The organism is Lysobacter arseniciresistens ZS79 (assembly GCF_000768335.1).
GTDB lineage: Bacteria > Pseudomonadota > Gammaproteobacteria > Xanthomonadales > Xanthomonadaceae > Novilysobacter > Novilysobacter arseniciresistens.
Genome location: NZ_AVPT01000014.1, coordinates 1 through 54,964 on the forward strand (window position 1 = coordinate 1; position 54,964 = coordinate 54,964).

Genomic DNA, 54,964 nt, shown 5'->3' on the forward strand with positions numbered 1-54,964 from the left:
GACCGCGCCCCCGCCGCACCCGCGGCCGCGGCTGGCGCCCCGGCACAGCGCAGCACCCTGTCGCAGGGTGGCCGGCCGATGCGCACCCAGCCGCCGGGCGTCGCCGCCAGCGGCCAGCCCGAGCAACTCAAGGGCGTGCGCCGCAACATGGCCCGCGTCATGGCCGACGCCCACAGCAAGGTCGTCCCGACCACGCTGGTGGACGACGCCGACCTGCACGCATGGATCGGCAAGCAGGACATCACCGCCCGCCTGATCCGCGCGATCTGCGCGGCCTGCAAGGCGGTGCCGGCGCTCAACGCCTGGTTCGACGGCGACAAGCTGGTCCGCACGATGCACCCGCACGTCGACATCGGCATCGCGGTCGACACCGACGACGGCCTGTTCGTGCCGGCCCTGCGCAACGCCGACATGCTCGACGGCACCGCGGTCCGTGGCGCCATCGGCCGCCTGCGCGCGCAGGTCGAGGACCGCAGCATTCCGGCCAGCGAGCTGTCGGGCTACACCATCAGCCTGTCCAACTTCGGCATGTTCGCCGGCCGCTACGCGACCCCGGTGGTGGTGCCGCCGACCGTCGCGATCGTCGGCGCCGGCAAGCTCAGCCACGACGTGGTGGCGGTGATGGGCGGCATCGAGGTACACCGCCGCATGCCGATCTCGCTGACCTTCGACCACCGCGCCTGTACCGGCGGCGAGGCCGCGCGCTTCCTCAAGGCGCTGCTGGACGACCTGTCCGCACCGCAGTAGGCGCGACGCGCAATCGATGCAACGACAGGGCGGCCGCGTGCCGCCCTTGTCGTATCCGGGGCAAGGCGCGGCGACCCGCTACGGCGACAGACGCAGGGTGTCGTCGACCACCACGCGGTCGCGGCCACCGGCCTTGGCCCGGTACAGCGCCTGGTCGGCGCGTTCGAACACGTCCTCCGGCTGGTCACGCGCCGGGTCGCCCGCGGCGACCCCGACCGACAGCGTCAGCCGGAACGGCAGCGGGATCGCGGCGACGCTCTGGCGGATCCGCTCGGCGATCTCCGCCGCGTTTGACAGCGAAGTCGATGGCAGCACCACCAGGAACTCCTCGCCACCGAAGCGCACCGCGACGTCGTCGGCCCGGACCGCGGCGGCGACGGCGGCGGCGGCCTGGCGCAGCGCGGTGTCGCCCAGCAGGTGGCCATGGCGGTCGTTGACCTGCTTGAAGTGGTCGATGTCGAGCAGCATCAGGCAGTACGGGCCGGCGTCGAGCCGCGCCAGCGCCTCCGGGTTGCGGCGCAGCTGCGACAACGCGTCGCGGTTGAGCAGGCCTGTGAGGGTGTCGTGGGTGGCGCGGTGTTCGAGCGTGCGGGCGAGGTCGCGGTGCTCGCTCAGCTCGCGCTGCTGCTGGCGCGCGTTGCGGTCGAGCTCCAGCATGCACTGGGCCTGCCGGGCGAGGATTTCCAGCGCCTCGAGCTGGTGCCGGTCCAGCGTGCGCCGGGCGCGGTCGAACACGCAGATGACGCCGGTCGGCCGCCCTTCCGTGTCGCACAGCGCTCGGCCCGCATAGAAACGGGCCATGCCACCCTCGATCGGGACGGCCTTGACGCCCGGCCGCGCGGCGATGTCCTCGATCACCACCGTGGTGCCGGGCTCGCGCAGCGCCAGCACGCTGAGCGCGGTCCCGCGCGGCACCGACTCCAGCACCAGGCCGATGCGCGCTTCCAGCCGGAAGCGGTCGCCGTCGACCAGCGCGATCGCCGCCGCCGTAGTTCCACAGACCAGGGTGGCGAGCCGGACGATGTCGGCCAGCGCATCATCCCCACGCGTGGCCGCCGACGCCGGAACGGCCTCCCGTCGCGCAGCGGGCTGCACGGCACCGGGCGGGCGGCGTTGGAACATTCTGGACAAGCGGATGGCGTGCATGGACGGCAGGCAGGGTGCGCCCGCGCAGCGTACGCCCGGCCCGGAAGCGATCGCGTGATGGCGACCCCATAAGCAGGCCGGCATCCGGCCACCGTTCAGGCGCCCGTCCTTTTGTCGCGGCGGCATGGTCGCGCCGCGACGGGAATCAGTCGCCGGCGTTCCTGCGTGCGGCCTTCTCGGCGTCGTCGCGCGCGATCGCCGCCAGCGCGGCGCGCACGGTGTCGATATCGACCCCGTCGCCGAGCACCACGCCGTCGCCCAGCGCGTCCACACCGTCGCGCCGGAGCGCCGCCAGCCGCCCGCCGGCATCGCGCGGCGACTCGAACGCCCCGCTCTGCAGCAACACCCGGTCGCCGTCGACCAGCTTGAAGTAGAACCGCCCGTCGTCGCCGCGGTACTGCTTGAACGTCGCCAGTGCCGGCTTCGTGCCCGCGCTTCCGGCCGCCGCGTCGCGTCCGGCCAGCGAGAGATCACGCAGGCCGACCGCCTCGCGCAGCACGCGCAGGGTCGGGATGGCGCGCTCCTCGCGCAGCCGCGCGGCGCCGTCGCGCAGCACCTGTTCGATCCCGGCCGGTTGCGCCATCAATGCTTCGTACTTCTCGCGCAGCGGCGCCACCTCGGTGTCGATCCGCTCGAACAGTGCCGCCTTCGCCTCGCCCCAGGCGATGCCGTCGGCGAATGCCTGTCGCATCGCCTCCGTCTCCGGCTCCGACGCGAACGCGCGGTACAGCTGGAACACGTTGGAGTTCGCGGCGTCCTTCGGCTCGCCCGGCGCGCGCGAGTCGGTGACGATCGAGTAGACCAGCTTCTTCAACTCCTCCCGCGGCGCGAACAGCGGGATGGTGTTGTCGTAGCTCTTGCTCATCTTGCGGCCGTCCAGGCCCGGCAGGGTCGCCACCTGCTCCTCGATCACCACCTCCGGCAGCACGAAGTGCTCGCCGTACAGGTGGTTGAAGCGCTGGGCGAAGTCGCGTGCCATTTCGATGTGCTGGATCTGGTCGCGCCCGACCGGCACCTTGTGCGCGTTGAACAGCAGGATGTCGGCCGCCATCAGCACCGGATACATGAACAGCCCGGCGGTCACCGCCGCATCGTCGTCCTCGCCGGCCTCGCGGTTGCGGTCGACCGCGGCCTTGTAGGCGTGCGCGCGGTTGAGGATGCCCTTGCCGGCCACGCAGGTCAGCAGCCACATCAGCTCGGTGGTTTCCGGGATGTCGGACTGGCGGTAGAAGCGCACCCGGTCGGGATCCAGGCCACAGGCCAGCCACGTCGCGGCGATCTCCAGCGTCGAGCGCTGCACCCGCGCCGGGTCCTGCACCTTGATCAGCGCGTGGTAGTCGGCGAGGAAGTAGAAGCTCTCCACGCCCGGCTGGCGGCTGGCGGCGACGGCAGGGCGGATCGCACCGACGTAGTTGCCCAGGTGCGGGGTGCCGGAGGTGGTGATGCCGGTGAGGACACGGGTGGACTGCATGGCGCGGGGCGGTGGGGGCGGCCGGCCAGTTTAGCCCGCAACGCAGGAACGGACCGTCGCCGGTCCGTTCGGGTTGGCGCCGATGCCCCGTTCGCTTCAATGCGGGCGGGGCCGGCATGCGGCTAGTGCAGGGTGTCGCTGAAGTCGCGCACCTCGCGGTCGGCGCGGTCGCGGTTCCAGCCGTAGCGCTCCTGCAGGCGTCCGGACAGGTACTCGGCGTTGCCCTCGGCGATGTCGAAATCGTCATCGGTCAGGTCGCCCCAGCGGGCCTGGGCCTTGCCCTTCAGCTGGGTCCACTTGCCGGCGATGATGTCCTTGTTCATTGCGTGCCTCCTGTGGGTGGGGGTGCGCGGTACCGTCGGTACCACGGGTCCACTGTGGCCGGGCAGGCATTCGCGCGGGGTGGCGATTGCGTTAAGCGGTGATGAGCCGGGCGTCGCCCCCTCCCCAGAATGCGGAAGGCCGGGTCGCCCCGGCCTTCCGTTCATGCATGTCGCGCAGCGATCAGCACTCGTCGCTGGTGTCGCAGTCGAGATGGCCCTCGGCCTCGTCCTCGATCTTGTCACCGGCGGCGCCGATGTCCTCACCCACGCCGGCCATGGTGTTGCAGGCGGTCAGGGTGCCCATCGAGAACAGGGACAGCAGCAACAGGGCGGTCAGACGCTTCATGGGAATCTCCTAGGACAATGGGCTTGGACGGGGCCGCGCATGGAGCGGGTCGCACGACCGTGGCCGAATCATTGCGTGGAGCGCCGTGAAGCGGATGTGGACTGCCGCGCGCCCGTGGCGCGGCACGTTCAGCTTGGCCGCCGGTCAGTCACGCATCAGCGTGGACTTGCCGAACAGGCTCTCGACCAGGTCGATCGCGACCAGCGCGGTCTGGTTGTTGCGGTCGAGGATCGGGTTCAGCTCCATGATGTCGAGCGAGGCCATCCGGCCGCTGTCGGCGATCATCTCCATGCACAGCTGCGCTTCGCGGTAGTTCGGCCCGCCCGGCACGGTGGTGCCGACGCCCGGCGCGACGGACGGGTCGAGGAAGTCGACGTCGAAGCTGACGTGCAGGTGGGTGTCGTCGTCCATGCCCTCCAGCGCCTCCTCCATCACGCGCTTCATGCCGACCTCGTCGATGTAGCGCATGTCGTAGATGTCGAGGCCGTGCTCCTTGACCAGCTTCTTCTCGCCCTGGTCGACCGAGCGGATGCCGATCTGGCGGACGACGTCGGGGGTGATCGCCGGGGCGTCGCCGTCGAGGTGGGTCAGCTGGCGCGGGCCGAGACCGCAGAGGCAGGCCACCGGCATGCCGTGGATGTTGCCCGACGGGGTGACCTGGCTGGTGTTGAAGTCGGCATGGGCGTCGAGCCACAGCACGCGCAGCTTCTTGCCGGTCTCGCGGCAGTGGCGGGCGACGCCGGTGATCGAGCCCAGGCCCAGGCAGTGGTCGCCGCCGAGCAGGATCGGCATGCGGCCGGCGGCGAGTTCGGCGTGCATCGCCTCCATCACCCGCCGGTTCCACTCGGTGACCTCGTCGAGGTGGCGGTAGCCGTCGACCGGCCCCTGCCACGGGTTGCGCGGGCCTTCCAGGTTGCCGCGGTCGAGCACGTCGACGCCGCGCGCGGCCAGTGCCTCGGCGAGCCCGGCGATGCGCAGCGCCTCGGGCCCGAGCCGCGCGCCGCGGTCGCCGGCGCCGACGTCGGTGGGCGCGCCAATGATCGAAACGGGGGGATACGTGCGGCTCATGGGCGTCTCCTTGACTGATGCCGGCTGTCAGAGTCGAACTGACGACCTACCGCTTACAAGGCGGTTGCTCTACCAACTGAGCTAAGCCGGCGAAACGCCCATTCTAACGTGCCGCGGCGTCGCCCTCCGCGGCATCGACAGCCGGGCCGGCCGGCTCGAAGCCCGCGCAGTCGATCGGCTCGATGCCCGGTGCGCCGGTCGCGGCCTGCAGGTCGGCGTCGGCCAGGGTGGCCGGCGCGGCGACATCCAGCCAGTGCCGCGCCGGGCCGGCACCGACCGGCACCAGTTCGACCGCGAAGCCGGCCGCCTTCAGTGCGCCGGCTCGCTCGCGGGCGGCGCTCTCGTTGCGGTACAGGCCGAGCGCGACCGCGCGTTCGTCCTCGCCGTCGCGGATCACGAACCAGTCGCGAAAACCGGCAGCGGCGATCCGCGCGGCCGCGGCCTCGGCGGCGTCGATGTCGGCGGCCGGCGGCAGCAGGACCTTCCAGCTGCGCGCGGTGCCGGCGTAGTCGCGATGCGGGCGGACCTGCACGGCCCGCGGCTGCAGCCGGGCCTGCACGGTCGCGGCGGCCTCTGCGGTCGCGAACGGTCCCAGGCGCAGGCAGCGGTCGATCGCGGGCGGCTCGGCGGCTGTCGCGGGCGGCGCCGCGCCCTGTTCGGACACCAGTTGCAGCCGCTCGACACCGGGGGACGGCGTCTCGGTCGGCGGCGCGGGCGGCCCGGGCCGGTTCGCCCACCACAGCGCGACGCCGAGGTTGAGCACGAGCAGCAGGACGATCAGGGCGCGGGTCAGCATGCGGCGATTCTAGGCCGCGTCCGTGCCGGCGACGACCGGCGACGCCGCCGCGGACCAGCGCGCGAGGCCTTCCAGTACGAGGTCGGGGCGCAGCTCCGGCGCCGGCAGCCGCGCGGCCAGCGCCGCGGCGCCGCCGCCGTGCAGCAGCAGCCGCGGCGGCGGCGCGCCCAGCAGTTCCGCCGCGGCGGCGAGGCTGCGCTCGACCAGGGCGACCGCCGCCCCCTCGCAGCCGGACGCCAGCGCGTCATCGGTGTCGTCGGCGAAGTCGCGGTACACCCCGCCGTTCGCTGGCAGCTGACTGGCGCGGCCGTGCAACGCCTCGCGCATGAGCGCCGGCGAAGGCGCGATCCGGCCACCACGGTGCAGGCCGTCGGCATCGACCAGGTCGACCGTCAGCGCGGTGCCGACCCCGCACACCAGCACCGCGCCAGGACCTTCGGCGCGCGCGCCGAGCATCGCGAGGAAGCGATCGACACCCAGCCGCGACGGATCGGCGTAGGCGATCCGTAGCCCGGCCCACTGGCGCGCGGTGGACGCCAGCGAGATGCGTTGGCAGCGCGTGGCCAGCGCCTGCAGCAGGGCGACGCGCAACGGTTCGGCGGCAACGCTGGCGACCGCCGCCGCATCGATCGAAGGCGGCAGGTGGCGGTCGAGTTCGGCGGCCAGGTCGACACCGTCGTGGGCGATCGCCAGCACCGCGCCGGGGCGTCCGTCCGCGCCGAGCGGCGCGGCCTTGAGCCGGGTGTTGCCGAGGTCGAACAGCCAGCGGCTCATGCGCCCGCCGCCCGCCGCACGCTGACCTCGCCGGCGTGGAACGCGCGCTCGCCGCCGTCGTCCAGCCGCAGGCGCAGGGCGCCGTCGTCGGCCAGCCCGAGCACCTCGCCGGCCACGGATCCGCTGGCGCCGGCCACGTCGACCCGGCTGCCGGCCAGCGCATCGAAGGCCCGGTAGCGCGGCAGGAACGGCGCCAGCCCGACCGCGTCGAACTCGTCCAGCGCGGGCACCCAGCGCTCGATCACCACCGCCGCCAGCGCGTTGCGCGACGGCAACGGCGGCCGGCCATCGGCGGCGAGGCCTTCGAGGTCGCACCACGGCTGGTCGATCCGCGCCGCGAACGCCTCCGGCATGTGCACGTTGAGGCCCAGCCCGACCACCGCCCGCACCGGCCCGGCGTGCTCGCCACCGCCCTCGACCAGCAGCCCGCCGAGCTTGCGCAGGCCGTCGTCGCCAGCGATGACGATGTCGTTCGGCCACTTGAGCCGGGCGCTATCGAACCCCAGCGCGTGCAGCGCCTCGACCGTGGCGATGCCGGCGACCAGGCTCAGCCCGCCCAGCCGCGCCAGCCCGCCACCGAAGCCGCGCGCGAGCGACAGGTACAGGTGCGCGGCCAGCGGCGAGCACCACTCGCGGCCCCGACGCCCGCGCCCGCCGGTCTGGCGCTCGGCCAGCAGCACGGTCGCGGCGCCGCCCTGCCCGCCCGCGGCCGGCGGCCGACGCAGCAGCTCGCTGTTGGTCGAGTCGATCGTCCACGCCACCTCGACCGCGGCGGTGCGGGCCCGCACGGCCGGCGACAGCCGCGCCGCGATCGCCTCGCTGTCGAGCAGATCGAACGGCCGCGCGAGCGCGTAGCCGCGTCCCGCCTGCGCCTCGATCGGCACCCCGGCCTCGCGCAGGGCCTCGACCCGCTTCCAGATCGACGCGCGGGTCTGGCCGGTCTCGCGCGCCAGCGCGTCGCCCGAGACCGGACCCTCGATCAACCGTGCCAGCAGGCTGCGTTCATCCACGGCGGCGGCTCCCGGCGCTCGGCTGGACGAGGACGTGCGTAGCGCTGGCGTGCGGAACGCCGGTCTGGCGGGCATCGGAAGGCATCGGGCGATTATGCCGGCCACGCCCGCCACCGGTGACGGACCGACGTTGCGGCACCGCAGCACGCGACCGCCCACACGCCGGAATCGCGTTATAGTCGGCAACTGACCGGAATTCCGGCCCGCGAGGCTCCCCATGTTGCGACTGTGCATCTGCCTGCTCGTGTCCATCGTCCTCAGCACCAGCGTCGGCGCGCGCGAGGTCAAGATGAGCTCGCCCAACAGCGGCGGCTGCAAGGAGTCGGTCGCCGACAAGGCCGAGATGACTCCGGCCAACGCCCGGATCGAAGCCGCGCGCGAGACCCGCGCCAAGCCCAGCGTCCACAGCGACGCCTCCAGGCTGCCCTCGCCGCGCTGGCATCGCTTCCTGCCCGGCATGTTCCGCTGAGGCGCGCGTCGCGACTTGTCCGGACTGCTCCGGCGCTGGTGGCGCCCCGCGCCCGCTCCCATCCCCGACCCGCTCTGGCGCGACATCCGCGCGGCGTTGCCGTGGGCGGCCGCGCTCGACCCGGCGCGTGACGCGCGCCTGCGGTCGCTGACCGCGCGCTTCGTCGCCGACAAGACGATCACCCCGATCGGCGACCTGCAACTCGACCCCGGCCAGCGCGGGCTGCTCGCCGCCGCGTGCTGCCTGCCGCTGCTGGAGTTCGGCGAGGAAGGCCTGCACGGCTGGTCGCAGCTGATCGTCTACCCCGACGCGTTCCGGGTGCAGCGCAGCCACGTCGATGCCGCCGGGGTGCTGCACGAGTGGCACGACGAGCTGATCGGCGAGGCCTGGGACGCCGGCCCGGTGATCCTGTCGTGGGCCGACGTGCAGTCCGACTGCGCCGACCCGCGCGCCGGCTTCTGCGTCGCCGCGCACGAGATCGCCCACAAGCTCGACAGCCTCGACGGCGTGCTCGACGGCACCCCGCCATTGCCACGCCCGTGGCAGCGCGAATGGGCGCGCGACTTCCAGCGCGCGTTCGATGCATTCGCCGCGCGGGTCGACGCCGGCGCGGACACCACGATCGACGGTTACGCGGCGGAGGCGCCGGAGGAGTTCTTCGCGGTGGCCACGGAGTACCACTTCAGCGACCCGGCGACGCTGCGCGCGGCGATGCCGGAGGTGGCCGCCCACCTGCAGCGGCTGTACGGCCCGCCGCCGTTCGCCTAGCCCTACAGCCGCGGCGGCAGCTTCACCTCGAACCGGGCGCCGCCCAGCTCGTCCGACGTGCGGACGTCCAGCGTGCCCCGGTACGCGTGGATCAGGTCCTGCACGATCGACAGGCCGATGCCGTGGCCCTGCACGCGCTCGTCGCCGCGCACGCCGCGCTGCAGCACCAGCGCGACCTTCTCCGGCGGGATGCCGGGGCCGTCGTCGTCGACCGCGATCATCAGGCCCGGACGCCGGTTGGGCGCGGTCTCGCCGGGCTGCACGGTCAGCAGCACGCGCGACTTCGCCCACTTGAAGGCGTTCTCCAGCAGGTTGCCGAGCAGCTCCTGCAGATCGCCCGGCTCGCCGAGGAACTGCACGCCCTCGGCGATATCGAACTCGCACAGCACGCCCTTGGCTGCGTAGACCTTCTCCAGGCTGCGCACCAGTTGCTCGGCGTGGGGCTCGATGTCGACCGGCGCGGCGAACAGGGTGTGCCCGCCCGACGCGGCGCGCGCCAGCTGGTACGACACCAGGTCGTTCATGCGCCGCAGCTGGGCGTCGACGTCCTCGCGCAGCTCGGCTTCCGGCGCGTTGTCGTCGAGCCGCGCGCGCAGCACCGCCAGCGGCGTCTTCAGGCTGTGGGCGAGGTCGGCCAGGGTGTTGCGCTGCTGGTCGAGGTTCTGCCGTTCGCTCTCGATGAAGGCGTTGATGCTCTCGGCCAGCGGTTCCAGCTCGCGTGGATGGTGCTCGCTCATGCGCGAGGTGGAGCCGCGCTGCACCCGCTTGAGCTCGGTGATCACGCGCCGCAGCGGCAGCAGGCTCCAGCGCAGGATCACCGCCTGCAGCAGCAGCAGGATCAGGCCGGCACCGCCGAGGTAACGCCACAGCGCGGCGCGGAACACCTCGACCTGGCGGCTCAACGCGGTGGTGTCCTCGAGGATGTAGACGCTGTACGGAACCTCCGCCTCCGGGTCGTCGCCGCTGGCGTAGATCAGGCCGCGGCCGTAGCGGTAGACCTCGCCGGGCTCGCCGTTGATCTCGGTGATCGGCAACTGGCGTTCGAACACCTCCTCGCGCGCTTCGAGCATGTCGGCGTGCGGCAACACCGGGCCGACCGAGGAGGCCGAATCCCAGTGGTGGCCCTCGGCCAGCACGACCTCCGCGTACAACCCGCTGCCGGGCCGGTCGAAGCGCGGATCGGGCGAGGTGTACGGCGGGATGAAGGTGCCGTCGCGGGCGAACTCGCTGTCGGCGTAGGCCAGCGCGTAGCTGCGCAGGCGCTGGCGCAGGTTGCTCTCGGCGGTGTCGAGGAAGGCCCGGTCGAGCGCGTAGCCCGCCAGCGCGAGGAACGCGACCAGGCCGATGCTGGCGCCCATCAGCTGGCGCGCCTGCAGCGAACGCGGGCGGCCCCAGCTCATGGCGCGGGACCGCCCGGGGCGGCCGTGGCTGAGGGGAATGCGCGGGCGGCGGTGGACGGCATGCGCGGCACGTTACAACAAGGGCGCCGGCGCCGGCGCGAGCGCCCGCGAAGCACGCGCGCGCTTACTCGCCGCTGCGCGGGATGGCGAAGCGGTAGCCGCGGCCGCGCACGGTCTCGATCGGCTTGAGCGTACCGTCGGGGTCGAGCTTCTTGCGCAGGCGGCCGATGAAGACCTCCAGCACGTTGGAGTCGCGATCGAAGTCCTGCTGATAGATGTGCTCGGTCAGGTCGGCCTTCGAGACCAGCTCGCCGGCATGCATCATCAGGTACTCGAGCACCTTGTATTCGTAGCTGGTCAGGTCGACGTTGCTGCCGTTGACGCTGACCGTCTGCGCGGCGAGGTCGAGCGTGACCGGCCCGCACTCCAGCGTCGGCTTGCTCCAGCCGGCCGCGCGGCGCACCAGTGCATTGAGCCGGGCCAGCAGTTCCTCGACGTGGAACGGCTTGACCAGGTAGTCGTCGGCGCCCTGCTTGAGGCCCTCGACCTTGTCCTGCCAGCTCGAGCGCGCGGTGAGGATCAGCACCGGGAACTTCTTGCCCTCCTCGCGCAGCGCCTTGACCAGCTCCATGCCGGACATCTTCGGCAGTCCGAGGTCGATGATGCCCAGGTCGAACGGCACCTCGCGGCCCATGTACAGGCCTTCCTCGCCGTCCTGCGCGGCATCGACGGCGAAACCCTCGCGCTTCAGGCGGGCGGCCAGGGTCTCGCGCAACGGGGCTTCGTCTTCAACCAGCAGGATGCGCATGGGTACTCCTTGTACGGATCGTCAGCGCCCCTGAACAGGGGCCGTTGAGTCGATCGTGGACGTTCAGTTGTCGTCGCCGCGTGTACGGGACGGCCGTGGCGCGGGGCGTCCGCGCGGGTCGTCGACATATACCCTGACCCGGCCGCTGGAGTCGACCACCTTGATGCGGTTGATGTCGCGGCCGTCGTAGGGCACGCGCTCGGCGCTGAGCACCTGGCCGCCGGTGCGGCGCTCGACCCGGCGCACGGCGGCCGACAGCGCGGTGTGGTCGGCGTCGCGCTGGTGGCCGTGGCCCTGGTGGGAGCGGTCGACGCCACGGTCCGCGCGGCGGTTGGCCAGCTCGCGGTTGGACTCGCGGGAGCTGTCGCGGGTGCGCTGCGCCAGCGCATCGCCCGCCGTGGCCGCGGTCAGCAGCATCAGGACGACGACGATGGCGGTGCGGATCGGCATGGGCACTCCGGAAGCCGCGCGGGGACGCGGGACAGGCCGTGGGGAATGACGGTCATTCTTGGAATCGGGCGGTGAATCCGATCTGAACTTTTTCTTCACACCGTGGTCGGCGTTCAGCCCCGGCCACGTTACCTGCTGCGCGGCGCCGCTAGTAGACCTCGCCGACGCAGCAGCGCAGCGAACCACCGCCGGCTTCGATCGCATCCAGCTCGACGCTGCGCAGCTTGAAGCCGGCCGCGGCCAGTGCGCCGCGGGTGGCTTGGGAGAGGACCCGCGCGGCGCCCCCACTCATCCACACGGTGTCGTCCGACAACGCGATCGCATTGCCGGCAAACCCGGCGTGCTCGGCCGGCGACAGCAGGATCGCGTGCGGCGCGTACAGCGCGGCGATCGCGTCGACCACCGCCGGGTCGGCGAAGCCGCCCGGGCAGGCCAGCACCGCGCGACCGGCGAGCACCGCCAGCACCACGTTGGTGTGGTACTCGCCTTCGGCCAGGTCGAACACCAGCGTCGCCCGCAGGCCGAGCGCGTCGTGCATGAGCCGCGCACCTTCCTCGTCGCAGCGCTCCGACAGGCCGGCGAAGCCGAGTCCGCGGGCGCGGTCGATGACCAGTGCACCGGTCAGTTCGCAGGGATGCGGCTGGGTCGACAGGTCCGCTTCGGCATAGCCGAGCAGCTCACGGAAGAAGCCGCGGATGTCGGCGCGGGCGGCCTCGCGCTGGCGCACCGGGTGGCGCATGCGGCCGACCACGTAGCGGCCGGCGGCGGTCGCGAACACGTTGTTGGGGAACAGCGCGTCGGGCGTCTCCGGGTCGCCGGCGAAGCACACCGCCGGCAGCACCTGTGCGATCGCGCGATGCAGGTCGCGGTGCTGCGCCGAGGCGCGGGCCGCGTCGAACGCGGAGGCATCGGCCATGTAGTGGTTGTCGGCGGCCGACTGGCCGGCGAGGCGGAAGCCGTCGGGCGCGACCAGGAACGCCGCGCGCGCGGTGGCGGGGCCGAAGTCAGCCGGCGTGCTGCGCGCCGCGGCAAGGAAGCGGTCGATGTCGCGGGTGATCATTTGGACTCCATCGTGGTCGGGGCGGGCGGCGTGGCGTGGCTGGCGAACGATTCGGTGACCTCCAGCGCGCGCCCGACCAGCGACCAGTCGGCGCCCGGTTTGTGCGCGCCCTCGCTGAGCACCTGGCGGAACGCCCGGCCGCCACGCTCGCCGGCGAACAGGCCGAGCAGGTGGCGGGTGATGTGCTTGAGGTAGACACCACGCTCCAGCTGCGCCTCGACGTAGGGCCGCAGCGCGCGCAACAGCTCGGCGCGGCTTTGCAGCCGGCCACCGAACCACGCGGCGTCGAGCCGGTGCAGCAGGTACGGCGTGTGGTACGCGGCGCGGCCGAGCATCGCGCCCTCGACGTGGTCCAGGTGCGCGGTCGCTTCCTCCCCGGTCGCGATGCCGCCATTGACGATGACCTGCAGGTCGGGCCGCTCGCGCCGCAGCCGGTACGCCCAGTCGTAGCGCAGCGGCGGCACCTCGCGGTTCTCCTTCGGACTCAGCCCCTGCAGCCAGGCGTTGCGGGCGTGGACCACGAACATCCGGCACCCCGCGTCGGCGACTTCGTCGATGAAGGCGCGGAAGCGGCCGTAGTCGTGGTCGTCGTCGACGCCGAGCCGGCACTTGACGGTGACCGGAACGTCGCAGGCCTCGACCATCGCCGCCACCGACGCCGCCACCAGCGCCGGCTCGCGCATCAGGCAGGCGCCGAAGCGCCCGGCCTGGACCCGGTCGGACGGGCAGCCGCAGTTGAGGTTGATCTCGTCGAAGCCGGCGTCCGCACCGATCCGCGCGGCCTGCGCGAGCAGTTCCGGCTCGCTGCCACCGAGCTGCAGGGCCACCGGATGCTCGACCGGGTCGAGCGCCAGCAGGCGCCCGCGGTCACCGTGGATCACCGCGTTGGCGTGGACCATCTCGGTGTACAGCCGCGCGTGCGGCGCCAGCAGCCGGTGGAACACGCGGCAGTGGGTGTCGGTCCAGTCCATCATCGGGGCGACGGACAGGCGCAGCTGGTCAATGGGGATGGCGGGTGTCGCGGGCATCCCGCCAATTGTACGGACCCGCTGCACGCAACCGGCCCGCGGCGCGGAGGCGGCGCGGGCCGGCAGGTTCAGGCGCGGCTAGGACAAGCGGTCAGCCGCCACGGCCGTTGCCGTTGTTGCCCTTGTCATTGCCCTTTCCCTGGCCGCCCTTTCCCGCGTTGCCTTTGCCTGAGTTGCCGTTGCCGCGGGCGGACTGGCCCTTGCCGCGGTTGCCGCTGTTGCCCGGCGCGTCGTCGTTGCCGCGGCCGTTGTCGTTGCCGCGATCGGCCTGGTCCGCACGGCCGCGGTTGTCATTGCGGTTTCCGCGCTCGTTGTCGTCGCTGCGGCGCCAGTCACGGTCGTCGCGGCCCTCGCGGATCAGCCGGGCGCGCTCGGGGTAATCGTCGAACAGGTCGTCGTCGATCCGGATCGGGCGGCCCCAGCGGTCATAGCTGGACACGAAGCCGCGCTTCAGCCGGTGGAACTCGTCCGAGCCGGGCTTGATGCCCAGCCGCTGCGCCATCGCGCCCCAGCCTTCGCCGCGGCCGCTGCGCTCCCATTCGTCGGCGACGTAGCGGCACGGCCGGCCGATGACCTGGGCGATGGCGCAGGCGTAGTAAACGTCGCCCGGCGCCCAGTCGCGCTCCAGCAGCAGACCGGTGACGAGGTCGCGCGGCGCGCCGTAGTAGCGCACCATCTCGTCGACGAACGGCTGCTGGTAGCGGCTGCCGTAGCGGTTGATGTCGCCCAGCCAGGTGTCGACCCACACATCGCCGGTGCGCGGGTCCCAGTTGATGGTCTGGGCCGAGGCGGTGCCGAGGCCGGCGACGGCGATGGCGGCGGTCAGGCCGAGCGTGCGGAACATGCGGGTGGCAGAGGTCATGACGGGCACTCCTGTGACTGCAGGGTTCCGATGCTCGGCGCCGGGCAGTGAACGCGCTCTGAAATCGCCCCGTTTGGCCGGCGACGGGTTCAGCGCGAGATCACGAACTTGCCGAAGGCGACGCCGAGGCTCCAGCCCTCGCCCTTGCCCGCAAGCGCCAGCGACACGTCGCCCTTGGTCATCACCTGGGCCTTGCCGGACTTGCCGGCGCTGGCGTGCGCCTCGGCGGTGGCGTAGGTGCCTAGCACGTCGTCGATGCTGTCGATGCCGGAGAACTCGCCGCGGCCGTCCTTGATCTCGGTCTTGCCGAAGGTCAGGCCGCCGCCCTTGGTGCGGATCTGCACCGCCATGCTCTGGCCGTTGTCGCAGGTCACCGTGCCGCTGCCGCTGCCGGTCTTGTAGAACACCGACCAGCCCGAAAGGTCGAAGCGCAGCTTGCAGTCGATCGGGCCGGCGGCGGCCGCGGGGGTGGCGGTGGCGGCCAGCAGGCCGCCGGCGACGAGGGCAATCAGGACGTGGCGCAGGTGCATGGTGGGTTCCCGGGTTGGAGGCGTCGTGGAGGTGGAGCGGTCGGACGCGAGGCTAACCGATCCCGGCGGCGGGCCGTGCGGCGCCGCGCAAACCCGGCTCGCCATGCGACAACGGCACCGCGCGGTGCGGTGCGGTGCCGTTGTCGAGGTCGCCGATGATGCACGTGGGCCGGTATGGTGGACTCAGTCGTCCCAGCGGTCGCGACGGTCGTACCGGTCACGACGATCGTAGCGGTCGTCGCGGTCGTAGCGGTCCCAACGGTCACGGTAGTCGCGCCGGTCCCAGCGGTCGCGGTCGTAGCGGGCGTCGTAGTAGTGGCCCCTGACCTTGCACTTGCCGTTGCGGTTGCACTTCACGTGGGTGTTGCCCGGGCCGTTGCGGTAGTAGCCGTGGGCGACGCCGTACGGCGGGCCGGACCGGTAGCCGCGGTTGACCTGGCGGTAGTAAGTCGGGCGGCCGTAGCGGTCGCGCACCACGATCAGGCGGTCGTTGTAGCCGTAGTTGCCGTGGCGGTAGTACGGCTGGCCGCTGCGGAAGATGACATCGGCGACATCGACGATGACGCGGGCGATGTCCTGGCTGCTCTGCGCCTGGGCGGGCGCGGGCATCGCCGCCAGCACGCTGAAGCCGGCGGCGAGCACCAGCGGGGCCAGCCAGCGGGAAGCGGGGCGAGGGGTGGGTCGGGCGTGTGCGGCAATGGCCATGGTCGGCTCCTGGGACGCCCGTGGTGACGGGCACGGTTCGACCATGCCGGGCCGCGCGTGAACCGTTTTTTAATATCGCGCCGACGCGGCCGTCACGCTCAGGAACCGTTGCGGGTGCCGCCGCCAGTTGCCTCGCGGGCCAGTGCCGCCACCGCCGCGGGCACCTCGGCCGCGCCCGCCACCGTTCGCAGCCGCGGGGTATCGGCGGCGAGGTCGGCGGTCTCGTGCGTCCAGGTGGTGTGGTACGGCACGTGGATGCCCCAGCCGCCCAGCGCCAGCACCGGGGCGATGTCCGAACGCAGCGAATTGCCGACCATCACGAACCGCGATGCCGGCAGGCCGAACTCCTCCAACAGCCGCGCGTAGGTCGGCGGATCCTTCTCGCTGACGATCTCGATGCGCCGGAACAGCCCGGCCAGCCCGCAGTCGCGGACCTTGGCTTCCTGGTGGAACAGGTCGCCCTTGGTGATCAGCACGACCTCGAAGTCGGCGGCGACCGCCTCGACCGCCTCGCGCACGCCCGGCAGCAGTTCCACCGGGTGCCGCAGCAGGTCCTTGCCGAGGCCGACGATGCGATGCAGGTCGCGGGCGCTGATGCGGGCGTCGGTCAGCTCGACCGCCGCCTCGATCATCGACAGCACCATGCCCTTCACGCCGTAGCCGAACACCGCGATGTTGCCGGCCTCGACCTCGTACAGGCGCTCGTGCGCGCGGGCGTCGGCGAGGTCGATGTAGGCGCCGATGATGCCCTCGAACTCGTGCTGGGCGGCGTCGAAGAAGTCCTGGCTGCGCCAGAGGGTGTCGTCGGCATCGAAGCCGACCATCGCGATCGAATCCATCGGGGCAGTATGACCCACCCGCGCCAGCGCGCCGTCACCGTGCGCATGTGTGCGTCCCGCGCGCCGGGTCATCACGTCCGGGTCACCGCGGCGGCGCAGACTGCAGCCGACGCACTGCCGCACGCGGCCCGTCCCCGGCCGCGCCCACGGACCGACACGGGAACCCGCCATGAAGCTGCGACACGTATTCATCACCCCCGACCTGCCCACCGCCGAGGCCGCCATCCGCGCCGCCCGCGACGGCGGCGTCGACAACGACGACATCCTGCTGGTGGCCCGGTCGGACGTGGAGATGGATGGCATCCCCGACGAGCGCAAGGAGGCCGACACCGACATGCTGCCGGCCGCCGTGCGCGGGGCCGGCTACGGCGCCGGTGCCGGGCTGCTGGCCGGGCTGGTGGCGATCGCGATCCCGCCGCTGGGGATCACCCTCGCCGGCGCCGCCGCGGCGGCGGTGGCCGGGGCCGCGGTGGGTTCGTGGGCGTCGGCGCTGATGGGCTCGTCGCTGCCCGACCCGATCCGGCGCAAGTTCCACGACGAGATCGAGGCCGGCAACATCCTGGTGGTCATCGACGGCAGCAAGGAGCTGCTGGCGGCGGTGGAGCCGCGGATTGTCAGCGCCGGCGCGCGCCCGCTACCGTTCGAGGCGTCCAAGGCCCTGTCCTGAGGTGCGCCATGCCCGCTTCGCCCCGTACCGCCCCACGCCGCCCGGCCGCGGCGGCGTCGACCCGTCGTCCGCTGGTTCCCGCGCTGCTGGTCGCGCTGCTGTGCGGCTGCGGCGCCGGCCAGGGTGACGCGGCCACGCCGGCCGACACTCCGCCGGCCACACAGGCGCCTGATTCGCAGCACGCTGTCGCCGCCGACGGCCGCCCTTTCACGATCGAGCAGGTGGCCACCTTCGACGAGCCATGGGCGATGACCTTCCTGCCCGGCGACGGGCGACGGCTGCTGGTCACCGAGAAGCGCGGCGCACTGCGCCTGCTGCACGCCGACGGCACGATCGGCCGCGTCGACGGCGTGCCCGCGGTCGACTACGGCGGCCAGGGCGGCCTGGGCGATGTCGTGCTGCACCCCGACTTCGCCGACAACGCGCTGGTCTACATCAGTTATGCCGAGGCCGGTGAAGGCGACACCCGCGGCGCCGCGGTCGCGCGTGCGCGCTTGCAGCTGGACGAAGACGGCGGCGGGCGGCTGGACGGGCTGGAGGTGGTCTGGCGGCAGGTGCCGAAGGTCGCCGGGCGCGGCCATTACGGCCACCGCATCGCGTTCGGGCCGGACGGCAAGCTGTGGATCAGTTCTGGCGAGCGGCAGAAGTTCGACCCCGCGCAGGACATGCAGGCCAACCTCGGCAAGGTGATCCGCCTCGACGACGATGGCGGCGTGCCGGCCGACAATCCGTTCGCTTCACAGGGTGGCATCGCCGCGCAGGTGTGGTCGCTCGGCCACCGCAACCCGCTTGGCCTCGCGTTCGACGCGCAGGGCCGGCTGTGGGAGCACGAGATGGGGCCGGCCGGCGGCGACGAGCTGAACCTGATCGAACGCGGCGAAAACTACGGTTACCCGATCGTCTCCAACGGTGACCACTACGACGGCCGCCCGATCCCCGACCACGACACCCGCCCGCAGTTCAACGCGCCGGAGGTCACCTGGAACCCGGTGATCTCGCCGGCCGGGCTGGTCTTCTACGACGGCGCGGCGTTCCCGCAGTGGCAGGGCGATGCCTTCATCGGCGCGCTGTCGGGGCACGCGCTGGTGCGGGTCGAGTTCGACGGCGACGGCGCGCGCGAGGCCGAGCGGTTCGCGATGGAGGACCGCATCCGCGAGGTCGAGCAAGGACCCGACGGTGCGTTGTGGCTGCTGGAGGATGGCGAAGACGGGCGGTTGCTGCGGCTGCGGCCTGTGGCGGACGTGGCCGGTCCGTAACCGCGCAAAGGCGCGGGACACACCAAGCTTCGCGCCCGAGGTGCGTCGGGCGGGTAGCAAACGAAGGGCGCCCGGTGGACGCCCTTCTTCGCTCATGCGGCGATGGCCTGCGCCGACGCGGCGTCACTCGCCGTCAGCGTCATCCATGCCGGTGCCGTCGTCGTCCATGCCGTCGCGGTCGTCCATCGGGTCGGGTTCGACCGGGTCGGTGTGGTCGTCGCGGTCGACATCGCGGTCATCATCGGCGTCGTCCATGTCATCGGCATCGTCATCGAGCCGCGCGTTGGCGCGGAACTCGGCGTCGGTGACGAAGCCGTCGCCGTCGGCATCCATCGCCTCGAAACCGGTGTCGAAGTCGGCATCGACCGCCCCCTCCTCGACGCTGATGCGGCCGTCGCCGTCGACGTCGAGCCGGCTCCAGACATCACGCTGGACCACGTCGGCGTGGCCGGCGGCCTGGGTGGCGCCGCGCGACTGCAGCGGCGGCGGGGGCGGCGCGGCGTTGATCGCGTCGTCGGCGATGTCGCCGGTCGGCACGCGCGGATCCACCGACTGCTCGACCACTTCGGCGGGATTGACCTGCGGTGGCAGCGCCTGCTGCGGCTCCACCGCCTGCTGGAGGCCGGCGCGGGCGTTCGCCCTCGACTGCGCGGTGTCGCTCTGCGCAGCGGCCAGCGGCGCGATCAGGACGGTGCCGAGGGCCACCGCCAGCACGGTGCGGGTACGGGTGTTCATGCGGTTCTCCTGTGCGGTCGTGTTGCCCACGCCGGTTGCGTGGCGAGCGCAGGATTGGAGCCCACGGCTGTATCGGTGATGACCTTTGCGCCGGCTAACGGCGCTGTCACGCCGGCCTCGCGGGCGCTTATCGAATCCGCCCGTTCAGGCGCGAACGGACGCTCCGCACGTGCTGCCGCGCGGCATGTCCGTGCGCGGAGGGCACGGCGCTCAGGGCATCGCTGCGCCCGGCTCCGGCGCCGTGGCCGGCAGTTCCATCAGCTGCAGCTGCAGGTCGTACAGGATCGCGTCGTCGCCGGGCAGCCAGTCGCGCGCTTCGCTGGCGCGGTAGTGGCGATGGAACGCGGCGAGCGCGGCGGCGGGATCGCGCAGGTCGTAGCCGACCAGTCGCAGCGCCGCCCACGCATCGAAGCCCGGCGGCGGCGCGGCGCGCACGTCGCGCGGCCACAGGCCGAAGCCGGCCCCGGCCAGGCGCTGCCACGGGAACAGCGCGCTCGGGTCGTCCTTCTTGGTCGGCGCGATGTCGCCGTGCGCGACGACGAGGTGCGGCTGGATGCCGTTGCGCTCGACGATGTCGTCCAGCAGCACCAGCAGCGAGTCGATCTGCGCCTCGCTGAAAGGCTCGCGGCCGTTGTTGTCCAGCTCGATCCCGATCGACGTCGAGTTGAGGTCGCTGATGCCGGCCCAGCGGCTGCCGCCGGCATGCCACGCGCGGGCCTGCTCGGACACCAGCTGGTAGCGCCGGCCGTCGTCGCCGATCAGGTAGTGCGAGCTCACCGGTCCGCCGGCGTTGCGCGTCTGCAGCACGCGCAGGGCGCCCTCGGCGGTGTCCATCGCGGTGTGGTGCAGCACGATGATCCGCGCGCGGCGCGGTTCGTGGTTGGGCGAGCCGTGCCACTGCGCGATCGGGTTGCGCGGCAACCGGTCGGTGGCGCATCCGGCAATGGCCATGCAGGCGAGCGCGGTGGCGAGCAGGCGAAGTCGTGTCATGTCGATGCTCCGTCGGGCTGCGGACACCGTAGCGCAGCCGGCCGTAGTGGCGCGCGTGCGGTGCACGGCGCGGGGCGCCCGAGTGTTCCAGTACCGGGACAGTGCATCCGCGTTTGCCGGTCTTTGGCTCTCGTGGTGCGGACCCATCTTCCTGTCCACAGCGATCGCAGCCCAGGCATTCCGTCGGGGCCGGTCGCCGGACGGCCGCCACTCCCTCCCCCGTCGTGGCCGTCCGCAGCAGGAGTTCCAACATGAGCAAGCGCAACCTCCTTTCCAGCAGCCTCCTCGCCGTCGCCCTCGGCGCCGCCGCGTTCGGTGCGCAGGCCGCCGAGCCGGGCTTCTACATCGGCGCGGGCGCCGGCCAGGCGATGATCGACGACGGCGCGCTCGACGACGAGGACACCGCGTTCTCGGCGTTCGCCGGCTACCAGTTCAACCGCTACTTCGGGCTCGAGGCCGGTTACGCCGACTTCGGCAAGACCGAGCCGCTGGGTTCGGCCGGTCCGGAGCTCGAGGCCGACGCGGCGTACCTGGTCGCGGTGGGCAGCGTGCCGTTCACCGACCGCTTCTCCGGCTATGCCAAGGCCGGCTACAGCGACTGGAGCGTCGACACCTCCATCGCCGGCGTGTCCGACGACGGCAACGACCCGACCTACGGCGTCGGCCTGGAGTACGCGTTCACCGATGCGCTGTCGCTGCGCGGCGAGTACAGCCGGTTCGAGATCGACGACAGCGAGATCGACCTGGCCCAGCTGCAGCTGCGCTTCGGCTTCTGAGCCCGAGCGGCCACGCATCGGCGACCGGCCACGCCACCACGAGTACCACGGGCCGCCCACTCGGGCGGCCCTTTTTCGTCGCCGCGGGCGGCATGGACGCTGGCCACGCGATCATGCAATCTGCCCCGGCAGCCACTGCAGGGGATGTCCTTGAACGTATCGAACACGTCCGGCGCCGACGGTGCCGTCCCGACCCCCACGCCGACGCCGCCGGGCGACCCGACGATGGTCCGCGCGGTCAGCCGCTGGCAGCTGTTCGGCCTGGCGATCAACGACGTCATCGGCAGCGGCATCTACCTGCTGCCGGCCGCCGCCGCGCTGCTGCTCGGCCCCGCCAGCCTGTGGGCGGTGCTGCTGGCCGGCGCCGCGGTCGCGCTGCTGGTGCTGTGCTACGCGCAGGCGTCGAGCTACTTCGACCAGCCGGGCGGCGGCTATCTCTACGCGCGCGAGGCGTTCGGCCCGTTCGTCGGCTTCGAGGTCGGCTGGATGCTGTTCCTGACCCGCATCGCCAGCGCCGCCGCGCTCAGCAACGGCCTGGCCGAAGCGGTCACGCATTTCTGGCCCGGCGCCGCCGACGGTGCGGTGCGCATCGCGATCGTGGTCGGCTCGCTGGCCTTCCTGGTCATCGTCAACGTCATCGGCGTGCGCGCCGCCGCCCGCACCGGCGTGCTGCTGGCGATCGCCAAGCTGCTGCCGCTGCTGATGTTCGTCGGCATCGGCGCGATGTACGTCGACATGTCGATCGTCTCGCCAGTGGAAGGGCCGATCCCGGTGCGCGACCTCGGCGAGGCGGCATTGCTGCTGCTGTTCGCGTACGCCGGCTTCGAGAACCTGCCGGCCGCCGCGGGCGAGTACCGCAACCCGCGGCGCGACGTGCCGTTCGCGCTGCTGGCGATGATCGCCACGGTGACGCTGGTGTACTTCGCGGTGCAATGGGTGGCGCTGGGCACGCTGCCCGGGCTGGCCCAGTCGCAGACGCCGCTGGCCGACGCCGCGGCGCAGTTCGGTGGCGGCTGGCTGGCACTGCTGCTGACGGTCGGCGCGACGGTGTCGATCCTCGGCACCAACAGCAACACGATCATGCTCGGGCCGCGCTACCTGCACGCGCTGGCGCTGGACGGCTACGGGCCGCGCGCGCTGGCGTCGGTGCACCCGCACTTCCGCACCCCGGCGGTCGCGATCATCACCCTCGGCGTGCTGTCGCTGGCGCTGGCGCTGACCGGCTCGTTCGTGCAGTTGGCGCTGCTGTCGGTGGTCGCGCGGCTGTTCACGTACATCGGCACCGCGGTGTCGGTGCTGGTGCTGCAGCGCCGCCACGGCAATGCGCCGGATGCGATGCGGCTGCCGGGTGGGCCGCTGATCCCGGTGCTCGCGTTGCTGCTGTCGCTGGGGCTGCTGGCCAGTGCCAAGGTCGAGAACCTGGTGGCCGGTGCGATCGCGCTGGCGATCGGTGCGCTGGTGTACCGGTTCCGGCGGCGGCCGGTTGCCGGCGCCGGCCCCGGCAACGTCGCCGCCGCGGGCTGAACCTCGCCAGGCGTCACCAAAGACCGGCGCCACTGCGGGCGCCGGTCGTTTTTCTCCGTCAACGAACCATCTCTGTCAGTCGCCTCGCGGCACGCCGAAAAAGTCGGGCTTGGTCAGCGGCACGCCGCGCTGGCGCAGGATCGCGTACGTCGTGGTCACGTGGAAATACAGGTTCGGCAGCACGAAGCCGAGCAGGTAACCGTGGCCGTCGAACCGCTTCTCCTCGCCGCCCACCTTGATGGTGATCCCGCGTGGTTCCGAACCGTCGATCTGGCCGGGGGCGAACGCCTCCAGGTGCGCGATGGTACGGGCGATGCGCGCATGCAACTCCGCCAGTGTGGTTTCGTCGTCAGCGACCGACACCACGTCGCGGCCCGCCAGGCGCGAGGCACCGTTGCGCGCCATGTCGGTGGCGATCTGCACCTGCCGCGCCAGCGGGTACATGGTGTCGATCAGCCGCGCCTGCAGCAGGGTGTCGGGGGCGATGCCCTGCTCGCGCGCGTGCGCCTCGCCCAGGCGAAGCACGTGTGCCAGCGCCTTGAGCGCGCGGACGAAAGCCGGGACGGAAGCGGAGTACATCGAGATGTGGGAGGTCATGGCGCGCTCTGCGGGTGGGGAACGCCCAGCGTAGTCCGCGCCCTCCGTCCGCTGAAGGCCGTCCAGCGGGATAGCCGTCCCTGCGGATGGACTATCGCGCGGTGCAGCGTGCCTTCGCGCCGGCCGGCACCGATCAGACAGGGTTGGCCGGCGATCCCCACGATGCCGCGCGGCCTAGATCTCCCCTCGCAGCAGTGGCGCGACCTTGCGGGCGCGCTGGTCCAGGTGCGTGCCGACCACCGCCACCGCGGTGTCGCCTTCGGCCCAGTAGCGCGCCACCAGTTCGCCGTCGCGTCGTGCGCCGTCGCGCATCCGCGCGGTGCGCGGCCGCAGGTAGACGCCGACAGTGGCACCACCGGCATCCTCGTAGAGCAGCATCGCCGCCGGGCCTTCGGGCGTGGACAGCATGCGGGCGCCGCGCAGCGCGTAACCCTGCGCTGCGAGGTCGGGGAGCCGCCCGGCATCCCCGAAGTGGCGCGCCAGCCACGCCTGCAGGCCGCCGACGCGGTCGCTTGCGAAATCCATTTCGACCTCGCGCCCGACGATCATCCGGTAGGCACTCACCGCATCGGCCATCGGCGGCGGCCCGTCCGGACGCGCGTCGCGCAGCAGCCAACCGCCGGAGCCGCCGAGGCCGAGTGCCAGCACCAGCACCGCGGCCTGGGCCAGCCGCTGGCGGCGCTGGCCGCGCAACCGCCGCCGGATCGCCGCGGGCTGCAGCTGCGGCGCGGGAGGCAGCGTGGCGGCGGTTCCCAGCGTGGCGCGCAGGGCCCCGGCGTCGCGCTTCCAGCCGCGCACCCGCGCGGCCTCGGCGGGATGCGTGGCCAGCCAGGCGGCGACCTCGTCGTGGCGCCGGCCGTCCAGCTGGCCGTCGGCAAAGGCGTGGAGCTCGTCGGAGTTGGGGGGCTGGTGGTTCATCTGAGCACTCGCAGTGCGGGCGTGGCGGGGTCGCCCTCTGACAGCTGGCGCAGCCGCTCGCGGCCGCGGGACAGCCGCGACATCACGGTACCGATCGGCACGCCGAGGGTGTCGGCAACCTCGCGGTAGCTGAAACCTTCGACGCTGACCAGCAGCATCACCACGCGCTGTTCCTCGGGCAGCCGGCCGAACGACGCCAGCGCCGCGCGCGACTCGTTGACCCGCTCGGCCGACGGCGCATGCGACTCCTCCATCATCCCGACGATTTCAAGCAGGCGGCGCAAACGGCCGGCACGTCGCCGCTCGTCGATGAACTGGCGGTAGAGGATCGAGAACAGCCACGGCTGCAGGGCATCCGGCCGGCGCCGCGACGACCACGCCCGCAGCGCGCGCTCCAGCGCGGCCTGCACCAGGTCGTCGGCGGCCGCGCCGTCGTGGACCAGCGAGCGGGCGAACTGGCGCAGCCGCGGGATCAGCTCGCCGATGCGGGCTTCGTCGGCTTCATCCATGGCAGGGGCACGGGACACGTCGGCTCATGCGGGTGGGACGTCCGTAGGCATCGTTTATTCCCGCACCGTACCGCGTTCGGCTTAACGGGTCCGCCACACATGCCGGGAATAAACCGCGCGCGGCGGCGTCACACCGTTGCCCTGTCCATTCGAGCGGAACCATGACTTCTTCAACACCCGACGGCTTGCCGCCGCCCTCGCCCACTCCGCCGCAACCGCATGGGCGCGCGCCATCGGCCGATCGTCGCCACCTCCCGGCGCTGGCGGGCATCGGCGCGATCGTGCTCGCCAGCGCCGGTGTGTTCGCCGCCACCGCGGGCTGGTTCGGCCAGCGCCTGACTGCGCCGCGGATCCTCGACGCGATGGAAGCCAACGGCGAGCCGCATCCCGGCTACCGTCGGAACCACGCCAAGGGCGTGTGCGTCACCGGCTTCTTCCAGGGCACGGCGGATGGCCGGGCGATATCGACCGCACCCGCCTTCACCGGCACCCGGGTACCGGTGCTGGGACGGTTCTCGATCGGCGGCGGCAATCCGCACGCCGCCGACAACACCGCGCGGGTGCGCAGCATGGCGCTGCAGCTCGGCGATTCGGGCGGTCCGCAGTGGCGCATGGCGATGAACAGCTTCCCGTTCTTCGCGGTGGCCACGCCCGAGGCGTTCCTGCAGCAGGTCCAGGCCGGACGCCCGGACCCCGCCACCGGCAAACCCGACCCTGCCGCGATGGAGGCGTTCCTCGCCGGCCATCCGCGCGCACGTGCCTTCAAGGAGTGGGCGAAGCAGGCGCCGTGGCCGACCAGCTGGGCCAATACCCGGTACAACAGCGTCAACGCATTCCGCTTCATCGATGGCGTTGGCACGGTCCGGCACGTGCGCTGGTCGATGCGCCCACACACGCCGTTCCAGGCGATGGACGCGGCGACGCGTGCCGGCGCCGATGCGGGCCTCCTCGCCGACGACCTGCTGGCGCGGCTCGCGCACGGACCGTTGCGCTGGGACATGGTGGTGACGATCGCCGCGCCGGGCGACGCGGTCGAAGACCCGACGCGACCATGGCCGGACACCCGCGAACAGGTGCTCGCAGGCACGCTGACGCTGCTGGACGCGGGTCCGCAGGCTAGCGGCGACTGCCGCGACGTCAACTTCGACCCGCTGGTCCTGCCACCCGGCGTCGACGCGTCGAACGATCCGATCCTCGCCGCGCGCTCGGCCGTATACGCCCATTCGTTCAATCGCCGACTGCGCGAGGTCGCCACCGGCGCCTCCTTCGGCGGCAAGGAGCAGGCCCGATGAACGCGCCCCGCCACTTCAACCCGACCGCCCGCTGGCTGCACTGGCTGATGGCCGCCATGATCGTCGCGATGCTGTTCATCGGCGTGGCGATGATGGCGTCGGTATCCGCGCGGCCATGGCTGATCGACCTGCATCGCCCCCTCGGAATCACGATCCTGGTGCTTGCGGTGGTGCGTTTGCGCAACCGCCTGCGCCGGCCGGTTCCGGCGCTGCCGGCATCGCTGCCGCGCTGGCAACGGGCCGCCGCGACCGCATCGCACTGGCTGCTGTACGGGCTGATGCTGGCGATGCCGCTGATCGGCTGGGCGATGCTGTCAGCCGGCGGCTTCCCGGTACAGCTCGCCGACGGCGTCATGCTGCCGCCGATCGCACCACGCCACCCGGCACTGTACGCGGTGCTGCGGGCCGCCCATGGCGGGCTCGCCTACCTGCTGTTCGCCACGGTCCTGCTGCATGTGGCGGCAGCGCTGCGGCATGCATGGGTGCTTGGCGACGGCGTTTTCGCGTCGATGGCCCGTGGTGGCCGGCGCACGCCCGCGGACTGAAGCTCGGCTGCTCCGCCCGTAACGACGAAGGGCCCCGCGGGGGCCCTTTGTCGTGAACACGGACGATGTCAGCGCATCAACCGCACTTGCTGTATCCGCAGTTCAGGCACGTCGCGCAGCCGTCCATGATCACCACGGCCTTGGTGCTGCACTTGTGGCACATGGTCGCACTGGGCGGGAAGGCGGTGCCGCCGTCTCCGGTCACGGCGACGTCCTCGTCGCGGCGCGGGGCGCTCACGCGCGGCTCGGGGAACAGCTCGCCGCTGTGCTCGTCGCGCGCGGTGGTTACGGATTCGTCAGAGTTTTTTTTTGACTCGAGCGCGTTGTAGGCGGCGCGCTTCTCGGCGATCAGGGCACGCTGGGCGTCGCTCAGCTCGGGGTCGTGGATCATCCCGATCGCCTTGAGGTGGTCCTCGACGATGCTGCCCAGCTCGGCCACCAGCGACGGCATGTAGACGCCACCGGCCTTGAAGTAGCCACCGCGCGGGTCGAACACGGCCTTCATCTCCTCGACCAGGAAAGTCACGTCGCCGCCCTTGCGGAACACCGCGGACATGATGCGGGTCAGCGCCACGATCCACTGGAAGTGGTCCATGTTCTTGGAGTTGATGAAGATCTCGAACGGGCGGCGGTGCTCGTGCTCGCTGCCGGCGTTGAGGACGATGTCGTTGATCGTGACGTACAGGGCGTGCTCGAACAGCGGCGTCTTGAGCTTGTAGGTGGAGCCGACGAGGGTTTCCGGACGCTCGATCTTCTCGTGCATCTGGATGACCTTGGCGCCGGGCTGCGGGGCCTCCGCGACATCCTTGGCCGGCGGCGCGGCCTTGGCCTTGTCCTCTGCGGTGACGACGCTGTAGCCCTTGATTTTCTTGTCGATCTTGACGGCCATCGGCCAGCTCCTGGTGCGGTGTTGCCTGTTCGGTCAAAGCGTCCCGTCCACCCCTCCCCCGCGCGGGGGAGGGGACGGGACGCGGCTTACGTGCTGCGGGTGGTGCGCTTGCGGGCCGCGGTCTTGCCGGCGGTGGCCTTTTTCGCCGGCGCCTTGCGGGGCGCCGCCTTCTTTGCCGGTGCCTTGCGGGCGCTGGCCTTCTTCGCGGGGGCCCTGGTCGCGGCCTTCTTCGTGGCGGTCTTCCTGGTCGCGCTCTTCTTTGTTGCGACCTTCCTGGTTGCGGTTTTCTTCGACGCGGTCTTCTTGGTCGCGGTCTTCTTTGCTGCAACCTTTTTCACGGGTGCCTTGCGGACGGCAGCCTTCTTCGCGGCCGTCTTGCGGGCGGAGGTCTTCTTCGCTGTCGCCTTCTTCGCGGTCGTCTTCCTGCTGGCAGCCTTGGTGGCCTTCTTCGCCGTGGCCTTCTTTGTCGCGGCCTTCTTGCCCGCAACCTTCTTCGTGGCCGCCTTCTTCGTGGCGCGCTTGCCGACGCCGCTGCTTTCCAGCTTGCCGGCCTCGCGGCGGGCATTGGCGCTGACGCGGGCCAGCTTCTTCTTGGCGTTGCCGACCGACTTGCCCGCGGCCTTGCGGACGCGGGTGGCGCTGGTACGCACCGTGGCGACGGCGTCGCCGGCGGTGCTCGCGATGGTGCTGCCGATGGTGCCGGCGGTTTCCTTGACGCTGTCGGCGGCCTGCGAAAGCGTGGCCGTCACTCCATTACCGTTGCTCATGTGCCCTCCTCGCGGGCGTTGTATTGGCTTGCGGGTAACGCGGTGAAACCTCTCGGTAAAACCCTGGTGTTACCACGCCGATCCTATACCTGCGGCGCGCGCACGAAACAGTGAAGCCGGGCCCGTCAGAACTTGCCGTAGTACCCCTCCTTGAGGGCGTCGAACAGGTTGGCGGCGCTGTGCATCTCGCCGTCGTATTCGATCTGTTCGTTGCCCTTGACCTCCACCACCTGGCCGTCCTCGAGCTCGAAGCGGTAGGTGGTGTTCTCGAGGTCCGCCTCCTTGACCAGCACGCCCTGGAAGGCGGCCGGGTTGAAGCGGAAGGTGGTGCAGCCCTTCAGCCCCTTCGAGTGGGCGTAGGTGTAGATGTCCTTGAAGTCCTCGTACGGGTAGTCGGTCGGGACGTTCGCGGTTTTGGAGATCGAGCTGTCGACCCACTTCTGCGCGGCGGCCTGGACGTCCACGTGCTGCTTCGGGGTCACGTCGTCGGCGGCGATGAAGTACCCGGGCAGCTTCTCGTCCGGCTCGTCGGAGAACGGCATCGCCTTCGGGTTGACCAGCGCGCGGTAGGCCAACAGCTCGAACGAGAAGACGTCGACCTTCTCCTTCGACTTCTTGCCCTCGCGGATCACGTTGCGGCTGTAGTGGTGGGCGAAGCTCGGCTCGATGCCGTTGGAGGCGTTGTTGGCCAGGCTCAGCGAGATGGTGCCGGTCGGCGCGATCGAGCTGTGGTGGGTGAAGCGGGCGCCGGTTTCGGCCAGTGCGGCGACCAGCTCCGGGGCGACCTCGGCCACGCGCTGCATGTAGCGCGAGTAGCGGGCGTGCAGCACCTTGCCTTCGATCTTCTTTCCGATCTTCCAGCCGTCCTTCACCATCTCCGGGCGCTTGCGCAGCATCTCGGCATCGACCTCGAAGGTCTCGGTCATGATCGGCGCCGGGCCCTTCTCCCTGGCCAGCTCCAGGCCCATCTCCCAGCCGGCGACGGCCATCTCGCGGGCGATGCGCTCGGTGAACTCGCAGGATTCCTCGCTGCCGTACTTCATGCGCAGCATGGTCACGGTGCTGCCCAGGCCGAGGAAGCCCATGCCGTGGCGGCGCTTGCGCATGATCTCGTTGCGCTGCTGCTCCAGCGGCAAACCGTTGACCTCGACCACGTTGTCGAGCATGCGGGTGAACACGCGCACGACCTCGCGGTACTCGTCCCAGTCGAACTCGGCCTTGTCGGTGAACGGGTTGCGCACGAACTTGGTCAGGTTGACCGAGCCGAGCAGGCAGGCGCCGTAGGCCGGCAGGGGCTGCTCGCCGCAGGGGTTGGTCGCGCGGATGTTCTCGCACCACCAGTTGTTGTTCATCTCGTTGACGCGGTCGATCAGGATGAAGCCCGGCTCGGCGTAGTCGTACGTCGAGACCATGATCATGTCCCACAGGTGGCGGGCGCGGATGTGGCCGTAGATCCTGCAGGCGACCAGGCCGTCGTCGCGGACGATGTAGTTGCGGTGGGTCGGCCACTCGCGCCACACGACCTGCGACGCGTCCTCGAGGTCGACGTCGTCCTTTTCCTTGATGTTGACCGGGAACACCAGCGGCCAGTCGGCATCGTCGGCGACCGCGTCCATGAAGCCGTCGGTGATCAGCAGCGACAGGTTGAATTGGCGCAGGCGGCCATCCTCGCGCTTGGCCCGGATGAAGTCCTTCACGTCCGGGTGCGACACGTCGAAGGTGCCCATCTGCGCGCCGCGGCGGCCGCCGGCGGAGGACACGGTGAAGCACATCTTGTCGTAGATATCCATGAAGGACATCGGGCCGGAGGTGTACGCGCCGGCGCCGGCGACGAACGCGCCGCGCGGACGCAGGGTGCTGAACTCGTAGCCGATGCCGCAGCCGGCCTTGAGCGTGAGGCCGGCCTCGTGGACCTTCTCGAGGATGCCGTCCATCGAGTCCTCGATGGTGCCCGACACGGTGCAGTTGATCGTCGACGTGGCCGGCTTGTGCTCCAGCGCGCCGGCGTTGGAGGTGATGCGGCCGGCCGGGATCGCGCCCTTGCGCAGCGCCCAGGTGAAGCGCTCCTGCCAGTACTGCTGCTTGTCGGCGGTCGGCTCGGCCTCGGCCAGGGCCTTGGCCACGCGGCGGTAGGTCGCGTCGATGTCGCCGTCGACCGGCTCGCCGCTCTTGGTCGTGAGCCGGTACTTCTTGTCCCAGATGTCCTGGGACGCCGGCTGCATCGGGATGTCCTGGGTCGACGTGTCCATCTTCACCGCCTCGAGGCGCACCGTACTCATGCCCGTCCTGTCTCCTCGTGATGGCCGCGCATGGGGTCGCGGCGCTGGTTTGCGTTCTGGTTGTGACGCCGACGATGGCGCGCGCGACGCACCGCTGCGCATCACGTCATCGTCTGGTTTCCGGGTTACCGGCGTGGGGTGCCAAGGGCCTGCTCCGTCCGTCCCCGGAAGCCCGCATCATGCGTGGCACCGGGCGTTCAGCCTCCCAAGACAAACCCCTACGCTTGGGATTTTTCCGCTTCGCCGACCACAACATGTTGTGTGCGAGCAGGTGGCCCAAGCTACCCGTGGGTCCGGACGAAGTCAACGCTATCGGACGCGTCGGCGAGCGTGTAGGCGACAGCCGCGCGGCGGTGTCCGGATCGCCGCGCCAACTGCGTTCTTGCAGCCCGCGGATGCCTCAAAGGCGGCATCGCGACGCCGCCACTTCATCCGCGATTAAATGGGGGTCGGCCACACTCGGCCGGCGCCGGGACCGCCCAGCGGCCGGCCCGCCCCACGTTCGTCCACGGACCCCGCATGCCGACCACCCGATCGACCCCGCTCCGGATCCTCGCCGCGCTGGCCCTGGCCGCCGCGTTCGGCGGCTTCACCGCGACCGCCCTGCACCACGTGCTGCAGCAGCCGGCGCAGGCGACGCCGCCGTCGCCGGCGATTGCGCCCACCCTCGCCCAGCTGCCGGCCGCCGTCGCCGGCCAGCCGTTGCCGTCGCTGGCGCCGATGCTGGAGCGGGTCACCCCGGCGGTGGTCAGCGTGCACACCAGGCAGCGGGTGCGGATCAACAACCCGTTCGCCAACGACCCGATCTTCCGGCGGATGTTCCCGAACGTGCCGCAGGAGCGGATCGAGCAGTCGCTCGGTTCCGGCGTGATCGTCGACGCGCAGCGCGGGCTGGTGCTGACCAACCACCACGTGATCGAGGGCGCCGACGAGGTCTCGGTGACGCTGGCCGACGGCCGCACGATGTCGGCCGAGTTCGTCGGCTCCGACCCCGACACCGACGTCGCGGTGATGAAGATCCCCGCCGACGGGCTGTCCGAGATCCCGCTGGCCGACTCGGGCGCGCTGCGGGTCGGCGACTTCGTGGTCGCGGTCGGCAACCCGTTCGGGATCGGCCAGACCGTCACCAGCGGCATCGTCTCGGCGGTCGGCCGCAGCGGCCTGCGCGGGCTGGGCTACCAGAACTTCATCCAGACCGACGCGTCGATCAACCCGGGCAACTCCGGCGGCGCGCTGGTCAACCTCGACGGCCAACTGGTCGGCATCAACACCGCCAGCTTCAACCCGCGCGGGTCGATGGCCGGCAACATCGGCCTCGGCTTCGCGATCCCGGCCAACCTGGCGCGCAACGTGATGAGCCAGCTGGTTGCCACCGGCGAGGTCCGCCGCGGCACGTTGGGGCTGGACACCCAGGCGGTGACGCCGCGCATCGCCGACGGGCTGGCGCTGGGAGTCGAGCGCGGTGCGCTGGTAACGCGGGTGCTGGCCGGCTCGGCCGCCGCGGCCGCGGGCCTGCGCCCGGGCGATGTGATCATCGCCGCCGACGGCGAGCGGATCGACAGCCCGGCCGACCTGCACAACTTCGAGGGGCTGCAGCCGGTCGGCAGCAGGGTCACGCTCGACATCCGCCGCGACGGCGACGCGCTGCAGGTCGCCACCGAGGTCCGCGAGCAGCCGCGCAGCCACGCCGGCGCCCAGCTCGACGAGCGCCTGACCGGCGCCACCTTCGCCGAGCTTCCCGAGCGCCTGCGCCAGTCCGGCGCACGCGGCGTGCTGGTGGAATCGGTCGCGCGCGGCAGCCGCGCCGCCCGCAACGGTCTGCGCGAAGGCGACGTGGTGGTGGCCACCAGCGCCGGTGCGTTCGACGACCTCGCCGGCTTCCGCGCGGGCTTCACACAGGCTCCCGCACAGTTGATCCTGAACGTCGTCCGGGGCAATCGGCAGGGAGTGCTGCCGATGCAGTGACGGCGCACCCCCACCGCGAGGAGATTCCGATGAGCCCGACCGACGCCACCACCACCACGTCCTCCAACGGCCAGCCCGGCGCCACCCTGCGCGGCAGCCTCGGCGAGGCCGGCGACCACCTCAAGCGCGCCGCCCGCGACGCCGGCGATGCGGTCAAGGGCGCGGCCGGCGCCGCTGGTGACGAACTCCGTCTCGGCAAGGCCCACGTCAAGTCCGACCTGGCCGACAGTGCCATCGCCGGCCTCACCGCCGCCGAACAGGCCGGCCTCGCCGCGCGCGAGCAGGCCGACGAACTGATGGAGAAGGGCCGCGACCTGATCGACAGCGCCGCCGAACTGATCCGCGAGCGCCCGATCGCCGCGTTCGGCGCCGCCTTCGCCGCCGGCTGGATCATTTCCAAGCTCGGCAGCAGCAACAACCGCTGAGCGACCCGATGCCCACCGGCCGGGAGCACGCGCCACCGCACGACGCCGACGCCGACGCCGGCCGACCCCGCGCCGGCACGGGTGCGGGCGCATCCGAAGCACCGTCCGACGACCTGCTCGAAGCACTGCGGCAGATCGGCGCCACCGGCCGCGCCAGCCTCGGCGCCTCGGTCGACACCGCCAAGGCGTTCCGCACCCTGGTGGTGGCCGACGTCTCGCTGGCGCGCAGCGCGATGGGCCGCACGCTGGCGCTCAGCGGCGTCGCCATCGCCGCGGGTGCATCGGCGTGGCTGCTGCTGATGACCGCGCTGGTGGTGTATCTGCGCGGCGCGGCGCAGGTGTCGTGGCTGGTCGCGCTGCTGCTGCCGGCGCTGCTGAGCCTGGTGGTCGCCGGCGTCGCCTGCTGGCAGGCGATGCGCTATTTCGACCACACCCGGCTGCAGGCCACCCGGCGCCAGCTGGCGCGGCTGGGCATCGGCGAACTGGCCGACTTCGTCCCCGATCCCGACTCGCCGGCCTCGACCCGCGAGGCCACCCGCGGGCACCCGACCGAAGCGTCCAACGGCAAGCCGCTGAAGGACGACCAGGGGATCGACGTCACCCCGCCGTGAGGCCCGCCGCCGCACGCCACCAACGCCGCAACGCACGCATGCACCGGGGGAAGCCGTTGCCATGAGCTTCAACAAACTCATCGCCAAGGTCACCCAGGCCGAGAACGCGATGGAGGCGCACGAGCGCCGCGTCGGCGCCGACCTGCGCCAGCTGCGCAGCTCCTGGAAGTCGATGTGGACGCCGGGCCGGATCGTGCTGGCCGGGCTGGTCAGCGGCTTCCTCGCCGGCCGCGCCGAGCCGTTCCGCACCGCCGCGCGCAGCGGCAGCGTGGTGCGGATCGTGTCGATGCTGGGCACGGTGTTCGCCAGCACCAGCGCGCAGCAGGCCGCGTCGGAGGCCGAGCACGCCGCCGACGCGACCGAAGGCGTGGCCGAGGCGGTCGCGCCGGGTGCCACGGTGGGCGCCGCGGCCAGCGTCGCCGGGACCGCCGCGGCACGCGAGCGGCTCGCCCACGAGCGCCTGTTGCGCGAAGCCGAGGCCGCGCGCCAGGTCAACGCCGAAGCGGTCGACCCGTGAACACCACCGCCGACGAGCCGGCCGGCGACCGCCCGGACCCGGACGTCCCGCCGCCCCCGTCCCTGCCGGACGACGAACCACCGCTGTCGCCCCTACGCCCGCGCGCTTCAACCGCATTGATCGTGCTGGCGGTGCTCGCGGTCGGCTACACCCTGTGGGCGGCGCAGGCGGTGATCCTGCCGATCCTGCTGGCGGTGTTCTTCGCGCTGATCGGCAACCCGATCATCCGCGCGCTGCAGCGACTGCTGATCCCGCGGGCGCTGGGCGCGCTGCTGGTGCTGATGGGCGGCGTTGCCGGCACCGGACTGCTGGCCAACCAGCTGATCGAGCCGGCCGCCGAATGGGCCCGGCAGGTCCCGCGCGAGCTTCGCGAGTTCGCCCCCAGGCTGCGCGCGATGACCAAGCCGGTGCAGGCCGCCAACGAGGCCGCCGCCGACATCGCACGCGCCACCGAGTCCGGCGACGCCCAGCCGGTGCAGGTGGTGCGCACCGAGGCCAACGAGCCGTTCAAGACCCTCACCGCCACTCCGCGGATGATCGCCGCGGTGCTGGCGGTGGTGCTGCTGACGTTCTTCTTCATGGTGTTCGGCGAGAACCTGCAGCGCAACGCGCTCGCCCTGCTGCCGACGCGCCAGCAGAAACGGGTGACGGTCGACATCCTCAACTCGATCGAGCGCGAGATCTCGCGCTACGTGCTGACCATCAGCGTGATCAACTTCACCGTCGGCATGGCGCTGGCCGGCATCCTGTACCTGCTGGAGGTGCCGCTGGCCGAGGCGCTGCTGTGGGGCACGATGGCGGCGGTGCTGAACTACGCGCCGTACGTCGGGCCGATGATCGGCATCGTCATCATGCTGCTGATGGGCTTCGTCGCCTTCGACGACCCGTGGAAGTCGCTGCTGCCGGCCGGCATCTACCTCGGCCTGCACACGCTGGAGGGGCAGATCATCACCCCGATCGTGCTCGGCCGGCAGATGCGGCTGTCGCCGCTGGTGCTGATCCTCGCGCTGATGCTGTTCGGCTGGCTGTGGGGGATCACCGGCCTGCTGCTGGCAGTGCCGCTGCTGGTCTGCGTCAAGATCGTCCTCGCCCGGATCGAGGGCATGGAAGGCTGGGCGCGGCTGCTGGAATAGCGCCGGGCCGGGGCGGTCCGGCCCGGGGCGCGGGCGTAGAATGGCCCGGTGCATTTCCCCGTACGCGCCATCACGCTCGACCTCGACGACACCCTGTGGCCGATCGCGCCGGCGATCGTCCGTGCCGAGGATGCACTGGACGACTGGCTGCGCCGGCACGCCCCGCGCGCGGCCACCCGCTGGCCGCCGGACGCCCGGCGCCGGCTGCGCGCCCGGTGCGACGAGGAGCGCCCGCACCTCGCCCACGACATGACCGGGCAGCGCCGCTGGATGATCGAGCGGATGCTGGCCGACGCCGGCGAGGACACCGCGCTGGTGCAGGCGGCCTACGACGCCTACTTCGCCGCCCGCTGCGAGGTCGAGCATTACGACGACAGCGTGCCGGCGCTGGAACGGCTGGCCGCGCGCGTACCGCTGGCCGCCCTCAGCAACGGCAACGCCTGCCTGCGCACGATCGGCCTGATGCACCTGTTCCGCTTCCAGCTCGGCGCGCGCGAGCACGGCGCGGCCAAGCCCGACGCCGGCATCTTCCACGCCGCCTGCGCCCGGCTGGGCTTCGCCCCCGGCGAGGTGCTGCACGTCGGCGACGACATCCGCACCGACGTCGAAGGCGCCCAGCGCGCCGGCCTGCGCACCGCCTGGATCAACCGCGGGGGCGCGCGCTGGCCACGCACGATGCCGCCGCCCGACCTCGAATTCACCACCCTTGCCGCGCTGGCCGACTGGCTCGACGCGAACCCCCAACCGGAGTCGATGTCCGCATGAACCTTCCCGCCGGATTTGCCGCACCCGCCACCGATGCCACCGTCCTGCCGCTGCACGTGGTGGACCGCGCCGGCCTTGCCGACTGGCGCGCGGCCCAGCCCGACGCGATCGGTGCCTGGCTCGACGCGCAGGGTTTCGACGGCGCCCCGGCGACCGCGCTGCTGCTGCCCGGCGACGGCGGCGCATCCGGCGCGGTGATCGGCGTCGGCGACCGGCTCGACCCGTACAGCTACGGCCACGCGCCGCTGGCGCTGCCGCCATGCACGTTCCGCCCCGCCGGCGAACACGACGCCGACACCCTGGCCGCGCTCCGGCTGGGCTGGGGCCTAGGCGCGTACCGCTTCAGCCGCTACCGCCAGCCGCCGCGGCAACCGGCGCTGCTCGAAGTCGACAACGCCGCCGAAGTGATCGACGCGCTCGCCGCCTGCACGCGCGTGCGCGACCTGGTCAACACCCCGACCGAACACATGGGCCCGGACCAGCTGGAGCAGGTCGCCTGCGAGATCGCCGAGCGCCATGGCGCCAGGATCGAAGTCGTCAGCGGCGACGACCTGCTGGCCCGCAACTTCCCGGCGATCCACGCGGTCGGCCGCGCCAGCCACCGCGCGCCGCGGCTGATCGCGCTGCGCTGGGGTGACGAATCGCACCCGCACGTCGCGCTGGTCGGCAAGGGCGTGTGCTTCGACACCGGTGGGCTCGACCTCAAGCCCGCCGACGGCATGCGCAACATGAAGAAGGACATGGGCGGCGCCGCGCACGCGATCGCGCTGGCCGAATGGGTGATGGCGCGCAAGCTGCCGCTGCGCATCACCCTGCTGGTGCCGGCGGTGGAGAACGCGGTCGGCCCCAACGCGTTCCGCCCCGGCGAGGTGATCGACACCCGCGCCGGCGTCAGCGTCGAGATCGACAACACCGATGCCGAGGGCCGCCTGGTGCTGTGCGACGCGCTGGCGTTCGCGGCCGAGCAGTCGCCGGAGCTGCTGCTCGACTTCGCCACCCTGACCGGCGCCGCCCGCATCGCGCTCGGCCCCGACCTGCCGGCGCTGTACAGCAACGAGGAAGGCGTGGCCGGCGACTGGCTGCAGGCCGGCCTGCAGCAGCGCGACCCGCTGTGGCGGATGCCGCTGTGGCGCCCGTACTGGCGCTACCTGAGCAGCGGCATCGCCGACATCGCCAACGGCGGGCCGAGCCGGATGGCCGGCAGCGTCACCGCCGCGCTGTACCTCGAACGCTTCGTCCCCGCCGGGCAGAAGTGGGCGCACCTGGACGTCTACAGCTGGAACGACACCGACCGCCCCGGCCGCCCCGCCGGCGGCGAGGCGCAGGGCCTTCGCGCGGCGTTCGCGATGCTGCGGGCGCGCGCCGGGCGCTGAGCGGGCACGCGGGCCGCGCCTAGATGCGTGGTCCGCAAGCAACCCGCCCCCCTGAACCCGCCCTGCGAAAGCCATGGAACCGCCTTCCGCTAATCGCGGATCCACTTCGGTGATTGACAACTCTGTTTTTCAGAGTGCTTTGTAATCGACCGATCACGGAGAGCCACCATGACACCCGCAGACAAACTCAGCTCCGACCTCGACTACGTCGCCCGCGCGGTCCGCCGCAACGACCGTACCGCCGGGGTGCCCTCGATCTACTTCATGTGGGCGCTGCTGGTCGCGATCGGCTTCGCCCTGCCCGACTTCCGCCCCGCATGGGCCGGGCCGTACTGGCTGGTCGCCGGCATCGGCGGCGGGCTGGCCAGCTGGTGGCTGGCGGTGCGCGAGGAGCGCCGCTGCGGCACGATCGACCGCGACCTCGGCCGCCGCTTCGGCCTGCACTGGCTGGTCGGCGGCGTCGGCTTCCTGGTGTGCTGGCTGCCGGTGTTGCGCGGCGCTCCGATGGAGACGATGGCCGGCAACTTCCTGCTGGTCGGCGGGCTGGTCTACGCGTTGGCCGGCATCCACCTGGAGCGGCCGATGCTGTGGAGCGGGCTGCTGATGCTGGCCGCGTACGTGGTGCTGTCGGTGTTCGCGCCGCCGTATACCTGGACCATTACCGGGCTGGCGATCGGGCTGTCGCTGCTGTGGGCGGGCGTCGCGACCCGCCGCCAGCAGCCGCCGGCCGCCCACGCATGAAAGCGCTCGACGGCCTCGATCCGGTGTTCGAGCATCGTGCACGGCTGGCCATCGCGGTGCTGCTGGCACGCCACGGCGAGATCAGCTTCGCCCGCTTCAAGCAGCAGCTGGAACTGACCGACGGCAACCTCGGCGCGCAGCTGCGCAAGCTCGAGGATGCCGGCTGCATCGCGCTGCGGCGCGACTTCGTCGAGCGCAAGCCGGTCACCTGGTACACGCTCACCTCCGCCGGCCGCAAGGCGCTGGACCGCCACCTGCAGGCGCTGCAGGCGGTGATCGCGACCGCCGCCGGATGAGTGCGGCGGTGCCGATTGGCCCACGCGGGGCATCGATTGTCCCCGAGCGGGAACTGACCTCTGGCACCTTGGACCGGCCTTCCGGGCCGGTCACACTCGGGGACTGGTGACGTCAGGGATGCACATGAGCGATTCGGCCGACCTGTTGAAGGAACTCAAGATCGACCGCCGCGCGCCGGCGCCGCAGCCGTCACGACGCACGTGGTGGATCGCCGGCGGGGCCGTGGTAGCGGTGCTGCTGCTCGGCGCGGCCGGCTGGGCGCTGCTGGCCGGCGGCGACGCGCCGGAGGTGCGCACCGCACCGGTGGTGGCGATCGGCGGCAACGGCGGCGCCAGCGCGTCGGTGCTCGATGCCACCGGCTACGTGGTCGCACGGCGGATGGCGACGGTCTCGGCCAAGGTCACCGGCAAGGTCCGCGAGGTGCTGATCGAGGAAGGCCAGCGGGTCGAGGCCGGCGAGGTCATGGCCACGCTCGACCCGGTCGACGCGCAGGCCGGCCGCGAGCTGGCCGCCGCGCAGCTGGCCGCCGCGCGCAGCCAGGTGGCCGGCGCCCAGGCGCGCTTCCGCGAAGCCGACGCCAACGCCAGCCGGCTCGGCGGCCTGGTCGGCCAGCAGCTCGTCTCGCAGGCGCAGTACGACCAGGCCGTGGCCGAGCGCGACGCGCTGCGCGCCCAGTTGCTGACCGCGCGCCGCAACGTCGAGGTCGCCGCCGACCAGCTCGCCATCGCCGACAACAACGTCGACAACACCGTGGTGCGCGCGCCGTTCGCCGGCGTGGTGATCGCCAAGGCCGCGCAGCCCGGCGAGATGATCTCGCCGCTGTCGGCCGGCGGCGGCTTCACCCGCACCGGCATCGGCACGATCGTCGACATGGACTCGCTGGAAGTCGAGGTCGACGTCGGCGAGGCCTACATCGGCCGGGTCAAACCGGAGATGCCGGTCGAAGCCACGCTCAACGCCTACCCGGACTGGCAGATCCCCGGTTCGGTCATCGCGATCATCCCCACCGCCGACCGCGGCAAGGCCACGGTCAAAGTGCGCATCGCGCTGCACGAGAAGGACGCGCGCATCGTGCCCGACATGGGCGTGCGCGTGAGCTTCCTGGAGGCGCCGCAGCCGGCCTCGGACGAAGACAAGCCGCGCGGCGTGCTGGTGCCGGCCGCGGCGATCGTCCAGCGCGACGGCCAGCCGGTCGCGTTCGCCGTGGTCGATGCCGGCGACGCCGGAGGCACGGTCGAGCTGCGCAGTATCGAAGTCGGCCGCAGCCTCGGCGACGACCGCGAGGTCACCGCCGGCCTGGCCGGCGGCGAGCGGGTCGTGCTCGATCCGCCCGAAACGCTCGGGGACGGCGCGCGGGTGCGCATCGCGCAGGCGCCGGACGAAGACTGACCCATCCACCGCCGGCACCGCGCCGGCGACGTGCAACCCATTCCCATCAAGGACGCCGCCATGTCACTGGTCTCGATCCGCAACCTCACCAAGAGCTACCAGCGCGGCCCGGAGACGGTCGAAGTGCTGCACGGCATCGACCTGGAGATCCCCGAGGGCGATTTCGTCGCGCTGATGGGGCCGTCGGGCTCGGGCAAGACCACCCTGCTCAACCTGATCGGCGGCCTCGATTCGCCCAGCGGCGGCGAGATCGAGATCAACGGCCAGCGCATCGACACCATGAGCGCGGGCCAGCTGTCGAACTGGCGCAGCGACCACGTCGGCTTCGTGTTCCAGTTCTACAACCTGATGCCGACCCTCAACGCGCAGAAGAACGTCGAACTGCCGCTGCTGCTGACCCGACTGTCGGCCGCGCAGCGCAGGCGCAACGCCGAGATCGCGCTGAAGCTGGTCGGGCTGGAGGAGCGCGGCCGGCACCGGCCCAACGAGCTGTCCGGCGGCCAGCAGCAGCGCGTCGCGATCGCCCGCGCGATCGTGTCCGACCCGACCCTGCTGATCTGCGACGAGCCCACCGGCGACCTCGACCGCCAGTCGGCCGAGGAGATCCTGGCGCTGCTGCAGTCGCTCAACCGCGACCACGGCAAGACCATCGTGATGGTCACCCACGACCCCAAGGCCGCCGACCACGCCCGCCGCACCATCCACCTCGACAAGGGCACGCTGGTCGAGAGCGAGCTGGCCGCCGCGCACTGACGCGCGCGCCATCCAAGGAGCCGGGACATGAAATACCTGCACCTGATCTGGGCCGCGCTGTTCCGCAGCAAGACCCGCACCCTGCTGACCCTGCTGTCGGTGGTCGCCGCGTTCCTGCTGTTCGGCATGCTCGACTCGGTCCGCGTCGCCTTCAACGCCGGCGGCAGCGTGGCCGGCGCCGACCGGCTTGTGGTCGCCTCGCGCCTGTCGATCACCCAGACCCTGCCTTCGCGGCTGACCGCGCAGATCGCCGCGGTGCCGGGCGTGGAGAAGGTGGTCTACGCCAACTGGTTCGGCGGCATCTACCGCGACCCGAAGAACTTCTTCCCGAATTTCGCGGTCGGTCCGGACTACTTCTCGCTGTACCCGGAGTACCGGATCCCGGCCGAACAGCTGGAGGCGTTCAAGGCCGACCGCACCGGCGCGATCGTCGGCGCCGCGCTGGCGCAGCGCCACGGCTGGAAGGTCGGCGACACCATCCCGCTGCAGGCGACGATCTTCCCCAAGGACGGCAGCAACGACTGGAGTTTCACCCTGCGCGGCATCTTCGAGCTGGAGGACGACAAGCGCCGCGGCGAGGAGAACCAGCTGATGTTCCACTGGGACTACTTCAACGAGGCCAACGACTACATCAGCGACGAGATCGGCTGGTACATGGTCAAGCTGGCCGACATCGACCAGGCCTCGCAGGTGGCGCAGGCGATCGACGCGATCTCGGCCAACTCCGACCACGAGACCCGGACCCAGACCGAGCAGGCGTTCAACCAGGCCTTCATCAAGCAGTTCGCCGACATCGGCCTGATCGTCAGCGCGATCATGGGCGCGGTGTTCTTCACCCTGCTGCTGCTGACCGGCAACACGATGGCGCAGGCGGTGCGCGAGCGCATCCCGGAGCTGGCGGTGCTCAAGACCATCGGCTTCACCAGCCGCAGCGTGCTGATGCTGGTGCTGGCCGAATCGGTGCTGCTGGTGGTGCTCGGCGGCCTGCTCGGGCTGGCGATCGCCGCGGCGCTGATGCCGGCGGTCAGCGCGGTCAGCGCGGCCAGCGGCGGCCTGGTGCAACTGCCGACCGTGCAGGGCCAGACCTGGGCGGTCGGACTGGCGCTGATGCTCGCGATCGGACTGGTGGTCGGCGCGCTGCCGGCGCTGCGCGCGATGCGGCTCAACATCGTCGATGCACTGGCCGGACGCTGAGGAAAATCGAATGGACAGCAAAACACCTTCGCGTAATCCGCTGCTTCGCGTGTTCGCCGGCATTGCACACGCGATCGCTCTGATCGTGGGATTCGGCAACGCAAACCGGGGCCGGCGCTGGCTGGGCAACATCGGCGTGGTGCTCGCGCTCGCCGCCGGACTTGCGGCGTGGATCGCGCTGCCGTGGTGGGGCGTGCTGGCGGTCGCGGCGCTGGTGGCGCTGTGGCTGCTGCTGACCCGCGCCGGCCGGCTGGCACTGGCCGCGACCCGCGTCGGCATCGCCAGCCTGCCGCAGCGCTGGGGCGCGTCGTCGGTGATCATCGTCGGCATCGCCGGCGTGGTCGGCGTGCTGGTGGCGATGCTGGCGATGGGCGAAGGCTTCGCCGAAACGCTCAACCGGACCGGCAGCGACGACAGCGCGATCATGCTGCGCGGCGGCTCGCAGGCGGAAACCAACTCGGTGATCACCCGTGACCAGGTGCCGCTGGTGTCGGCGCTGCCCGGCATCGCCCGCGGCGGGGACGGCCGCCCGCTGCTGTCGCCGGAGCTGTCGCAGGTGGTGACGCTGATCGGCAAGGCCGACGGCACCGAGGTCAACGCGCAGCTGCGCGGGGTCGGGCCGAAGGCGTGGGAAGTGCGGCCGCAGGTCGAGGTGGTCGAGGGGCGGCGGTTCGAGCCCGGCCTGCGCGAGCTGATCGTCGGCGACGGCGCGAGCGAGCAGTTCCGCGGGCTGGACGTCGGCAGCACGATCGAGATCGGCAACCAGCAGTGGACCGTGGTCGGCCGCTTCGAGAGCGGCGACTCGCACGAGTCGGAACTGTGGGCGGACGCCGAGATCGTCGCCAGCACCTACAACCGGCCGGCGTTCCAGTCGATCACCGCGCGGCTGGACGCGGACGGCATGCAGCAGCTCAAGGCGGCGCTGGCGGCCGACCCGCGGCTCAAGCTCGATGTCGAGACCACCAGCAGCTACTACTCCAAACAGTCCGAAAACCTGACCAGGCTGATCACGGTGCTCGGCACGGTGATCGGCGCGATCATGGCGATCGGCGCGGTGTTTGGCGCACTCAACACGATGTACGCGGCGGTCGCCGGCCGCGCCCGCGAGATCGCGACGATGCGCGCGATCGGCTTCCGCGGCCTGCCGGTGGTGGTGGCGGTGATGCTGGAGACGATGCTGCTGGCGCTGCTGGGCGGCGTGCTCGGCGCCGCGCTGGCGTGGCTGGTGTTCAATGGCTACACGGTGTCGACGCTGGGCAACAACTTCAGCCAGGTGGTGTTCTCGTTCCGGGTCTCGCCGGAGCTGCTGTGGAGCGGACTGAAGTGGGCGCTCGGCATCGGCCTGGTCGGCGGGCTGTTCCCGGCGCTGCGGGCGGCCCGGCTGCCGGTGACGACGGCGCTGCGCGCTGCGTAGCGGTGGCCAAGGCGCGGGGCATCCACGCCGCGGGCCTCCGCGCATCGCCCCGGGCCGTCCGTCCACGGCATCCGTCGCGGTTCGTTCGATAGGGCTGTCGCCCGCTACCGCGCGACCCGGGGCCCCATGTAGGAGCGACGTGAGTCGCGACCGCGCAGCCAATCGGCAGGTCAGTGGGTCGCGACTTACGTCGCTCCTACAGAAAGCCCTGAAGAAAACGGGCGCCCGAAGCGCCCGTTTTCCGTTGAAGCAGTCGCGGACTCAGTCCGCCCAGTGCCCCGCGCTGGCCGACGCCGGCAGCACCGCCGACGACAGCTGGGCGTCGTTGCTCAGCAGCCAGACCGCGTCGGCGAGGATCGCGGCGGACTCGCGCAGCAGCGGGTCGGGGCGGTCCTCGGCGGCCTTCTCGCGGGCGGTGTCCAGTGCGATGTCGCGCTCGTTGGCGGTCAGGCCGTCGTCGAGCTGGGCGGCGGCCAGCGGGTCGAGCGCAAGGCCGAGTTCCTCGCGGATCTCCTGCCGCTGCTGCCGGCGCGCCTCGTTGGCGTCGCGCTCGGCGCGGCGCTCGGCCTCGTTGAGCGACACCGAGGTCTCCGCGGCTTCCTTGCGGTAGCGCTCGACGTCCTCCTTCCACCACTGGAACTCGCGGTTGTCGGCGACGCGTTCGGCGTGCAGGGCCTCCAGCCGCGGCAGCAACGGCGCGAAGTTGCCGTAGCGGATGTGCGGCACCTCGGCGATCCTGGACCACGGCAGCGCGTTGTCGTAGGTGCTCTCGCCGTACTCGGTGGCGTCGACCGAGGCCGGGAAGGTGATGTCCGGCACCACGCCCTTGTTCTGGGTCGAGCCGCCGCTGACGCGGAAGAACTGGGCGATGGTCAGCTTGACCTGGCCGAAGCGCTCCTCCTCGTTGGCCGGCCAGCGGTCGAGGTCGACCAGGTTCTGCACCGTGCCCTTGCCGAAGGTGGTCTCGCCGATGACGAGGCCGCGGCCGTAGTCCTGGATCGCGCCGGCGAAGATCTCCGAGGCCGAGGCCGAGCCACGGTTGACCAGCACCGCCAGCGGGCCGTCCCAGGCCACGCCACTGTCGCGGTCGCCCTCGACACTGACCCGGCCGCCGGACTCGCGCACCTGCACCACCGGGCCCTGGTCGATGAACAGGCCGGTCAGCTCGATCGCCTCGGTCAGCGAGCCGCCGCCGTTGTTGCGCAGGTCGAGCACGACGCCGTCGACGTTGTCGGCCTTGAGCCCGCGCAGCAGCTTGCCCACGTCACGGGTCGCCGACGCGTAGTCCTCGCGGTTGAGGCGGCGGCCCTCGAAGTCCTGGTAGAAACCCGGCAGCTCGATCACGCCGATCCGCTGGTCGGGCGCGTCGCCCTGGCCCGGGATCGTCAGCACCTCGGCCTTGGCGGCCTGGTCCTCCAGCCGCACCTCGTCGCGGGTGATCACCACGCGCACCGGCTTGCTGTCGAGGCCGGCCTCGGCCGGGATCATGTCCAGCCGCACCTGCGAGCCCTTCGGCCCGCGGATCTTCTCGACCACGTTGTCGAGCCGCCAGCCGATCACGTCGACCATCGGCCCGCTGTCGCCCTGGCCGACCGCGGTGATGCGGTCGCCCGGGGCGAGGATGCCGGTCCTGTCGGCCGGGCCGCCGGCGACGATCTCGCGGATCGCGACCACGTCGTCCTGCTTCTGCAGCACCGCGCCGATGCCCTCCAGCGACAGCGACATCGACAGGTTGAAGTTCTCCGCCGAACGCGGGGTGAAGTAGTCGGTGTGCGGGTCGATCGCACCTGCGTAGCTGTTGAGGAAGGTCTGGAACACGTCCTGGCCTTCCAGCTCGGAGACGTTCTCGGCGAGGTTGGCGTAGCGCTTGTCGAGCGTCTCGCGGATGCTGTCGGCCTCCTTGCCGGCCAGCTTCAGGCGCAGCCAGTCGTTGCGCACCGACTGCTTCCACAGCTGGTCGAGCGCGGCGGTGTCGGCCGCCCACTGCGCGTCCTCGCGGTCGTAGTGGAAGCGGTCGTCGCCGGTGAAGTCGAAGATGTCCTGCTTCAGCAGGTCGCGGGCGTAGTCGACCCGCTCGTCGACGCGCTGGCGGTAGGTCGCGAAGATCGCGTAGGCCGGTTCCAGCTCGCCGCTCTTGATCGCGTCGTCGAGCAGGGTCTCGTAGCGGTCGAAGCGGGCGATGTCGGCCGCGGTGAAGAACTGCTTGCCGCCGTCGAGCGCCTCCAGGTAGCGCTTGTACATGTCCGCCGACAGCGTGTCGTCCAGCGCCTGCGGCCGGTAGGCGTAGCGGCTGTCCGACAGCAGGCCGTAGACCAGCTTGGCGGCGGTGGCCTGGTACTCGGTGGGGCCGGTCGGCAGCTCGACCGCGGTTTTGTTCCGCCGCGGCTCGGCGGGCGTGCGCAGGGTCGCCGGCGGCGCCTCCTGCGCCGGTGCCGGGGTGGCCTGCACGGCCGGCGGCACGGCGGCGTTGTCGGCACGCGCGAGCAGCGCCAGCGGCGCGGTGAGCAGGAGGGCGAACAGGGGGGTCTTGGCGATCATGGGTACTTCGCGGTGGCGTTCGCGGGCGCCGTGGGGGCGGCCACTGGGGGGCGGGCCGGACTCAGGGTTGCAGCAGCCCGGACCACCCGACAGTGCCTAAAGTTGCAGCCCCTGTCACGTCGATGGCGCACAAAGCGGCGGCCCGCCGCGCGTGCACCATCGTTGCCGTTCAGCTTGGGCTCCCTGCCCGGAACAATCGCGTCGGAAGCCGCGCGACACCGCCAGTGCCGCGCCGGCTTCCGGCGCACCCCCATCACACCATGGTCGACGCGAAGACCGCGGCAACGCGGCCATCGGCGTGGCAGACCACCGGACGGGGTCGGTCAGGCGGAAACCGCGAGCCCGGCCTCGGCCGCCGAACGGTCGGCGTGGTACGACGAGCGCACCATCGGGCCGGAGGCGACGTGGGTGAAGCCCAGCGACATGCCGAACACCTCCAGCGCCTTGTACTCGTCCGGCGTCCAGTAGCGCATCACCGGGTGGTGGTGGGCGCTGGGCTGCAGGTACTGGCCGATGGTGACCATGTCGACGTCGTGCGCGCGCAGGTCGCGCAGGGTCTCGTGCACCTGCTCCAGGGTCTCACCGAGGCCGAGCATGATCCCCGACTTGGTGGTGACCTCCGGGTGCTGCGCCTTGAACTTCCGCAGCAGGGTCAGCGACCACTGGTAGTCCGCGCCCGGGCGGACGTTGCGGTACAGGTGCGGCACCGTCTCGAGGTTGTGGTTGAACACGTCCGGCGGGTTGGCCGCGAGGATCTCCAGCGCGCGCTCCATCCGGCCCTTGCCGCGGAAGTCGGGGGTCAGGATCTCGACCCTGGTGCCGGGGCTGTGCCGGCGGATCGCCTCGATGCAGTCGACGAAGTGCTGGGCGCCGCCGTCGCGCAGGTCGTCGCGGTCGACGCTGGTCACCACGACGTAGCGCAGGCCCATGTCGGCGACGGTTTCGGCGAGCCGGCGCGGTTCGTCGGCATCCGGCGGCTTCGGCCGGCCGTGGGCGACGTCGCAGAAGCTGCAGCGGCGCGTGCAGACGTCGCCGAGGATCATGAAGGTGGCGGTGCCGTGGCCGAAGCATTCGTGGATGTTCGGGCAGCTGGCGTCCTCGCAGACGGTGACCAGGCGGTTCTCGCGCAGCTTGGACTTGAGCTTCTGCACCGCGTTGCCGGACGGGATGCGGACCCGGATCCACGACGGCTTGCGCAGCACCGGAGCGTCGGCGAACTGCACCGGCGAGCGGTTGATCTTGTCGCCGGCCAGCTGCTTCACGCCGGGCTGCAGCGAGGCCAGGGCGTCGCCGCTCACGACCGCGAGCGGGATGGTCTTGGAGGCGGGGTCGGTCATGGCAATCCGGGGCTGCGGTCCGGCGGCGGCCGGGGGGGGTGGGTCAGGGCGCCGGCAGTGCCGGCGGCGGCGCGGTTTCGACCGCCAGGCCGAACTGCGCGGCGAGGTGCTCGACCAGCGCGGGCTTGACCGCGTCGAGGCCGGACGGGCCGCCCAAGTCTACCATCGAGGTCACCTGCAACCCCGCGTAACCACAGGGGTTGATGCGCTGGAACGGCTCCAGGTCCATGTCGATGTTGAAGGCCAGCCCGTGGAAGGTGCAGCCGTGGCGGACGCGGATGCCGAGCGCGGCGATCTTGGCGCCGGCGACGTACACGCCCGGGGCGCCGTCGCGGCGGACCGCCTCGATGTTCCAGTCGGCCAGGGTGTCGATGATCGACTGCTCGATCCGGCAGACGTACTCGCGCACGCCGACCTTCAGCCGGCGCAGGTCCAGCAGCGGGTACAGCACGATCTGGCCGGGGCCGTGGTAGGTCACCTGGCCGCCGCGGTCGACGTGGAGCACCGGGATGTCGCCGGGCATCAGCACGTGCTCGGGCTTGCCGGCCTGGCCGAGGGTGAACACCGGCTCGTGCTCGACCAGCCACAGCTCGTCGGGGGTATCGGCGCCGCGCGCATCGGTGAAGGCCTGCATCGCGCGCCAGACCGGCTCGTACGGCTGGCGGCCGAGGTCGCGCAGCTGCGCGGGCGGCAATGCGGCGGCCACCGGCGCTGCCGGCGCTGGGCAGGCGGCTACAGCGTCCACTTCACTTCCGGATGGCCGCGCAGGACCTCGTGGGCGCGCTCGTACTGCTCGCGCGACTCGGCCCGGAACACGATCCGGACCGACACGTAGCGGCCGTTGGACGAGTGCTTCCAGTCGACCTGCTCGGTCACCACTTCGATGCCGGCATCCAGCAGCAGCGTCGGCAGCACTGTTTCCAGGTCCTTCTCGGCCGCGCCCATCGCGCTGAGCTGGAACTCGCCGGGGAACTGGAAGCCGTGTTCAGGGTTGTCGGACTTGATCTCCATCCCGCCAGTATGGGATCGCCAGGGGCCGAACCCAAGCGCCCGCGGCGGGGTTTGCGCTAGCCGCGGGCGGCGGGGCGCGGGCCGGATGGCAGCACCGCCGGGGTTTTGTCGTTAGCCGTCATGGGCGCCGCGATGGCGCTGCCCACGTTCCCCCACTTCCGGAACCGGACCGATGAAACCCGTCACTGCTTTCGTGCTCGTGGCCCTGCTGGCCACGCCGCTGTCCGTCCCCGCCCAGTCGCCGACGCGGCAGGCGGAGATCCCGACCTGTTCGCGCAACCTCGGCACGCTGGCCGTGATCGAGCCCGACAACAACTGGTGGAGCGCCCACCGGCTCGGCGCCCCGTCGTCGCTGCTCAAGGTGTTCGTCAACCGCTCGGGCTGCTTCACCCTGCTCGACCGCGGCAAGGGCATGGCGGCGATGAAGGCGGAGCGCGAACTCGCCGCCGCCGGCGACCTGCGCGCCGGCTCCAACCTCGGCAAGGGCCAGGTGAAGGCGGCCGACTACGTGCTGGTGCCGGACCTGGTCTCGCAGAACTCGAACTCCGGCGGCAACCGCATCGGCGGCCTGCTCGGCGGGCTGATCGGCGACCGCACCGTCGGCACGCTGGTGGGCGGACTCAACATCAAGCGCAAGACCGCCGACGTGGTGCTGACCGTCACCGACGTGCGCTCGTCCGAGCAGCTGGCGATGACCGAGGGCCACGCAACCAAGACCGACCTGGGCTGGGGCGCCGGCGCCGGCGTCTTCAACGGGCTGCTGGGCGGCGTCGGCGCGACCGGCTATGCCAACACCGAGATCGGCCAGGTCATCACCCTCGCCTACCTGCAGGCCTACACCGACCTGGTCGGGCAGCTCGGCGGGATGCCGGCCAGCGCCTCGGCCGCGAACGTGCAGCAGGCGGTACGCATGACCCGGCCCGGCCGGCTGCTGGCGCAGGCCGACGGCAGCGGCACCGCCGTGCGCGACCTCGACGTCGGCATGATGCTGTACCCCACCGGCAACAGGCAGGCGATGATGTGGGAGGTGGAGGACGAACTCGGCAACCGCGGCTGGGTGTCGTCGAGCCTGTTTGAACTGGCGCGCTGAGCTGGGGCGCTGAACTCGCTCGAAAAAAGAAAAGGCCGGCACCAAGCCGGCCTTTTCGCATGTGGGGCACGCGTCGGATCAGACCGACTCCCACCACATCCAGAACTCGTCCCACAGGCGCTTGAAGAAGCCGCCCTCCTCGACCGCGTCCAGCGCCACCAGCGGGCGCTGGGCGACCACCTTGTCGTCGAGCATCACCTTGACCGTGCCGATCTGCTGGCCCTTGGCGATCGGCGCGACCAGGGTCCTGGGCACGTCCATCATCGGCTTCAGGCGCTCGTAGCGGCCGCGCGGGATGGTCACCAGCAGCGGCTCGGCGACGCCCAGCTGCAGCTGGTCGGTCGCGCCCTTCCAGACCTTCTGCTCGGCGACCTGTTTGCCGGCGTCGTACAGCTTGTGGGTCTCGTAGAAGCGGAAGCCCCAGTTGAGCAGGGCCTGGCTGTCGTCGGCGCGCTGCTTCTCGGAGCTGGAACCCAGCACGACCGTGATCAGCCGCTGGTCGCCGCGCTCGGCCGAGGCCATCAGGCAGTAGCCCGCACCGGAGGTGTGGCCGGTCTTGATGCCGTCGACGCTCTGGTCGCGCCACAGCAGAACGTTGCGATTGGGCTGGGTGATCGGGCCGACCGTGAACTCGCGGATGCTGTTGTACGAGTAGGCCTTGGGGAAGTCGTGGATCAGCGCGCGGCCGAGCAGCGCGAGGTCGCGCGCGCTCGACACGTGGCCCTCGGCCGGCAGCCCGGTCGGGTTGACGAAGTGGCTGTTCTTCATGCCGATGCGCTCGGCGTACATGTTCATCAGCGAGGCGAACGCGTCGACGCTGCCGGCGACGTGCTGGGCCAGCGCGATCGCGGCGTCGTTGCCGGACTGCACCACCATGCCCTTCTCCATCTGGATCAGCGGCGCGGTCTTGTTGACCTCGAAGCCCGAGTAGCTGCCGTCGGTGCCGGCGCCGCCGGTGCGCCAGGCGTGCTCGGTCATCATCACCTGGTCGTCCTCGCTGACCTTGCCGCCGGCCATCTCGGCGGCGATCACGTAGCTGGTCATGACCTTGGTGATGCTGGCCGGTTCCAGCGGCTGGTCGATGTTCTCGCCGGCCAGCACGTTGCCGCTGGCGGCGTCCATCACGATCCACGCGGTGCCGACTACTTCCGGCGGCGGCGGCACCGGCAGCGCGTCGCTGGCGGGGGCCTGCTGCGCGGCCGGCGTCGGCGCGGGCGCCGGCTGCTGCGCGAACGCCATGCCGAAGGTGAAGGTGGTCAGCGCGGCGATCGCGGCGGCGCGCAGGGCAACGTGGGCTTTCATCGTTTCGGAACTCCGGGGCCGGCGCGGGGCCGGCGAGTGTCAATCGGGATGCTTTGGAACGCGGCGCGGGCGATCAGTCCTGTACCGGCTGCGGGACGCCGAAGCCCAGCCCGGCGATGCGGCTGGACAGCGACGCCACCGCGTGCCTGGCGAGCGGACCGACCCGCACCCGCCAGACCGGGCGGCCGCCGGCGGCGCCGTCCTCGAGGCTGGCGCCGTCGATACCGGCGCCGCGCAGCGTCGCCAGCGCGCGGTCGGCGTTGTCGCGGGTGGTGAAGCTGCCGACCTGCAGGACCACGCCGTCGGTGCCGGCGGGCACCGGGTCGCGGTCGGTGCTGGCGATCGCCACCGGCGTGGCGGCGGCGGCCGGTGCGGCCGGGGTCTTTTCGGGCAGCGCCGCCACCAGCGCGTCCATGCCGGATACCGGCGCGGCCTCGGCGGTGCGGGTGTCGACCGTGGTGGCGGCCTTGCCGGCGTCCGCGCGCAGCGACTGGGCGTCGCCCGGCAGCAGCGCGCGCACCTCGACCCGGCCGGTGCCGGCGCGGGTGATGCCGAGCTTGACCGCGGCGGCGTAGCTCAGGTCGATGATGCGGCCCTTGTGGAACGGACCGCGGTCGTTGACCCGCACCACCACCGAGCGGCCGTTGTCGAGGTTGGTCACCCGCGCGAAGCTCGGCAGCGGCAGCGTCTTGTGCGCCGCGGTGAAGGCGTACATGTCGTACACCTCCATGTTGGAGGTGCGGCGGCCGTGGAACTTCTTGCCGTAGTAGGACGCCAGGCCCTCCTCGACGTAGCCCGCGGCATCGTCCATCACGTGGTAGCTCTTGCCGAGCACGCTGTAGGTCGAGCGGTTGCCGTAGCGCGAGCGCGGCTCGGCGACGACGGCGGGCTCGGGGATGCGCGACACGTCGATGTCGACGCCCGGCGCGGAGTCCTTGATGTGCGGTGCGTACAGGCCGCCGGCGGTGTAGTCGCCGCGCTTGGACGGATCCTCCTGCGCGGGCGGGTACGGCGAGACCTTCGCGGTCGCCTTGCCCTGCGCGGCCGGCGGTGCGCTGGCGGCATCGGGTTTCTTCGGCTGGCCGGCGCAGGCGGCGAGCCCGAGCACGATCAGCGCTACCGCCAGCCGCCTCATCGGCCCGCGTCTGCCAGTGCGTTGCGTGCGGCCAGCGGATCGCGCCCGGCCACCGCCTCGGCCAGCTCGTACACCGCCATCGCGTAGTGGCGCGAGTTGTTGTAGCGGGTGATCGCGTGGAAGTTGTTGAAACCGATCCAGTATTCCCTGCCGTCGACGCCGTCGAGGGTGAACAGGGTCGCCTTCGGCGCGCCCGCCACCGGCGTGGCCGGGGTGTAGCCACGCGCGGCCAGCTGCTCCAGCGTGTAGCGCGGTTCCAGCCCGTCCGGGTCGAACGCGACCGCGCCGTCGGCCTTGCGCGCGCGCACCACCACCGGGCCGCCGCGCTGCCAGCCACCCTTCTCGACGAAGTAGTTGGCGACCGAGGCGAACACGTCCGGCAGGCTGTTGAACAGGTCGACCTTGCCGTCGCCGTTGCCGTCGACCGCGTAGTCGCGGTAGCTCGACGGCATGAACTGGCCCCAGCCCATCGCCCCGGCGTAGCTGCCCTTGAGCGTGGTGACGTCGAAGCCGTTCTCCTTGCCGAGCGCGAACACCTGCGCCAGCTCGTCGCGGAAGAACGCCTCGCGCTGGTTCTCGCGGGCGATCTTGTCGGGCTGGTTGGTGCGCGGATAGGCGAACGCCAGCGTGTACAGGGCGTCGACCACCGGGTAGCTGCCCATGTTGCCGCCGTAGCTGGTCTCGACCCCGAGGATCGAGACGATGATCTCGGCCGGCACGCCGGTGTCGGCCTCGACCTTCGCCAGCGCGTCGCGGTGCCGGGCGAGGAACTCGCGACCGGCGTCGATGCGCGCCTGGGTGATGAAGATCGGGCGGTACTCGCTCCACGGCTTGGCCTCGGCCGGCCGCGACATCGCCTTGATGATGCTGTCGCGAATCTCCGCCTGCGCCAGCACCTGGGCGATCTCGACCTGGTCGAGGCCGTAGCGCGCCGAGGTGGTGCGCAGGAATTCGGCCTTGGCCACGTCGATCGGCTGCGCGGTGGACACCGCGGGCGCCACCGGCGGCGCTTCCGGTTCGACCGCCGGGGCCGGTTCGGGTTGCGGGGGAGGCGACGGCGGGGTCTGCGTGGCGCAGGCCACCAACGCGAGCGGGAGCGCACACAGCAGGGCGCGGCTGGCGGGGTTTCGAGTCATCGCGGCGAGGTTAGCACTTGTTCCGGAGGGTCAAAACCGCGTGAGCGCCCCCGGCCGGCCGCGAGTCAGGTTGTGTTGTCGTTCATGAGCGCGGCCGTCAGTGGCCGTGCACCGGACGGTGCGCGCGCACCGCCATCACCACGCCGAGGCCGGCCAGCAGCGACACCGCCGAGGTGCCGCCGTAGCTCAGCAGCGGCATCGGCACGCCGACCACCGGCAGCAGGCCGGCGATCATGCCGCCGTTGACCACCACGTAGACGCAGAACGCCAGCCCCAGCGCGCCGGCGACCAGCCGCGAGTAGCCGTCGCGCGCGCTCGCGGCGATCCACAGGCAGCGGCCGACCACGAACAGGTACAGCGCCAGCGTCACCACCACGCCGATCCAGCCGAACTCCTCGCTGAGCACCGCGAAGATGAAGTCGGTGGTGTGCTCGGGGATGTAGTTGAGGTGGGCCTGGGTACCCTCGCCCCAGCCCTTGCCGGTCATGCCGCCGCCACCGATCGCGATCTTGCTCTGGATGATGTTCCAGCCGGCGCCGAGCGGGTCGGATTCGGGGTCGAGGAAGGTCAGGATGCGGTCCTTCTGGTAGGGCCGCAGCAGCCAGAACCACGCCACCGGCGCGACCGCCGCGACGCCGGCGAAGGCGGCGCCGAACCACCACCACGACAGCCCCGCCAGGTACAGCACGAACGCGCCGCTGATGCCGACCAGCATCGCGGTGCCGAAGTCCGGCTGCAGCAGGATCAGCCCGGTCGGCACGCCGACCAGCGCGCCGGCCACCAGCACCGTACCCAGCCGCGGCGGCAGCGGCCGAGTGTTGAGGTACCACGCCACCATCATCGGCAGGCTCAGCTTGAGCAGCTCCGACGGCTGGAAATAGAACACGCCGAGGTTGATCCAGTGCGCGCCGTGGCGACCTTCGCCGACCACCAGCACCGCCACCAGCGGCAGCAGCGACGCGCCGAAGATCAGCGGCGTCCAGTTGCGCAGCTGGGTCGGCGGCAGCCGCGACAGGCCCCACATCGCCGCCAGTCCGACGCCGAACCGCGCGCCCTGCGCGACCACCAGCGAAGTCGACTGGCCGCCGGCGCTGTACAGCACTGCCAGACCGATCGCCATCAGCGCGCCGAGCGCGGCCAGCAGCGGCAGGTCGAGGGTGCGGATGAACCGCAGCAGCAGGTCGAGCAGCCAGCGCAGGATCACGTTCATGGCGTGGTGCTCCGGGCGACGGGGGCGTCGGCCGCCGCGTCGTCGGGACCGTTAACCGCTTCGCCGTCGGCCGCCGGCGGCGGCGGCCGTTCGACGTCCTCGAAACCCTCCGGCATCTTGCCCAGCAGCCACGCGTCGAACACCGCCCGCGCGATCGGTGCCGCGGCGCTGCCGCCATAGCCGCCGTGCTCGACCACCACCGCGACGGCGATCGTCGGTGCCTCGGCCGGTGCGTAGCCGACGAACAGCGCGGTGTGGCGCAGGTGGTATGGGAGCGAGCGCGGGTCGGCGCTGACGCTGCCCTTGCGGCTGGAGCGCTGCGCGGTGCCGGTCTTGCCGGCGATGGTGTACGGCGCGCTGGCCAGCGCCCGGGCGGTGCCGCGCGGGCCGTGGACGGTCATCACCATGCCCTCCTGCACCGCGCGCAGGTGCCCGGCGTTGTCGGTGATGCGGGTCGACGGCGTCGCCGGCAGCGCGCGCCACGGCTCGCGGTAGCCGTCGCGACGGGCCTCGACCAACCGCAGTTCGTGCAGGTCGCCGCCGTTGGCAATCGCCGCGGTGGCGCGCGCCAGCTGCAGCGCGGTGGCGATCCAGTAGCCCTGGCCGATGCCGGCGATCACGGTCTCGCCCGGGTACCACGGCTCGGTGCTGACCGAGCGCTTGTAGTCGCGCGACGGCACCACGCCCTCGTTCTCGCCGGCCAGGTCGATCCCGGTCGGCTCGCCGAAGCCGTAGCGGTGCATGTACCGGGCCAGGGTGTCGATGCCCATGTCCAGCGCGAGCTTGTAGTAGTAGGTATTGACCGACTGTGCGATCGACTGGCGCAGGTCGGTCCAACCGTGGCCGCCGCGGTGCGAGTCACGGTAGCCGCGACGCTGGCCGGGGATGAAGAACTCGCCGCTGGAAAAGGTCCTGTCCTCGGCCGTGCGCAGGCCGCTGTCGAGCCCGGCCAGAGCCACCATCGGCTTGACCGTGGAGCCCGGTGGGCCACCGCCGAGCACGTTGCGGTTGAACAGCGGACGCGACGGGTCGTTGAGCAGCGCGTTGTAGTCCGCGTGCGAGATGCCGTTGACGAACAGGTTGGTGTCGTACGACGGCTTGCTGACCATCGCCAGCACCTGGCCGGTGCGCGGGTCGACCGCCACCGCCGAACCGTCGGCCTCGCCGAACGCGGCGACCATCGCCTTTTGCAGGTCGAGGTCGACCGACAGCCGCAGGTCCGCGCCCGGCGTCGCCGGCACCCGCCCGACCAGCCCCATCGGCCGGCCCTCGACGTTGGTCTCG

At 71.6% G+C, this 54,964-nt stretch carries 56 protein-coding genes, 1 tRNA gene and 1 pseudogene (1 of these 58 cut by a window edge); 23 read left to right on the forward strand and 35 right to left on the reverse strand.

The window, feature by feature from the left end:
• The coding region (locus tag N799_RS08495; RefSeq protein WP_036210849.1) for a dihydrolipoamide acetyltransferase family protein at window positions 1-747 on the forward strand (747 nt) is incomplete at its 5' end.
• A 78-nt stretch (window positions 748-825) separates the two neighbouring features.
• Here N799_RS08495 and N799_RS08500 read toward each other — a convergent pair.
• The 9 genes and pseudogenes from N799_RS08500 to birA all read right to left on the reverse strand — a co-directional run bounded on the left by N799_RS08500 (window position 826) and on the right by birA (window position 7,681).
• A complete protein-coding gene (locus N799_RS08500; protein WP_052101379.1) occupies window positions 826-1,869 on the reverse strand; it encodes a GGDEF domain-containing protein in 1,044 nt (347 codons plus the stop codon).
• Window positions 1,870-2,140: 271 nt separating this feature from the next.
• Window positions 2,141-3,364, reverse strand: a pseudogene (locus N799_RS08505) (tryptophan--tRNA ligase); the annotation flags it as partial.
• Between the two features lie 122 nt (window positions 3,365-3,486).
• Window positions 3,487-3,687, reverse strand: a complete 201-nt coding sequence (locus N799_RS08510; protein WP_036210852.1) for a CsbD family protein — start codon at window positions 3,685-3,687, stop codon at window positions 3,487-3,489.
• A 181-nt stretch (window positions 3,688-3,868) separates the two neighbouring features.
• Window positions 3,869-4,033 carry an entericidin A/B family lipoprotein gene (locus N799_RS08515; RefSeq protein ID WP_036210855.1) on the reverse strand — a complete coding sequence of 55 codons (165 nt, stop codon included), beginning with the start codon at window positions 4,031-4,033 and terminating at the stop codon, window positions 3,869-3,871.
• 144 nt (window positions 4,034-4,177) lie between these two features.
• Window positions 4,178-5,101, reverse strand: coding sequence for an arginase (rocF, locus tag N799_RS08520; RefSeq protein WP_036210858.1), 924 nt, complete (start codon window positions 5,099-5,101; stop codon window positions 4,178-4,180).
• A gap of 18 nt (window positions 5,102-5,119) precedes the next feature.
• Window positions 5,120-5,192, reverse strand: a tRNA-Thr gene (locus tag N799_RS08525).
• Window positions 5,193-5,204: 12 nt separating this feature from the next.
• Window positions 5,205-5,897, reverse strand: a complete 693-nt coding sequence (locus N799_RS14400; RefSeq protein WP_052101381.1) for an SPOR domain-containing protein — start codon at window positions 5,895-5,897, stop codon at window positions 5,205-5,207.
• A gap of 9 nt (window positions 5,898-5,906) precedes the next feature.
• On the reverse strand, window positions 5,907-6,671 hold the full coding sequence (locus tag N799_RS08535) for a type III pantothenate kinase (RefSeq protein WP_036210861.1): 765 nt from the start codon (window positions 6,669-6,671) through the stop codon (window positions 5,907-5,909).
• A complete protein-coding gene (birA, locus tag N799_RS08540; protein ID WP_036210864.1) occupies window positions 6,668-7,681 on the reverse strand; it encodes a bifunctional biotin--[acetyl-CoA-carboxylase] ligase/biotin operon repressor BirA in 1,014 nt (337 codons plus the stop codon). The genes N799_RS08535 and birA overlap by 4 nt, the downstream gene beginning before the upstream one ends.
• A 217-nt stretch (window positions 7,682-7,898) precedes the next feature.
• Between birA and N799_RS08545 the strand changes: the two genes are divergently transcribed.
• Window positions 7,899-8,150, forward strand: coding sequence for a hypothetical protein (locus N799_RS08545; RefSeq protein WP_036210867.1), 252 nt, complete (start codon window positions 7,899-7,901; stop codon window positions 8,148-8,150).
• A 15-nt stretch (window positions 8,151-8,165) separates the two neighbouring features.
• Window positions 8,166-8,918 carry a M90 family metallopeptidase gene (locus N799_RS08550; protein WP_052101382.1) on the forward strand — a complete coding sequence of 251 codons (753 nt, stop codon included), beginning with the start codon at window positions 8,166-8,168 and terminating at the stop codon, window positions 8,916-8,918.
• A 2-nt stretch (window positions 8,919-8,920) separates the two neighbouring features.
• On the opposite strand, the gene N799_RS08555 is transcribed toward N799_RS08550, so the two are convergent.
• The 9 genes from N799_RS08555 to N799_RS08595 form a co-directional block, all read right to left on the reverse strand.
• On the reverse strand, window positions 8,921-10,318 hold the full coding sequence (locus N799_RS08555) for an ATP-binding protein (RefSeq protein WP_036210870.1): 1,398 nt from the start codon (window positions 10,316-10,318) through the stop codon (window positions 8,921-8,923).
• 124 nt (window positions 10,319-10,442) lie between these two features.
• Window positions 10,443-11,126 (reverse strand): response regulator transcription factor, encoded by a 684-nt coding sequence (locus N799_RS08560; RefSeq protein WP_036210873.1) that lies wholly within the window; start codon window positions 11,124-11,126, stop codon window positions 10,443-10,445.
• Window positions 11,127-11,189: 63 nt separating this feature from the next.
• Entirely contained in the window at window positions 11,190-11,576 is a 387-nt protein-coding gene (locus tag N799_RS15970; RefSeq protein WP_238978860.1) for a PepSY domain-containing protein, read from the reverse strand.
• Window positions 11,577-11,724: 148 nt separating this feature from the next.
• Window positions 11,725-12,636, reverse strand: coding sequence for an arginine deiminase-related protein (locus N799_RS08570; protein WP_036210876.1), 912 nt, complete (start codon window positions 12,634-12,636; stop codon window positions 11,725-11,727).
• Entirely contained in the window at window positions 12,633-13,664 is a 1,032-nt protein-coding gene (dusA, locus tag N799_RS08575) for a tRNA dihydrouridine(20/20a) synthase DusA (protein ID WP_052101383.1), read from the reverse strand. Before dusA ends, N799_RS08570 begins: the two co-directional genes overlap by 4 nt.
• Before the next feature lie 91 nt (window positions 13,665-13,755).
• Window positions 13,756-14,526, reverse strand: coding sequence for a hypothetical protein (locus tag N799_RS14405; RefSeq protein WP_152597867.1), 771 nt, complete (start codon window positions 14,524-14,526; stop codon window positions 13,756-13,758).
• An 89-nt stretch (window positions 14,527-14,615) separates the two neighbouring features.
• Window positions 14,616-15,056: a hypothetical protein gene (locus N799_RS08585; protein WP_036210879.1), complete on the reverse strand. Its 441-nt coding sequence runs from the start codon at window positions 15,054-15,056 to the stop codon at window positions 14,616-14,618.
• A 183-nt stretch (window positions 15,057-15,239) separates the two neighbouring features.
• On the reverse strand, window positions 15,240-15,761 hold the full coding sequence (locus N799_RS08590; RefSeq protein WP_152597868.1) for a hypothetical protein: 522 nt from the start codon (window positions 15,759-15,761) through the stop codon (window positions 15,240-15,242).
• Between the two features lie 98 nt (window positions 15,762-15,859).
• Window positions 15,860-16,600: an HAD family hydrolase gene (locus N799_RS08595; RefSeq protein ID WP_036210885.1), complete on the reverse strand. Its 741-nt coding sequence runs from the start codon at window positions 16,598-16,600 to the stop codon at window positions 15,860-15,862.
• A 169-nt stretch (window positions 16,601-16,769) separates the two neighbouring features.
• On the opposite strand from N799_RS08595, the gene N799_RS08600 reads away from it, so the two are divergent.
• Together N799_RS08600 and N799_RS08605 are read left to right on the forward strand one after the other, a co-directional pair.
• The gene (locus N799_RS08600) at window positions 16,770-17,267 is read left to right on the forward strand and encodes a hypothetical protein (RefSeq protein WP_036210888.1); all 498 of its coding nucleotides are present in this window, start codon (window positions 16,770-16,772) and stop codon (window positions 17,265-17,267) included.
• A gap of 8 nt (window positions 17,268-17,275) precedes the next feature.
• Complete coding sequence (locus tag N799_RS08605; protein WP_081974850.1) at window positions 17,276-18,523, forward strand: PQQ-dependent sugar dehydrogenase; 1,248 nt, start codon at window positions 17,276-17,278, stop codon at window positions 18,521-18,523.
• 123 nt (window positions 18,524-18,646) lie between these two features.
• Here N799_RS08605 and N799_RS08610 read toward each other — a convergent pair whose 3' ends face one another.
• Both N799_RS08610 and N799_RS08615 read right to left on the reverse strand, forming a co-directional pair.
• Window positions 18,647-19,258 (reverse strand): EF-hand domain-containing protein, encoded by a 612-nt coding sequence (locus N799_RS08610; protein ID WP_152597869.1) that lies wholly within the window; start codon window positions 19,256-19,258, stop codon window positions 18,647-18,649.
• A 210-nt stretch (window positions 19,259-19,468) separates the two neighbouring features.
• A complete protein-coding gene (locus tag N799_RS08615) occupies window positions 19,469-20,248 on the reverse strand; it encodes an N-acetylmuramoyl-L-alanine amidase (protein ID WP_052101385.1) in 780 nt (259 codons plus the stop codon).
• A gap of 251 nt (window positions 20,249-20,499) precedes the next feature.
• Between N799_RS08615 and N799_RS08620 the strand changes: the two genes are divergently transcribed.
• A complete protein-coding gene (locus N799_RS08620; protein WP_052101386.1) occupies window positions 20,500-21,024 on the forward strand; it encodes an outer membrane beta-barrel protein in 525 nt (174 codons plus the stop codon).
• Window positions 21,025-21,249: 225 nt separating this feature from the next.
• Window positions 21,250-22,548 carry an APC family permease gene (locus N799_RS08625; RefSeq protein ID WP_052101397.1) on the forward strand — a complete coding sequence of 433 codons (1,299 nt, stop codon included), beginning with the start codon at window positions 21,250-21,252 and terminating at the stop codon, window positions 22,546-22,548.
• 75 nt (window positions 22,549-22,623) lie between these two features.
• Here the strand turns inward: N799_RS08625 and N799_RS08630 are convergent, their stop codons facing one another.
• The 3 genes from N799_RS08630 to N799_RS08640 form a co-directional block, all read right to left on the reverse strand.
• On the reverse strand, window positions 22,624-23,145 hold the full coding sequence (locus N799_RS08630) for a DUF1993 domain-containing protein (RefSeq protein ID WP_036210895.1): 522 nt from the start codon (window positions 23,143-23,145) through the stop codon (window positions 22,624-22,626).
• A gap of 174 nt (window positions 23,146-23,319) precedes the next feature.
• Entirely contained in the window at window positions 23,320-24,063 is a 744-nt protein-coding gene (locus N799_RS08635) for an anti-sigma factor family protein (RefSeq protein ID WP_036210898.1), read from the reverse strand.
• Window positions 24,060-24,572: a sigma-70 family RNA polymerase sigma factor gene (locus N799_RS08640; RefSeq protein WP_036210901.1), complete on the reverse strand. Its 513-nt coding sequence runs from the start codon at window positions 24,570-24,572 to the stop codon at window positions 24,060-24,062. Before N799_RS08640 ends, N799_RS08635 begins: the two co-directional genes overlap by 4 nt.
• 161 nt (window positions 24,573-24,733) lie before the next feature.
• Here N799_RS08640 and N799_RS08645 point away from each other — a divergent pair, with 161 nt between their 5' ends.
• Window positions 24,734-25,864, forward strand: a complete 1,131-nt coding sequence (locus tag N799_RS08645) for a catalase family peroxidase (RefSeq protein WP_036210904.1) — start codon at window positions 24,734-24,736, stop codon at window positions 25,862-25,864.
• Window positions 25,861-26,409 carry a cytochrome b gene (locus tag N799_RS08650; protein WP_036210907.1) on the forward strand — a complete coding sequence of 183 codons (549 nt, stop codon included), beginning with the start codon at window positions 25,861-25,863 and terminating at the stop codon, window positions 26,407-26,409. The genes N799_RS08645 and N799_RS08650 overlap by 4 nt, the downstream gene beginning before the upstream one ends.
• Window positions 26,410-26,485: 76 nt before the next feature.
• Here N799_RS08650 and N799_RS08655 read toward each other — a convergent pair whose 3' ends face one another.
• The 3 genes from N799_RS08655 to N799_RS08665 all read right to left on the reverse strand — a co-directional run bounded on the left by N799_RS08655 (window position 26,486) and on the right by N799_RS08665 (window position 30,344).
• Entirely contained in the window at window positions 26,486-27,298 is an 813-nt protein-coding gene (locus N799_RS08655; RefSeq protein ID WP_036210910.1) for a TSCPD domain-containing protein, read from the reverse strand.
• A gap of 86 nt (window positions 27,299-27,384) precedes the next feature.
• Complete coding sequence (locus N799_RS14720; protein ID WP_081974854.1) at window positions 27,385-28,065, reverse strand: histone H1-like repetitive region-containing protein; 681 nt, start codon at window positions 28,063-28,065, stop codon at window positions 27,385-27,387.
• A gap of 125 nt (window positions 28,066-28,190) precedes the next feature.
• Window positions 28,191-30,344: an adenosylcobalamin-dependent ribonucleoside-diphosphate reductase gene (locus N799_RS08665; RefSeq protein ID WP_036210913.1), complete on the reverse strand. Its 2,154-nt coding sequence runs from the start codon at window positions 30,342-30,344 to the stop codon at window positions 28,191-28,193.
• A gap of 519 nt (window positions 30,345-30,863) precedes the next feature.
• Here N799_RS08665 and N799_RS08670 point away from each other — a divergent pair.
• The 13 genes from N799_RS08670 to N799_RS08730 all read left to right on the forward strand — a co-directional run bounded on the left by N799_RS08670 (window position 30,864) and on the right by N799_RS08730 (window position 42,921).
• A complete protein-coding gene (locus N799_RS08670; RefSeq protein ID WP_036210916.1) occupies window positions 30,864-32,309 on the forward strand; it encodes a Do family serine endopeptidase in 1,446 nt (481 codons plus the stop codon).
• 29 nt (window positions 32,310-32,338) lie between these two features.
• On the forward strand, window positions 32,339-32,734 hold the full coding sequence (locus tag N799_RS08675) for a hypothetical protein (RefSeq protein WP_052101388.1): 396 nt from the start codon (window positions 32,339-32,341) through the stop codon (window positions 32,732-32,734).
• Window positions 32,735-32,742: 8 nt separating this feature from the next.
• Window positions 32,743-33,345: a phage holin family protein gene (locus N799_RS08680; protein WP_238978862.1), complete on the forward strand. Its 603-nt coding sequence runs from the start codon at window positions 32,743-32,745 to the stop codon at window positions 33,343-33,345.
• A 61-nt stretch (window positions 33,346-33,406) separates the two neighbouring features.
• Complete coding sequence (locus N799_RS14415) at window positions 33,407-33,862, forward strand: hypothetical protein (RefSeq protein ID WP_052101389.1); 456 nt, start codon at window positions 33,407-33,409, stop codon at window positions 33,860-33,862.
• Window positions 33,859-34,995: an AI-2E family transporter gene (locus N799_RS08690; RefSeq protein ID WP_052101390.1), complete on the forward strand. Its 1,137-nt coding sequence runs from the start codon at window positions 33,859-33,861 to the stop codon at window positions 34,993-34,995. Before N799_RS14415 ends, N799_RS08690 begins: the two co-directional genes overlap by 4 nt.
• 48 nt (window positions 34,996-35,043) lie before the next feature.
• On the forward strand, window positions 35,044-35,760 hold the full coding sequence (locus tag N799_RS08695) for an HAD family hydrolase (RefSeq protein ID WP_036210919.1): 717 nt from the start codon (window positions 35,044-35,046) through the stop codon (window positions 35,758-35,760).
• Window positions 35,757-37,133: a leucyl aminopeptidase family protein gene (locus N799_RS08700; protein WP_036210922.1), complete on the forward strand. Its 1,377-nt coding sequence runs from the start codon at window positions 35,757-35,759 to the stop codon at window positions 37,131-37,133. Before N799_RS08695 ends, N799_RS08700 begins: the two co-directional genes overlap by 4 nt.
• Before the next feature lie 168 nt (window positions 37,134-37,301).
• On the forward strand, window positions 37,302-37,874 hold the full coding sequence (locus N799_RS15640; protein ID WP_036210926.1) for a hypothetical protein: 573 nt from the start codon (window positions 37,302-37,304) through the stop codon (window positions 37,872-37,874).
• Window positions 37,871-38,170 carry a transcriptional regulator gene (locus tag N799_RS15645; RefSeq protein ID WP_036210928.1) on the forward strand — a complete coding sequence of 100 codons (300 nt, stop codon included), beginning with the start codon at window positions 37,871-37,873 and terminating at the stop codon, window positions 38,168-38,170. Before N799_RS15640 ends, N799_RS15645 begins: the two co-directional genes overlap by 4 nt.
• Before the next feature lie 124 nt (window positions 38,171-38,294).
• The gene (locus tag N799_RS08715) at window positions 38,295-39,560 is read left to right on the forward strand and encodes an efflux RND transporter periplasmic adaptor subunit (protein ID WP_036210931.1); all 1,266 of its coding nucleotides are present in this window, start codon (window positions 38,295-38,297) and stop codon (window positions 39,558-39,560) included.
• Window positions 39,561-39,620: 60 nt separating this feature from the next.
• Window positions 39,621-40,313, forward strand: a complete 693-nt coding sequence (locus N799_RS08720) for an ABC transporter ATP-binding protein (RefSeq protein WP_036210934.1) — start codon at window positions 39,621-39,623, stop codon at window positions 40,311-40,313.
• 27 nt (window positions 40,314-40,340) lie between these two features.
• On the forward strand, window positions 40,341-41,507 hold the full coding sequence (locus tag N799_RS08725; RefSeq protein ID WP_036210937.1) for an ABC transporter permease: 1,167 nt from the start codon (window positions 40,341-40,343) through the stop codon (window positions 41,505-41,507).
• Window positions 41,508-41,517: 10 nt separating this feature from the next.
• Window positions 41,518-42,921, forward strand: coding sequence for an ABC transporter permease (locus N799_RS08730; RefSeq protein ID WP_081974856.1), 1,404 nt, complete (start codon window positions 41,518-41,520; stop codon window positions 42,919-42,921).
• 261 nt (window positions 42,922-43,182) lie between these two features.
• On the opposite strand, the gene N799_RS08735 is transcribed toward N799_RS08730, so the two are convergent.
• The 4 genes from N799_RS08735 to N799_RS08750 form a co-directional block, all read right to left on the reverse strand.
• A complete protein-coding gene (locus N799_RS08735; protein ID WP_425476980.1) occupies window positions 43,183-45,324 on the reverse strand; it encodes a carboxy terminal-processing peptidase in 2,142 nt (713 codons plus the stop codon).
• Between the two features lie 458 nt (window positions 45,325-45,782).
• A complete protein-coding gene (gene lipA, locus N799_RS08740) occupies window positions 45,783-46,796 on the reverse strand; it encodes a lipoyl synthase (protein ID WP_036210942.1) in 1,014 nt (337 codons plus the stop codon).
• A gap of 43 nt (window positions 46,797-46,839) precedes the next feature.
• Complete coding sequence (gene lipB, locus N799_RS08745) at window positions 46,840-47,541, reverse strand: lipoyl(octanoyl) transferase LipB (RefSeq protein ID WP_036210944.1); 702 nt, start codon at window positions 47,539-47,541, stop codon at window positions 46,840-46,842.
• Window positions 47,529-47,807, reverse strand: a complete 279-nt coding sequence (locus N799_RS08750) for a DUF493 family protein (RefSeq protein ID WP_036210946.1) — start codon at window positions 47,805-47,807, stop codon at window positions 47,529-47,531. Before N799_RS08750 ends, lipB begins: the two co-directional genes overlap by 13 nt.
• 172 nt (window positions 47,808-47,979) lie before the next feature.
• Here N799_RS08750 and N799_RS08755 point away from each other — a divergent pair, with 172 nt between their 5' ends.
• Complete coding sequence (locus tag N799_RS08755; protein ID WP_081974858.1) at window positions 47,980-48,897, forward strand: CsgG/HfaB family protein; 918 nt, start codon at window positions 47,980-47,982, stop codon at window positions 48,895-48,897.
• A gap of 78 nt (window positions 48,898-48,975) precedes the next feature.
• Here the strand turns inward: N799_RS08755 and N799_RS08760 are convergent, their stop codons facing one another.
• The 5 genes from N799_RS08760 to mrdA form a co-directional block, all read right to left on the reverse strand.
• Window positions 48,976-50,199, reverse strand: a complete 1,224-nt coding sequence (locus N799_RS08760) for a D-alanyl-D-alanine carboxypeptidase family protein (RefSeq protein WP_036210949.1) — start codon at window positions 50,197-50,199, stop codon at window positions 48,976-48,978.
• Between the two features lie 73 nt (window positions 50,200-50,272).
• Window positions 50,273-51,334 (reverse strand): septal ring lytic transglycosylase RlpA family protein, encoded by a 1,062-nt coding sequence (locus tag N799_RS08765; protein ID WP_036210952.1) that lies wholly within the window; start codon window positions 51,332-51,334, stop codon window positions 50,273-50,275.
• Entirely contained in the window at window positions 51,331-52,470 is a 1,140-nt protein-coding gene (gene mltB, locus N799_RS08770; protein WP_036210955.1) for a lytic murein transglycosylase B, read from the reverse strand. Before mltB ends, N799_RS08765 begins: the two co-directional genes overlap by 4 nt.
• A 97-nt stretch (window positions 52,471-52,567) precedes the next feature.
• Window positions 52,568-53,680 carry a rod shape-determining protein RodA gene (rodA, locus tag N799_RS08775; RefSeq protein WP_036210958.1) on the reverse strand — a complete coding sequence of 371 codons (1,113 nt, stop codon included), beginning with the start codon at window positions 53,678-53,680 and terminating at the stop codon, window positions 52,568-52,570.
• On the reverse strand, window positions 53,677-54,964 hold the 3' portion of the coding sequence (gene mrdA, locus N799_RS08780) for a penicillin-binding protein 2 (protein WP_052101391.1). 668 nt of this gene lie beyond the right edge of the window; only the last 1,288 of its 1,956 coding nucleotides appear in the window; its start codon lies beyond the right edge, outside the window; the stop codon is at window positions 53,677-53,679. Before mrdA ends, rodA begins: the two co-directional genes overlap by 4 nt.

Excerpts from the sequence above, each read along its gene's own strand:
- N799_RS08600 (WP_036210888.1), top strand. The coding sequence starts at position 16,770 with ATGAAGCTGCGACACGTATTCATCACCCCCGACCTGCCCACCGCCGAG.
- N799_RS08500 (WP_052101379.1), bottom strand. The coding sequence starts at position 1,869 with ATGTTCCAACGCCGCCCGCCCGGTGCCGTGCAGCCCGCTGCGCGACGG.
- N799_RS08650 (WP_036210907.1), top strand. The coding sequence starts at position 25,861 with ATGAACGCGCCCCGCCACTTCAACCCGACCGCCCGCTGGCTGCACTGG.
- N799_RS14720 (WP_081974854.1), bottom strand. The coding sequence starts at position 28,065 with ATGAGCAACGGTAATGGAGTGACGGCCACGCTTTCGCAGGCCGCCGAC.
- N799_RS08730 (WP_081974856.1), top strand. The coding sequence starts at position 41,518 with ATGGACAGCAAAACACCTTCGCGTAATCCGCTGCTTCGCGTGTTCGCC.
- N799_RS08760 (WP_036210949.1), bottom strand. The coding sequence starts at position 50,199 with ATGAAAGCCCACGTTGCCCTGCGCGCCGCCGCGATCGCCGCGCTGACC.
- mltB (WP_036210955.1), bottom strand. The coding sequence starts at position 52,470 with ATGACTCGAAACCCCGCCAGCCGCGCCCTGCTGTGTGCGCTCCCGCTC.
- N799_RS08765 (WP_036210952.1), bottom strand. The coding sequence starts at position 51,334 with ATGAGGCGGCTGGCGGTAGCGCTGATCGTGCTCGGGCTCGCCGCCTGC.
- N799_RS08620 (WP_052101386.1), top strand. The coding sequence starts at position 20,500 with ATGAGCAAGCGCAACCTCCTTTCCAGCAGCCTCCTCGCCGTCGCCCTC.
- N799_RS08570 (WP_036210876.1), bottom strand. The coding sequence starts at position 12,636 with ATGATCACCCGCGACATCGACCGCTTCCTTGCCGCGGCGCGCAGCACG.
- N799_RS08590 (WP_152597868.1), bottom strand. The coding sequence starts at position 15,761 with ATGGCCATTGCCGCACACGCCCGACCCACCCCTCGCCCCGCTTCCCGC.
- N799_RS08605 (WP_081974850.1), top strand. The coding sequence starts at position 17,276 with ATGCCCGCTTCGCCCCGTACCGCCCCACGCCGCCCGGCCGCGGCGGCG.
- N799_RS08545 (WP_036210867.1), top strand. The coding sequence starts at position 7,899 with ATGTTGCGACTGTGCATCTGCCTGCTCGTGTCCATCGTCCTCAGCACC.
- N799_RS08635 (WP_036210898.1), bottom strand. The coding sequence starts at position 24,063 with ATGAACCACCAGCCCCCCAACTCCGACGAGCTCCACGCCTTTGCCGAC.
- N799_RS08720 (WP_036210934.1), top strand. The coding sequence starts at position 39,621 with ATGTCACTGGTCTCGATCCGCAACCTCACCAAGAGCTACCAGCGCGGC.
- N799_RS08625 (WP_052101397.1), top strand. The coding sequence starts at position 21,250 with ATGGTCCGCGCGGTCAGCCGCTGGCAGCTGTTCGGCCTGGCGATCAAC.
- N799_RS08510 (WP_036210852.1), bottom strand. The coding sequence starts at position 3,687 with ATGAACAAGGACATCATCGCCGGCAAGTGGACCCAGCTGAAGGGCAAG.
- N799_RS08750 (WP_036210946.1), bottom strand. The coding sequence starts at position 47,807 with ATGGAGATCAAGTCCGACAACCCTGAACACGGCTTCCAGTTCCCCGGC.
- dusA (WP_052101383.1), bottom strand. The coding sequence starts at position 13,664 with ATGCCCGCGACACCCGCCATCCCCATTGACCAGCTGCGCCTGTCCGTC.
- N799_RS08680 (WP_238978862.1), top strand. The coding sequence starts at position 32,743 with ATGCCCACCGGCCGGGAGCACGCGCCACCGCACGACGCCGACGCCGAC.
- lipA (WP_036210942.1), bottom strand. The coding sequence starts at position 46,796 with ATGACCGACCCCGCCTCCAAGACCATCCCGCTCGCGGTCGTGAGCGGC.
- N799_RS08665 (WP_036210913.1), bottom strand. The coding sequence starts at position 30,344 with ATGAGTACGGTGCGCCTCGAGGCGGTGAAGATGGACACGTCGACCCAG.
- N799_RS08615 (WP_052101385.1), bottom strand. The coding sequence starts at position 20,248 with ATGACACGACTTCGCCTGCTCGCCACCGCGCTCGCCTGCATGGCCATT.
- N799_RS08645 (WP_036210904.1), top strand. The coding sequence starts at position 24,734 with ATGACTTCTTCAACACCCGACGGCTTGCCGCCGCCCTCGCCCACTCCG.
- rocF (WP_036210858.1), bottom strand. The coding sequence starts at position 5,101 with ATGAGCCGCACGTATCCCCCCGTTTCGATCATTGGCGCGCCCACCGAC.
- N799_RS08535 (WP_036210861.1), bottom strand. The coding sequence starts at position 6,671 with ATGAGCCGCTGGCTGTTCGACCTCGGCAACACCCGGCTCAAGGCCGCG.
- N799_RS15640 (WP_036210926.1), top strand. The coding sequence starts at position 37,302 with ATGACACCCGCAGACAAACTCAGCTCCGACCTCGACTACGTCGCCCGC.
- N799_RS08585 (WP_036210879.1), bottom strand. The coding sequence starts at position 15,056 with ATGCACCTGCGCCACGTCCTGATTGCCCTCGTCGCCGGCGGCCTGCTG.
- N799_RS08725 (WP_036210937.1), top strand. The coding sequence starts at position 40,341 with ATGAAATACCTGCACCTGATCTGGGCCGCGCTGTTCCGCAGCAAGACC.
- N799_RS08655 (WP_036210910.1), bottom strand. The coding sequence starts at position 27,298 with ATGGCCGTCAAGATCGACAAGAAAATCAAGGGCTACAGCGTCGTCACC.
- N799_RS08560 (WP_036210873.1), bottom strand. The coding sequence starts at position 11,126 with ATGCGCATCCTGCTGGTTGAAGACGAAGCCCCGTTGCGCGAGACCCTG.
- N799_RS08670 (WP_036210916.1), top strand. The coding sequence starts at position 30,864 with ATGCCGACCACCCGATCGACCCCGCTCCGGATCCTCGCCGCGCTGGCC.
- N799_RS08555 (WP_036210870.1), bottom strand. The coding sequence starts at position 10,318 with ATGAGCTGGGGCCGCCCGCGTTCGCTGCAGGCGCGCCAGCTGATGGGC.
- N799_RS08755 (WP_081974858.1), top strand. The coding sequence starts at position 47,980 with ATGAAACCCGTCACTGCTTTCGTGCTCGTGGCCCTGCTGGCCACGCCG.
- N799_RS15645 (WP_036210928.1), top strand. The coding sequence starts at position 37,871 with ATGAAAGCGCTCGACGGCCTCGATCCGGTGTTCGAGCATCGTGCACGG.
- N799_RS08700 (WP_036210922.1), top strand. The coding sequence starts at position 35,757 with ATGAACCTTCCCGCCGGATTTGCCGCACCCGCCACCGATGCCACCGTC.
- N799_RS08610 (WP_152597869.1), bottom strand. The coding sequence starts at position 19,258 with ATGAACACCCGTACCCGCACCGTGCTGGCGGTGGCCCTCGGCACCGTC.
- rodA (WP_036210958.1), bottom strand. The coding sequence starts at position 53,680 with ATGAACGTGATCCTGCGCTGGCTGCTCGACCTGCTGCTGCGGTTCATC.
- N799_RS08715 (WP_036210931.1), top strand. The coding sequence starts at position 38,295 with ATGAGCGATTCGGCCGACCTGTTGAAGGAACTCAAGATCGACCGCCGC.
- N799_RS08675 (WP_052101388.1), top strand. The coding sequence starts at position 32,339 with ATGAGCCCGACCGACGCCACCACCACCACGTCCTCCAACGGCCAGCCC.
- N799_RS08595 (WP_036210885.1), bottom strand. The coding sequence starts at position 16,600 with ATGGATTCGATCGCGATGGTCGGCTTCGATGCCGACGACACCCTCTGG.
- N799_RS15970 (WP_238978860.1), bottom strand. The coding sequence starts at position 11,576 with ATGCCGATCCGCACCGCCATCGTCGTCGTCCTGATGCTGCTGACCGCG.
- N799_RS08630 (WP_036210895.1), bottom strand. The coding sequence starts at position 23,145 with ATGACCTCCCACATCTCGATGTACTCCGCTTCCGTCCCGGCTTTCGTC.
- N799_RS08640 (WP_036210901.1), bottom strand. The coding sequence starts at position 24,572 with ATGGATGAAGCCGACGAAGCCCGCATCGGCGAGCTGATCCCGCGGCTG.
- N799_RS08515 (WP_036210855.1), bottom strand. The coding sequence starts at position 4,033 with ATGAAGCGTCTGACCGCCCTGTTGCTGCTGTCCCTGTTCTCGATGGGC.
- N799_RS14415 (WP_052101389.1), top strand. The coding sequence starts at position 33,407 with ATGAGCTTCAACAAACTCATCGCCAAGGTCACCCAGGCCGAGAACGCG.
- N799_RS14400 (WP_052101381.1), bottom strand. The coding sequence starts at position 5,897 with ATGCTGACCCGCGCCCTGATCGTCCTGCTGCTCGTGCTCAACCTCGGC.
- N799_RS14405 (WP_152597867.1), bottom strand. The coding sequence starts at position 14,526 with ATGACCTCTGCCACCCGCATGTTCCGCACGCTCGGCCTGACCGCCGCC.